At 68.2% G+C, this 57,671-nt stretch carries 47 protein-coding genes (1 of these 47 running past the window's edge); 19 read left to right on the plus strand and 28 right to left on the minus strand.

Annotated features, from left to right (window positions below):
- Window positions 1-158: 158 nt before the first annotated feature.
- Complete coding sequence (locus ACT3HL_RS13795) at window positions 159-665, minus strand: hypothetical protein (protein ID WP_445087353.1); 507 nt, start codon at window positions 663-665, stop codon at window positions 159-161.
- A complete protein-coding gene (locus tag ACT3HL_RS13800; RefSeq protein ID WP_445087354.1) occupies window positions 665-1,117 on the minus strand; it encodes a hypothetical protein in 453 nt (150 codons plus the stop codon). The genes ACT3HL_RS13795 and ACT3HL_RS13800 overlap by 1 nt, the downstream gene beginning before the upstream one ends.
- Window positions 1,118-1,357: 240 nt before the next feature.
- On the opposite strand from ACT3HL_RS13800, the gene ACT3HL_RS13805 reads away from it, so the two are divergent.
- From ACT3HL_RS13805 to ACT3HL_RS13820, 4 genes are all read left to right on the plus strand, one after another.
- The gene (locus ACT3HL_RS13805; protein WP_445087355.1) at window positions 1,358-2,674 is read left to right on the plus strand and encodes a glycosyltransferase 87 family protein; all 1,317 of its coding nucleotides are present in this window, start codon (window positions 1,358-1,360) and stop codon (window positions 2,672-2,674) included.
- A gap of 187 nt (window positions 2,675-2,861) precedes the next feature.
- Complete coding sequence (gene cutA, locus ACT3HL_RS13810; protein ID WP_445087356.1) at window positions 2,862-3,167, plus strand: divalent cation tolerance protein CutA; 306 nt, start codon at window positions 2,862-2,864, stop codon at window positions 3,165-3,167.
- 132 nt (window positions 3,168-3,299) lie between these two features.
- Window positions 3,300-3,707: a thioesterase family protein gene (locus ACT3HL_RS13815; protein WP_445087357.1), complete on the plus strand. Its 408-nt coding sequence runs from the start codon at window positions 3,300-3,302 to the stop codon at window positions 3,705-3,707.
- A 132-nt stretch (window positions 3,708-3,839) separates the two neighbouring features.
- A complete protein-coding gene (locus ACT3HL_RS13820; protein ID WP_445087358.1) occupies window positions 3,840-4,427 on the plus strand; it encodes an FAD-dependent oxidoreductase in 588 nt (195 codons plus the stop codon).
- A gap of 116 nt (window positions 4,428-4,543) precedes the next feature.
- Here ACT3HL_RS13820 and ACT3HL_RS13825 read toward each other — a convergent pair whose 3' ends face one another.
- Window positions 4,544-5,023: an SRPBCC family protein gene (locus ACT3HL_RS13825; protein ID WP_445087359.1), complete on the minus strand. Its 480-nt coding sequence runs from the start codon at window positions 5,021-5,023 to the stop codon at window positions 4,544-4,546.
- Window positions 5,024-5,464: 441 nt separating this feature from the next.
- The gene (locus ACT3HL_RS13830; RefSeq protein WP_445087360.1) at window positions 5,465-10,048 is read right to left on the minus strand and encodes a glycoside hydrolase family 15 protein; all 4,584 of its coding nucleotides are present in this window, start codon (window positions 10,046-10,048) and stop codon (window positions 5,465-5,467) included.
- Between the two features lie 260 nt (window positions 10,049-10,308).
- Between ACT3HL_RS13830 and malA the strand changes: the two genes are divergently transcribed.
- Both malA and ACT3HL_RS13840 read left to right on the plus strand, forming a co-directional pair.
- Window positions 10,309-12,375: an alpha-amylase MalA gene (malA, locus tag ACT3HL_RS13835; protein WP_445087361.1), complete on the plus strand. Its 2,067-nt coding sequence runs from the start codon at window positions 10,309-10,311 to the stop codon at window positions 12,373-12,375.
- 63 nt (window positions 12,376-12,438) lie between these two features.
- Window positions 12,439-12,690: a hypothetical protein gene (locus ACT3HL_RS13840; protein WP_445087362.1), complete on the plus strand. Its 252-nt coding sequence runs from the start codon at window positions 12,439-12,441 to the stop codon at window positions 12,688-12,690.
- 81 nt (window positions 12,691-12,771) lie between these two features.
- Here ACT3HL_RS13840 and ACT3HL_RS13845 read toward each other — a convergent pair whose 3' ends face one another.
- The 5 genes from ACT3HL_RS13845 to ACT3HL_RS13865 form a co-directional block, all read right to left on the minus strand.
- Complete coding sequence (locus ACT3HL_RS13845; protein WP_445087466.1) at window positions 12,772-15,105, minus strand: DUF7846 domain-containing protein; 2,334 nt, start codon at window positions 15,103-15,105, stop codon at window positions 12,772-12,774.
- A gap of 135 nt (window positions 15,106-15,240) precedes the next feature.
- A complete protein-coding gene (locus ACT3HL_RS13850) occupies window positions 15,241-16,479 on the minus strand; it encodes an ATP-binding cassette domain-containing protein (protein WP_445087363.1) in 1,239 nt (412 codons plus the stop codon).
- A complete protein-coding gene (locus ACT3HL_RS13855) occupies window positions 16,469-18,073 on the minus strand; it encodes an ABC transporter permease subunit (RefSeq protein ID WP_445087364.1) in 1,605 nt (534 codons plus the stop codon). Before ACT3HL_RS13855 ends, ACT3HL_RS13850 begins: the two co-directional genes overlap by 11 nt.
- 33 nt (window positions 18,074-18,106) lie before the next feature.
- Window positions 18,107-19,276: an extracellular solute-binding protein gene (locus ACT3HL_RS13860; protein ID WP_445087365.1), complete on the minus strand. Its 1,170-nt coding sequence runs from the start codon at window positions 19,274-19,276 to the stop codon at window positions 18,107-18,109.
- A gap of 45 nt (window positions 19,277-19,321) precedes the next feature.
- A complete protein-coding gene (locus tag ACT3HL_RS13865; protein ID WP_445087366.1) occupies window positions 19,322-20,500 on the minus strand; it encodes an alpha-1 4-glucan-protein synthase in 1,179 nt (392 codons plus the stop codon).
- Window positions 20,501-20,616: 116 nt separating this feature from the next.
- Here ACT3HL_RS13865 and ACT3HL_RS13870 point away from each other — a divergent pair, with 116 nt between their 5' ends.
- Window positions 20,617-21,099, plus strand: a complete 483-nt coding sequence (locus tag ACT3HL_RS13870; protein WP_445087367.1) for an HPP family protein — start codon at window positions 20,617-20,619, stop codon at window positions 21,097-21,099.
- A gap of 44 nt (window positions 21,100-21,143) precedes the next feature.
- Here the strand turns inward: ACT3HL_RS13870 and ACT3HL_RS13875 are convergent, their stop codons facing one another.
- Window positions 21,144-23,573, minus strand: coding sequence for a DEAD/DEAH box helicase (locus tag ACT3HL_RS13875; RefSeq protein ID WP_445087368.1), 2,430 nt, complete (start codon window positions 23,571-23,573; stop codon window positions 21,144-21,146).
- Between the two features lie 140 nt (window positions 23,574-23,713).
- Here ACT3HL_RS13875 and ACT3HL_RS13880 point away from each other — a divergent pair, with 140 nt between their 5' ends.
- A complete protein-coding gene (locus tag ACT3HL_RS13880; protein WP_445087369.1) occupies window positions 23,714-24,283 on the plus strand; it encodes a DUF123 domain-containing protein in 570 nt (189 codons plus the stop codon).
- Window positions 24,284-24,822: 539 nt separating this feature from the next.
- On the plus strand, window positions 24,823-25,275 hold the full coding sequence (locus ACT3HL_RS13885; protein WP_445087370.1) for an OsmC family protein: 453 nt from the start codon (window positions 24,823-24,825) through the stop codon (window positions 25,273-25,275).
- A 163-nt stretch (window positions 25,276-25,438) separates the two neighbouring features.
- On the opposite strand, the gene ACT3HL_RS13890 is transcribed toward ACT3HL_RS13885, so the two are convergent.
- On the minus strand, window positions 25,439-26,449 hold the full coding sequence (locus tag ACT3HL_RS13890; RefSeq protein WP_445087371.1) for a pyridoxal-phosphate dependent enzyme: 1,011 nt from the start codon (window positions 26,447-26,449) through the stop codon (window positions 25,439-25,441).
- A 150-nt stretch (window positions 26,450-26,599) separates the two neighbouring features.
- On the opposite strand from ACT3HL_RS13890, the gene ACT3HL_RS13895 reads away from it, so the two are divergent.
- Window positions 26,600-27,004 (plus strand): thioredoxin family protein, encoded by a 405-nt coding sequence (locus tag ACT3HL_RS13895; protein ID WP_445087372.1) that lies wholly within the window; start codon window positions 26,600-26,602, stop codon window positions 27,002-27,004.
- A 70-nt stretch (window positions 27,005-27,074) separates the two neighbouring features.
- On the opposite strand, the gene ACT3HL_RS13900 is transcribed toward ACT3HL_RS13895, so the two are convergent.
- Entirely contained in the window at window positions 27,075-29,276 is a 2,202-nt protein-coding gene (locus tag ACT3HL_RS13900) for an MASE3 domain-containing protein (protein WP_445087373.1), read from the minus strand.
- A gap of 134 nt (window positions 29,277-29,410) precedes the next feature.
- Window positions 29,411-31,660, minus strand: coding sequence for a DUF255 domain-containing protein (locus tag ACT3HL_RS13905; RefSeq protein ID WP_445087374.1), 2,250 nt, complete (start codon window positions 31,658-31,660; stop codon window positions 29,411-29,413).
- 137 nt (window positions 31,661-31,797) lie between these two features.
- On the opposite strand from ACT3HL_RS13905, the gene purD reads away from it, so the two are divergent.
- The 3 genes from purD (at window position 31,798) to ACT3HL_RS13920 (ending at window position 35,727) form a co-directional block, all read left to right on the plus strand.
- Window positions 31,798-33,093: a phosphoribosylamine--glycine ligase gene (gene purD / locus ACT3HL_RS13910; protein WP_445087375.1), complete on the plus strand. Its 1,296-nt coding sequence runs from the start codon at window positions 31,798-31,800 to the stop codon at window positions 33,091-33,093.
- A gap of 204 nt (window positions 33,094-33,297) precedes the next feature.
- Window positions 33,298-33,837: a DapH/DapD/GlmU-related protein gene (locus ACT3HL_RS13915; RefSeq protein WP_445087467.1), complete on the plus strand. Its 540-nt coding sequence runs from the start codon at window positions 33,298-33,300 to the stop codon at window positions 33,835-33,837.
- A gap of 90 nt (window positions 33,838-33,927) precedes the next feature.
- Complete coding sequence (locus ACT3HL_RS13920; protein ID WP_445087376.1) at window positions 33,928-35,727, plus strand: CARDB domain-containing protein; 1,800 nt, start codon at window positions 33,928-33,930, stop codon at window positions 35,725-35,727.
- 78 nt (window positions 35,728-35,805) lie between these two features.
- Here ACT3HL_RS13920 and ACT3HL_RS13925 read toward each other — a convergent pair whose 3' ends face one another.
- The 5 genes from ACT3HL_RS13925 to ACT3HL_RS13945 all read right to left on the minus strand — a co-directional run bounded on the left by ACT3HL_RS13925 (window position 35,806) and on the right by ACT3HL_RS13945 (window position 39,636).
- Window positions 35,806-36,612: a mechanosensitive ion channel domain-containing protein gene (locus tag ACT3HL_RS13925; protein WP_445087377.1), complete on the minus strand. Its 807-nt coding sequence runs from the start codon at window positions 36,610-36,612 to the stop codon at window positions 35,806-35,808.
- A complete protein-coding gene (gene dacZ, locus ACT3HL_RS13930) occupies window positions 36,612-37,427 on the minus strand; it encodes a diadenylate cyclase (RefSeq protein ID WP_445087378.1) in 816 nt (271 codons plus the stop codon). Before dacZ ends, ACT3HL_RS13925 begins: the two co-directional genes overlap by 1 nt.
- A 2-nt stretch (window positions 37,428-37,429) precedes the next feature.
- Entirely contained in the window at window positions 37,430-37,570 is a 141-nt protein-coding gene (locus ACT3HL_RS13935) for a hypothetical protein (protein ID WP_445087379.1), read from the minus strand.
- 23 nt (window positions 37,571-37,593) lie between these two features.
- Window positions 37,594-39,060, minus strand: a complete 1,467-nt coding sequence (gene proS / locus ACT3HL_RS13940; protein WP_445087380.1) for a proline--tRNA ligase — start codon at window positions 39,058-39,060, stop codon at window positions 37,594-37,596.
- A gap of 84 nt (window positions 39,061-39,144) precedes the next feature.
- Window positions 39,145-39,636 carry a hypothetical protein gene (locus ACT3HL_RS13945; RefSeq protein WP_445087381.1) on the minus strand — a complete coding sequence of 164 codons (492 nt, stop codon included), beginning with the start codon at window positions 39,634-39,636 and terminating at the stop codon, window positions 39,145-39,147.
- A gap of 333 nt (window positions 39,637-39,969) precedes the next feature.
- On the opposite strand from ACT3HL_RS13945, the gene ACT3HL_RS13950 reads away from it, so the two are divergent.
- From ACT3HL_RS13950 to ACT3HL_RS13960, 3 genes are all read left to right on the plus strand, one after another.
- Entirely contained in the window at window positions 39,970-41,892 is a 1,923-nt protein-coding gene (locus tag ACT3HL_RS13950) for a beta-CASP ribonuclease aCPSF1 (RefSeq protein ID WP_445087382.1), read from the plus strand.
- A 167-nt stretch (window positions 41,893-42,059) separates the two neighbouring features.
- Window positions 42,060-42,443, plus strand: coding sequence for a methylglyoxal synthase (locus ACT3HL_RS13955; protein WP_445087383.1), 384 nt, complete (start codon window positions 42,060-42,062; stop codon window positions 42,441-42,443).
- Window positions 42,444-42,546: 103 nt separating this feature from the next.
- A complete protein-coding gene (locus ACT3HL_RS13960) occupies window positions 42,547-43,035 on the plus strand; it encodes a DUF7332 family protein (protein ID WP_445087384.1) in 489 nt (162 codons plus the stop codon).
- 75 nt (window positions 43,036-43,110) lie between these two features.
- Here the strand turns inward: ACT3HL_RS13960 and ACT3HL_RS13965 are convergent, their stop codons facing one another.
- Together ACT3HL_RS13965 and ACT3HL_RS13970 are read right to left on the minus strand one after the other, a co-directional pair.
- Window positions 43,111-43,944: an endonuclease III domain-containing protein gene (locus ACT3HL_RS13965; protein WP_445087385.1), complete on the minus strand. Its 834-nt coding sequence runs from the start codon at window positions 43,942-43,944 to the stop codon at window positions 43,111-43,113.
- Window positions 43,945-44,043: 99 nt separating this feature from the next.
- On the minus strand, window positions 44,044-44,493 hold the full coding sequence (locus tag ACT3HL_RS13970) for a DUF371 domain-containing protein (protein ID WP_445087386.1): 450 nt from the start codon (window positions 44,491-44,493) through the stop codon (window positions 44,044-44,046).
- A 357-nt stretch (window positions 44,494-44,850) separates the two neighbouring features.
- Between ACT3HL_RS13970 and ACT3HL_RS13975 the strand changes: the two genes are divergently transcribed.
- Both ACT3HL_RS13975 and ACT3HL_RS13980 read left to right on the plus strand, forming a co-directional pair.
- Complete coding sequence (locus ACT3HL_RS13975) at window positions 44,851-45,774, plus strand: DUF7121 family protein (protein ID WP_445087387.1); 924 nt, start codon at window positions 44,851-44,853, stop codon at window positions 45,772-45,774.
- Window positions 45,775-45,926: 152 nt separating this feature from the next.
- Complete coding sequence (locus ACT3HL_RS13980) at window positions 45,927-47,033, plus strand: DUF373 family protein (protein ID WP_445087388.1); 1,107 nt, start codon at window positions 45,927-45,929, stop codon at window positions 47,031-47,033.
- A 33-nt stretch (window positions 47,034-47,066) separates the two neighbouring features.
- Here ACT3HL_RS13980 and ACT3HL_RS13985 read toward each other — a convergent pair whose 3' ends face one another.
- From ACT3HL_RS13985 to ACT3HL_RS13995, 3 genes are all read right to left on the minus strand, one after another.
- Window positions 47,067-47,261: a DUF7333 family protein gene (locus ACT3HL_RS13985; RefSeq protein WP_445087389.1), complete on the minus strand. Its 195-nt coding sequence runs from the start codon at window positions 47,259-47,261 to the stop codon at window positions 47,067-47,069.
- Between the two features lie 104 nt (window positions 47,262-47,365).
- Window positions 47,366-48,190, minus strand: a complete 825-nt coding sequence (locus ACT3HL_RS13990) for an aldo/keto reductase (protein ID WP_445087390.1) — start codon at window positions 48,188-48,190, stop codon at window positions 47,366-47,368.
- 93 nt (window positions 48,191-48,283) lie between these two features.
- Window positions 48,284-49,519 (minus strand): digeranylgeranylglycerophospholipid reductase, encoded by a 1,236-nt coding sequence (locus ACT3HL_RS13995; RefSeq protein ID WP_445087391.1) that lies wholly within the window; start codon window positions 49,517-49,519, stop codon window positions 48,284-48,286.
- 404 nt (window positions 49,520-49,923) lie between these two features.
- Here ACT3HL_RS13995 and ACT3HL_RS14000 point away from each other — a divergent pair, with 404 nt between their 5' ends.
- Window positions 49,924-52,026: a methyl-accepting chemotaxis protein gene (locus ACT3HL_RS14000; RefSeq protein ID WP_445087392.1), complete on the plus strand. Its 2,103-nt coding sequence runs from the start codon at window positions 49,924-49,926 to the stop codon at window positions 52,024-52,026.
- 152 nt (window positions 52,027-52,178) lie between these two features.
- Here ACT3HL_RS14000 and ACT3HL_RS14005 read toward each other — a convergent pair whose 3' ends face one another.
- From ACT3HL_RS14005 to ACT3HL_RS14025, 5 genes are all read right to left on the minus strand, one after another.
- Entirely contained in the window at window positions 52,179-53,042 is an 864-nt protein-coding gene (locus tag ACT3HL_RS14005) for a thiamine pyrophosphate-dependent enzyme (protein WP_445087393.1), read from the minus strand.
- Window positions 53,039-54,793 (minus strand): 2-oxoacid:acceptor oxidoreductase subunit alpha, encoded by a 1,755-nt coding sequence (locus ACT3HL_RS14010; RefSeq protein WP_445087394.1) that lies wholly within the window; start codon window positions 54,791-54,793, stop codon window positions 53,039-53,041. Before ACT3HL_RS14010 ends, ACT3HL_RS14005 begins: the two co-directional genes overlap by 4 nt.
- Before the next feature lie 304 nt (window positions 54,794-55,097).
- On the minus strand, window positions 55,098-56,039 hold the full coding sequence (locus ACT3HL_RS14015; protein WP_445087395.1) for an ABC transporter permease subunit: 942 nt from the start codon (window positions 56,037-56,039) through the stop codon (window positions 55,098-55,100).
- Window positions 56,032-56,850, minus strand: coding sequence for an ATP-binding cassette domain-containing protein (locus ACT3HL_RS14020; RefSeq protein ID WP_445087396.1), 819 nt, complete (start codon window positions 56,848-56,850; stop codon window positions 56,032-56,034). The genes ACT3HL_RS14015 and ACT3HL_RS14020 overlap by 8 nt, the downstream gene beginning before the upstream one ends.
- On the minus strand, window positions 56,847-57,671 hold the final stretch of the coding sequence (locus ACT3HL_RS14025) for a NosD domain-containing protein (RefSeq protein WP_445087397.1). It continues 1,293 nt past the right edge of the window; only the last 825 of its 2,118 coding nucleotides appear in the window; its start codon lies beyond the right edge, outside the window — the gene reads right to left on this strand; the stop codon is at window positions 56,847-56,849. Before ACT3HL_RS14025 ends, ACT3HL_RS14020 begins: the two co-directional genes overlap by 4 nt.

Consider the following 57,671-nt stretch of genomic DNA (forward strand, 5'->3'; position numbering starts at 1 on the left):
TCCCAAAACCGAACTAGAACGGTCAGAAAGCAAGAATCAACATCAGCTAGTGAGAAGTTCGCCCCGGGGAGGGCGGACTTTCTTTCCGGCCGGTTCACGGTCGATCTTTTTGTCCTGTCGCATCAAATTTTGTGGAACTCACCGGCTCAGAGACGGTGTTAAAGTGAGTCGCACCCCGAGGTCCGCCGCATAGATCTCCGACGACCGAGCCAGACAGCGAGCGCGAGTAGACCGGCAGCGATCGCGGGCCAAACGTCCGTGCTGGCGTACAAATTCCCCGCTGGGGGAGTCCATCCGCTGAACGGGAAGAGATACGGCGGTGCGACGCCGTCGGCGCGGATCACGAACAGATCCAGAAACAGGTGCCCCACGCCGCCCAACACGAGCATTGCGAACGCGACGCAGCGGTCGGATTGTCGAATCGTCATCGTGCCGATCCCCGCGAGCATAAGCACGCCGCCGATGGTGTGTATCCCCCAGAACGAGTATGCAATCCCGAACGCGCTCCCGTCCACGACGCCGAAAAGCACCGCGGCTTTCATCACATCGGGCATCACGGCCCCGACGGCCGCGAGCGGCAGAAACCGATCCGGAACGGCGGTGTGACGGACGGCGACCGCGCCCACGGCGTACGCGAGTAAGACGTGAGTGAGTAGATCGGGCATCACTCATCCTCCCGTGGGACGAACTGCCAGTCGGCGGTGTCGACGCGCCAGCGCCGCAGAAACAGACCGGCAGCCAGCGACGCGCCGACGACGGACACCGCGTACATATATCTGATATCGCCCGACGACTGCGTGTGCGAGGCGACAGTGTCCATTCGTCGATCCGGTAAGAGCGTTCCGTAGAGCTGTACGGTGTCTCCTTCCGCGACTGCGTCGGGCGGCGGGGACGTCACTGTGAGGTATAGCCCGTCCGTCTCGACGACGACCCGGCCGTTGTCAGTCCCGACGACTTCGGCCCAGAGATGGACGCGTTCACCGACGTATGACGCGTACTCGTCGTCGATACCCTCCGCGTCGGGATAGGCGTCGGAGCCGGCGAACGCGACACCGAACCCGACGACGAGCGCCACCAAGAGAACACAGAGCACGAAGAGTCCGAAGAGCCGACGCACGGTCCTACGTCGTTGCCTCTCGGTATGTACCTTTTCGTTGTGCCCCCATCAGACCGCATCAGAGGGGATGGCGACCCGCCGGGGTCGAACGCCTTTAGTAGCGTTTGCAAGTCTTTACACACTCGACCGCACGACGGCGTGCGGTCGGATGTGCAATCAGTTGCAAACGCTACTATAATAACAACTCTGCACGCGGCACAAACGTTAATTAACCGATCTGTGTACGTTCCGAAACCGCGAATGGACCGCTCCGACGTCTTCGGTCGGCCGCTCGTCAACCGGCCCAATAGCGGGGCGTGGGCCGTGATGGCGTTCGCGATTCTGTGGGGATACGGCGCTTACGACCGAAACTTCAACCCGGAGTGGACCGGACTGGGCTGGAACCCGGGATCCGACGTCGGCGCGAACATCCGCACGTACCGGTACGCGGCGAGACTGGCCAGAGACGGGCAGTCATTCTACGGGGTCGCCCCGCCGGGACTCGGCGACTGGGCGGTCTACCTCTACCCGCCGGTGACGGTCTCCGTCTACTACCCGTTCATCGCGCTGGAGTGGCTGACCGGGTACTGGGTCATCGTCGCGCTCAACGCGCTCGCCGGCGTGGTTGCGGCCGCGGCGATCGTCCGCTTCATCGACCGTGAGAACCGCCGCCTCGGTTGGATCGATGTCGTGCTGATCGTGGGACTGTTGCTCGTCTCGCCGTTCACGTTCGGTACGATATACTACGGAAACATCAATCTGCTCGTCGCGTTGGCCTTCGTCGCCGGGTTTCTGTGGCTGGAAGACGATAGACCGGCGCTGGCCGGCGCGGCGTTCGGGCTTGCGGCGCTGTTCAAATTGTTCCCCGCGCTGGTCGGCGCTTGGCTGCTCCGGCGCGGGCGCTGGCGATCAATCGCGAGCGCGACAGCCGTCGGGATCGGCGGCTTGCTCGCCGGCGTGCTCCTCTACGGGGTGGAACCCACAGTCACGTTCTTCTCGGAGGTGGTCCCGAATCGCGCGGAGACCGCGAACTTCGTCGGCGGCTACCCCGCCGACGGCACGTTCTACGTGTCGGTACAGCGCCCGCTCTCGAACGTCCTCTGGGGCGTCTATCCGAACGCGCCGCCGGAACTGTTGATGCCGCTCGCGCTCGTCGTCGCTGCCGGTGTCCTCTACGTGTTTTACCGGAACGTGACGACCCTTCAGGAGCGGTTGATCTCGATCTTCGCGACGATGGTCGTCACGGTCACGCTGTTCCCGGCGCTCCAGTGGTATCTCGTCCTCTTGTTCTTCCCGATGGTCCCGCTGTGGTACGTTTGGGAGGGCCCGGGACGGGACCTCTTTCTCGCCGGCGGAGCCGTGATGTTCGTCAACGAGCGACCCGGTGCGTTGGTCGATGCGGCTCGGGACCTCGGCGTCCCGTCTGTGCTCGAGTTCCTCTTGGTCAACGTCGCTTCGTTCGCGACGGTCCCGCTGTACGGGGTCGCGACGATGCTCCTCGCCTGTTCGATGGCGACGTACGGCCTCGGGATCGATGGAGTCATCGAGAAACTGCGTGCTGCGTCTTCGAGACACTGAGCGCCGTCTGCAGCGGCGAACCCAGCGTAAGCGATTGGGAACGTGAGGAATCGGGTACGGTCCGTCGACGACTACCGAGATATAACCCGTCGACGACTACTGAGGTATGATCCCTCGACGATTATCGATAGAGTGGTTCGCGACGGCCGCCGACGATTTATGAAGGCGCGGACCGCACCGCTCGACGATGCCGACAGTGTACGCCACCGCGCCCCGAGACGTCGCCGCCGACCTCGCCTCGTTCCTCGTCGACGAACGGCTCGCGGCGTGCGTCAACGTCGTCGACTGCGAGTCGTTCTACCGCTGGGACGGACAGGTGCACGCCGGAGAAGAGGAAGCCGTCCTGTTCGCGAAAACGACGGACGAGCGCTATCCCGAACTGAAATCCCGGCTCGAAGCCGAACATCCGGACGACGTGCCCTGTATCGAGCGCTTCGACGAGGCCGACGTGCTCGACTCCTACGCCGGGTGGGTCGCCGACGAAGTCCCGTGAGAAAGCGAACGTGGCCCGACACACTGATTCCACCCCGTGTCTACCGGCTCGCGAGTCGGGGCGCGGTGACCGAGCCGCACGGCCACGGTGCGTTACCCGAGCCTTTTCTACGCGCCTCGCGAGTGTGTCGGTATGTCTGCACCAACAACCGAACTCCCCTTCGTTACTGAACAGGAAATTCGGTTTCGCGACCTCGACGCGCTCGGGCACGTGAACAACGTCGTGTACGCGACCTACTGCGAGCAGAGTCGCGTCCGGTTCTTCGAGGAGGTGCTCGACCGGCGAGCGACGGACATCGGCATCGTCGTGGCGCACCTCGAACTCGATTACCGGACCCCGATCGACGGGACCGGGACGGTCAGGGTGACGATGGACGTATCTGACGTCGGTGACTCGTCCTTCGAGTTCGAGTACGAGATCAGCTTCGAGGGCGAGATCGCCGCCACCGGCTCGTCAGTGCAGGTCGCAGTCGACGAGGAGAACGGTTCGCCGGCACCGATTCCACAGGCGTGGCGAACAGTGCTCACTGGTGAACACTGAGCGGGACGCTCATCACGCTGCACACAACCTCATCACGCTGCACACGACCCCTCACTCCCTGTATCCGTCCGCTCCCGGCGAATGGTTCTCCAGCCCGAAGACTCAACGCAATAGCGAACCAACAGATCAGGGATGACACGAGTAGCCATCGTCGGCGGCGGACCCGCCGGCCTCTCAGCCGCCCTGTTCGCCGCCAAGAACGGTCTCGACGCGCTCGTCTTCGACACGGACGAGACGTGGATGCACAAGGCACACCTGTTCAACTACCCGGGTATCGGCTCGCTCGACGGCAGCGCGTATATGCAGACCGCGCGCCAGCAGGCTGACGACTTCGGCGCGGAACGGCACCAAGACGCCGAGGTGACCGACGTCGAGGCGACCGGTGACGGATTCACCGTTTCGACCGAGGGCGACACGCACGACGCCGAGTACGTCGTACTCGCGACCGGCGCGAGCCGAGACGCCGCGGAATCGCTCGGCTGCGACTTCACCGACGACGGCGTCGTCGACGTCGACGTCACGATGGAGACGAGCGTCGAGAACGCCTACGCGACCGGTGGGATGGTCCGCGCCGAGGAGTGGCAGGCGGTCATCTCCGCCGGCGACGGCGCCGCCGCGGCCCTGAACATCCTGACGAAGGAGAAGGGCGACCACTACCACGACTTCGATACGCCGTCGACCGCCGAAGACGTGTTCGGCGGCCTCCGCGACGAGGTCTGAGGCACTCGCTTCGACAGTTTCGTTCTCCCGCATCCGCGCTATTGATCACCCGACCGGGACGCGCCATCGACCGCCCGACCGGGACACGCCATCGACCGCCGGCGGCCTCGAGCGACCTATTCGAGGAGTTCCTTCGTCTTCCGGTGGCGCGCGCGAAACATCGGCTCGAACCCGACGAGGGCGAGTGGGGAGGCGCGTCTGCCCACCGCACCGCCGGGCAGTTCGTATGCGACCTCGTCTTCGAGTATCGTCTCCTCGCCGTCGGCGAGAAAGCGGTGGGTGTGCTCCCACTCGGCGAACGGTCCGCCCCGCATCCCGTCGCGGAAGAACGCCCGCTCCTCGTCGGCCTCGCGCTCGAGGATCACCGAGGTCCACCGCTGACGTGGCCCGACACCGAACGGTCGCATCGACAGCCGAATCTCCGCTCCCGCCTCCAGAACTTCGGGATCGGACTCACCGTCGGGGCCGGTGACGGATTCGACGCGGAGGTTCATCCACGAGGGCGTCAGCGCCTCCAACCCGGATACGCGAGAGTGGAAGTCCCAGACCTCCTCGAGCGGTGCAGCGACGCGCGTCAGCCGCGAGTAGGTCGCCATACGAGGGGCGTTCGGCCCGACGAGACAAAAGCGACGTGGCGGCCGGTGGACGGCACCCAAGAGCCGTTGACCTCGACGCAGTCGACGTGCAACGCCCTCCGTCACAGCCGAACGCTCCGTCACAGCCGAGCATTCATATACGAACACGCGGCCACCACCGGTGTGATTTGAGAACGGCCCCGCGTCGAGTTGCGATTGTTCGGCACGCCGACGCGGGAATGCACAGCGAGTCGTCGGGGAGCAACACGCAACGAGGCAGCGAGTCCGGCGCCCGGCGTTCTATAGTAGCGTTTGCACCCGAGTACGCATCCGATCGCACGACAGCACCGATCGAGTGCCTGAAGACGTGCAAACGCTCCGAGAACTCCTGCTGTGTCGACGTGCGTGTGCCGACTGTTCGCCAGCCGTCAGAAGTCCCGCCGCGAATGAACGGGTCAGCGGCTAGAGCGTGAACCGCGTCACGCTCGTCCCGGCGACCCGGAGGTCCTCGTCTGTGGCGGCGGCGACGACGATCTGGTTCTCGCCGTGTTCGATGTCGAACGACGCCTCGAAGGAGCCTTCCTCGGGCTCGATCACCCCTGTTTCCGAAGGCGTCTGCACAGCGACGACGACGCCGTCGGTCCGCCCGGAGACGACCAGTTCATCGCCCATAAACCGCGTGCTGACCTGCAGCCGCGGGCCGTCGGGTCGTTCGCCCTCGAGATAGCGCTCACGCAGGACCGACGGCGTTTCGACCGGACGCCCGGCGTCGATGCCGTGCGCGAGTCGAACGAACTGGGCCATCGACCACGCGAGCGGCGTCGCCGCGCCCGTGCCCTCGCCGAACGCCCAGTTGTACTCGGTGCTGTGCTCGCGGTCCCAGACCTGCTCTGCGAGCATCCGCCCGGAGTTGGCGAACCCGGCCATCGTCTCCAGCAGCCGCCGCGGGGCGAGCTCCCCGGAACCGGTCCCGTAGCTGAGCTCGTACTCGCCGCGCTCACCCGTGAATATCGGCCAGAGGCGTCCTTTCCCCTTGGACTCGATCGACCACGGCGCGCCCTCCTCGTCGCGCTGCCGCTCGCCGTAGCCGTCGCCGTTGTACCGGTAGAACGCCGGTCCATGCGGCGTGTCGACGCGGATCGTCTCGTCGACCTCTCGCACGGAGTTGCGGATCACTTCGTCGTCTGCGGGCTTGATCCCCAGTCGGGTGAGCTCCAGAAAGCCGGCGTCGATGATCTCGCGCTCGTCCAGCGTCGGGCCGTTGTTCGCGAGCGTCCGCAGGTGTCCGGCGTCCGGGTCGCCGTCGCGCGTGACTCTGACGTAGTATGGCGTGTGCGTGTGGCGGTCGGTGCCCGTCTGCGTCGCCGTCCACTCCTCGACGCTGTCGGCCCAGTCGTCCGCGAGCGCCTGCCAGATGAGCGCGTTCGCGTCGTGGCCCTCCTCGATCGCGATGTCGGCCGCGCAGGTGAGCCCGGCGATCTCGGCGGCGATCGACGACGGCGAGTAACCGGCCTCCTCCTCCCAGCGCTCTTGGGCCGTCGGCGGCCCGTTGCGGGCGACGTAATCGGCCGAGCGCTCGACGTTGACGTAGTCGTACTCGACGTCCGCGAAGTCGACGCCGTGGTCGCGGAGCATCCACGCCATCACCTGCGGGAACGAGATGTTGTCCATCTGCTCGCCGCCCCACCGCGTCCGACCGTTCAGATAGGTGTTCTGCGGGATGAACCCTCGGTCGTCCTGCTGGTACTGGTAGATGTACTCCAGCGCCTGCACGCCGGTGTCGACGTCTCCGGCCGCCTCGAAGGCCGTGAACACCTGATAGAGGTCTCGCGACCAGACGAAGTTGTAGCCGTAGCCGCGCGGCTCCTCGGCCGTGACGGCTTCCCCCCAGGGAACCGAGGGCGAGGCGATCCCCGCGCCGAGGAACGTCTTGTCCTCGACGGCGCGGAGGCTCATCAGACAGGTCTTGTACTGCGCCCTGAGCGTCTCGTCGTCGAGCACCGACGCGGGGAGCTCCTTGTCCGCGAGGAACTCATCCCACGTGTGGAGATAGCCCCGCTTGACGGCCTCGTACCCGCGGCTGAGCGCGCCCGCGGCCTCGCCCAGTGCGGCCGCCGTGTCGGCGTTCTCGGCGAACCCGAGCGCCAGCGTCTCCGAGACCCGTTCGCCGGTGCCGAACCGGCCGACGAGCACGACGTTCTCGTTGTCGACGCTCCGCTCGGGCACCGGGGTCGTACCCTCCGAGAACAGGTCGCTCAGATACGTCGAGCCCGCCACGCCGACCGTCGCCCACTCGAAGCGGTTCACCGCGGTCATCGCCGTCGCGACGCTGTATTCGGTCCCGTCCTCGTCGATCAACAGGGGGTCGGCAGAGCCCTCTTGGTCGTAGGCGCTCGTGTCACGGGCGACGAGGTGGTAGCCTCCCGACTCGCCGAGTCGGATCGCGCGGTCGGTCGAGCCGGTGTTCGTGAGCGCCATATCCGCGACCGCGTACACCTCGTACTCGTTGCCGTCGCGGGCCTCGAAGTCGACGTCGACGAGCAGTGCGTCGTGCTCTGGATCGACGACGTACTCGGCGGTCAGCGTCCACGCGTGTCCTCTCCCGTCGCCGGTCTCTTCGACGACGTGCCGGAACAACAGCGCGTCTTCGTCGACGATTTCGGCCCGACGGTCGATGGTGTCGGCGTGATCGTCCCGGCGCGTCTCGTTGTGCGTCCGGGCGGTGTAGGTCGTCTCCGCCTCGGCGTCGACGACGAGCAGATCCAGCGTGCGGAGGTTCATCAGGTCGACGCGGGGAAAGCGGACCTCCGTCAGCGCGCCCTCGGTCAGCGTGAACCACACTCTGGAGGGGTCCGGGGCGCCGTGGTCGGCTACCGTCCCGACCCCGTACTTCTCGCCGGTCGTCCAGCGCGGCCGGGCCGCCGGTCCCGACGGCGCGGGCTTCGGCGCCGGGAGCGCGTCGCGAGCGGCCAGCGCGCCGGTCGCGTGGAGCCGCATCGCGTGCGACCACGCCAGCGGGGCCGCGCTGTCGAGCGTCCCGTCGTCGAAGACCTGCTCTGCGAGATAGCCCGCGTCGGTGCAGAACGGTCCGTCGAGTCGCAGGAGCTCGTACAGCTCCGTCGCCCGATCGAGAAACTCCGCGGCGGCGTCGGATTCGCCGTGTTTCTCGAGGAGCGTCGAAAGCGCCGCGGCGGCGTTTGCCCCCCAAACGGTCGAGACCGACCACAGCTTCTCGTCGTCCTGCTCGGCGTTCCGCCAGTAATCGCCCTCGTATCGAACGAGTCCGGCGACAGTCGTCTCATCCGGTCCAGCGTCCGAAGAAGTTCGATACAGATCGTCAAGCGCCGTCCGCAGATGCGTCTCCAAGCGCCGAAGATCGCGCGCGGGGAGGCCGTCGGATCTCCCGTGCGCGTCGAGCCGGCACAGCGTGTCGTACGCGGCGAACGCCTCGACGAGTGCGAACGATCCCGAATCCAGACGCGAGTCTCGCGACTCGTCCAGCAGCCGGAGCGCGTAGACCTCGTACTCGTCGTCCCAGAACCGGTCGAGGCCCTCGAAAACCGCGTCTGCTTGTTCGGCGGCGTGAGCCGACAGCTCGGGATCGACGGTCACCCTCGCCACCGTCGCGTACGCCTGCAGGAACGCGGCCGCGGTGTGGACGAACCGGCCGACCATATCCTCCCAGAGGTTCTGACACGGCTCCGGGGTCCCGTCTGCGCCCAGCGAGTCGTCCAGCGCGTCGACGCCGTCGCGGACCGACGTTTCGATCCGCGATCGGAGGTCGGAGGCGAGGTCGTCGCCGCGGGCGTCGAGCAGCGTCGCGAGATAGGTGACGACGCTCGCTGTCTGGTCGGCCTGGTACTCCGGCGCGTCGGAGTCTTCGATTCGCGCGTTCGCCCACCCGGGCGCGAGCGACCCGTCGACGGCCCACACGCGGTGGGGCCACGAGCCGTCGTCGAGTTGCGTGTCACAGAAGAACGATGCGAGCGTCGCCAGCCGCGGCGTCACGTCGAGATCCAGCAGCTCGTCGCTCCGCAGGAGATACCGCGCGCTCTCGGCCTCGTCACGGAACCACGTGTAGCCGTAGCCCCCCGAGTGCGTGAAGAAGGGGTCGAACTCGGGCCCGGCGATGTGGGCCCCCGAGGGCGCAGTCAGGAGCGACAGGGCGCGAAGATCGGCGCGAACGGTCTGTTGCCGCGGAACGTGCTCGGGGACGGAGACCCCCGCGCGCGCTCTCGCTGCAGCGCGGATCTCGTCCGCGCTCGTATGCGAGAGCGCGCACTCCCGGAGGTCGGCCAGCGCGGCCTCCCGATCGACCTCGCGGTGATCCGAGAGCTGTGTGACCAGCGTCGATTGCATCCCCCGTCCCTCCCGGTCGAGCGGCGCGGAGACGACGATGTCGCCGCTGAGGTGCGTGTCCTCGTACCGCTCCAGCACGGCCTCGCGCGGGAACTCGAACGCCTCCGCGGAGAGCATCTCCTCGAACCGCTCGGGGATCTGTGCGCGGACGTCGTCGAGGCCGGTCGAGGCGGTGACGTAGTCGTGTTCGTTTCGGTGGAACACCTCGACCGCCTGCGTGCCGTCCGGGCCGCCGGTCTCGTGGATCAGGCGACCGACCTGCGTTTCGCGGCCCTCCGGTGCGAGCGTCAGAAACGCGGTCAGATGCGCGTTCGTCGGAATCGCCCCTCGGAGCTCGACGTGCGTGACGTGCGCCCGCCCGAGCGTGAGGTCGTACTGGTGGACTGTGTAGGCCCCCGCGTTGTACTCCGTCTCGACGAGGCTCGTCTCTCGGTAGTAGTGCTGTCGCACCTGCTCGAGCTCGTCGAACCAGCGTATCTCGCCGTCGGCCTCGATGGCGAACCGCGAGCGGTCGATACCGTACAGTCCAGAAAGTGCCGCAGAGTAATCGCGCAGTCCTCCCGAGCCCCCCACGTGGACCAGCCGATCCCCGTGCCCCGAAAACGCGCCGTCGGTAGTGGGCAACTCCCCCGGAAATCGCCCCTCGCGGTCGCGTTTGTACTCGTTCAGGACGGTCCGAAGTCTCATACACACGGACCAGCGCGCTCGCGACATAAGTATTGGCGGGTACGGCGCCGAGCGCGCCGCCGACGAGTGCGGCGCGCCCGGAGTCTATGGCGAATGCGGCGCGCTCGGACTCGCCAGCGAGATCGTCGCGCTCGGAGTGTCTGGCGAGTGCGTCGCGATCGGAACCGAGGGGGGAGAGTGTCACGACCGGTGCCGCCGGACTGCCTCGCCGCCCCTCGTCGAGGGCAAAGACAAAGGCCTGACGCGTCGTTGCAACGCGTATGCATCACCCTGGGCCCCCTCGGTTCATGGCGGTCGGCGAGTCGATCCAACTCGCCCCGCGCGACCCCGACCCGGAGGCGACCTACCGGTGGCGGATCCGGAGCGCCCCGGTATCGAGCGCCGCTGACCCGCCAGACGACGAACCGGTCATCGACTTCGCACCCGACGCTGCCGGCACCTACGAGCTCGAACTCGACGCGCCCGAACGGACCCACACGCTCACCGTCCGAGTCTTTCCGGGAGCGCGACGCCCGACCGGCCCCGGGACCGGATCGAGCGGCGAAAGCGGCGCGAGCGGGCCATCCGGGGAATCGACGACTCCGAGCGGCCAGAGCGGCGAGGCAGCCCGTTCCGGCTCCGGAGCGGGCGCCGGCGGCGGCCGCGGCCGCGGCAGACCGCGGCTGCAGCTCTACGGAAGCGTCGAGGGCGACGAACTCGTCGTCCGCGCCGATCCGCAGCCCCACCCCGAGAGCGGCACCGACCGCGACGACGTCGCCGTCGAGTTCCTCGTCGACGACCGCGACGACGTCGACGAGTCGGCGGTCGTCGTCGCCGGGCGAGAGCTTCGCATTCCGATCGCGGCCGTCGGCGACCGCGTCCGCGTCCACGGCGTCGCGGTCGGCGACGCCTACAGCGTCCCCGATACGATCGAGTTCTCCCGCGAGATCGTCGTCGACGGCGGGGACGGCGTCACGCTCCGACCGGACGGCGGATGTTCGTCCGCCGCCCGTCCCGACGGCGACGCGGCGTCCGACGCCGAGGAGGCGTCGTTCACCGTGATCAGACCCAACGACCCGCCGGCGTGGGCGCTCGACGTCACGCTCTATGAGATCTACGTCCGCGGTTTCGCCGGTGAGGACGGCTCCGGAAGCGAGTCGGCGAGCGGCGAGGTTCCAGAATCGGTGTTCGCGGCCATCGAAGACCGACTCGACTACCTCGATGACCTCGGCGTCGACTGCCTGTGGCTGACGCCGGTCTTGGAAAACGACCACGCGCCGCACGGCTACAACATCACCGACTTCTTCAGCATCGCCGACGACCTCGGCACCCGCGGGGACTACGAGCGGTTCGTCGAGGCCGCTCACGACCGCGGAATGAAGGTCCTCTTCGACCTCGTGTTGAACCACTCCGCGCGCGATCACCCGTTCTTTCGGGACGCCTACGGGAACCCCGACTCGGCGTACTACGACTGGTACGACTGGCGGGACGACGGCGAACCGGAGACGTACTTCGAGTGGGAGTACATCGCCAACTGGAACTTCGAGAACCTCGCGGTCCGGCGGCACCTCCTCGACGCCGTCGACACGTGGGCCGAGATCGCCGACGGCTTCCGCTGCGACATGGCGTGGGCCGTCCCCGACACGTTCTGGCAGGAGCTCCGCGAGCGGGTGAAAGCCCGCGACCCCGACTTTCTCCTCCTCGACGAGACCATCCCGTACATCGCGGACTTCCACGACGGGATGTTCGACATGCACTTCGACACGACGCTGTACTTCACGCTGCGGCAGGTCGGTCGCGGCGACGCGGCCGCCGCCGAGATCCTCGACGCCGTCGAGCAACGCGCCGAAGTCGGCTTCCCGCCGCACGCGGCGTTCATGCTCTACATCGAGAACCACGACGAGACGCGGTACGTCGTCGAGTGCGGCGACGACGCCGCGATGGCCGCCGCGGGCGCCCTCGTCACGCTCCCGGGCGTGCCGATGCTCTACGGCGGGCAGGAACTCGGCCAGCGCGGCCGCCGAGACGCGCTCGCGTGGGACCACGCGCGGGAGTCGTTCCACCGGCACTACGATCGCCTGCTCGACCTCCGCGAGGAGATTCCCGCGCTCGGGCCGGCGGGGGAGTTCTCCCGCGTCGACTACGAGGCGAGCACCGACCGCGCGGTCGCGTTTCTCCGCGAACTCGACGGCCACGCCTACTGCTGCGTCCTGAACTTCGGGGAACCGCCGGCGACTGTGACCCTCCCAGAGCGCGTCGTCGACCCGACGGATTACGTCTCCGGTGACCCCCTCGCCACCGCCGGCGGCCTCGAAGTCGACGACGTCGCCGTCTTCCGCGTCGAGTGATGACTGTCCTGTCCCCGTCCGCAACCCACAGATACGAGTTACCCCGGTTCCTACGGGCACACAGTGACCGAGACGTACGTCTGCCCGCACTGCGGGCGAACCGAAGAACGGCCCTACCGGGTCCGGCTCATCATCCTGACCTGTCTGGACTGCGGTGAGAACGGGCGGTTCCTCCACGAGTCGATCGTGAACCGTCTCGAGGAGGTTCCGGAGGCCGAACGTCCCGAGGAGTGGGGCGAGATGCCACTGGACGAGCGACTGGGGTACGCGATCCGCGAGGGGCTCTTGGACGTGAGTTTCACGGGCGCGATCTGACCGACCGGCGCCGCCCCGCCCCGGGTGTCCGACGGGGTCTGCGGTCCGATCGTCACACCGGATGTGGCCCGCGTTCGCTCGTCACGCCGCGACGCGGGCGTCCGTCTCGACCGACACGCCGTCGACGTAGTCGCCGTCGGGACCGACCCACGTCCCTTCGGTACCGCACTCGGTGGTCAGCCGACAGACGCGCGTCTCGGGCGGCCAGACGACCCGGACGTCGGCGCTCGCGTCCGCGCCACCCGTCGCGACCCCACCCGCTTCGACGTCACCCGCCGCGGCGTCACCTCCGGGGGTGGCATCGACAGTCACCTCCTGTCTGTACGTGACGCTCGCGCCGCCGACACCCACGAACGTCACGACGAGATCGACCTCGCCGCCGCCGGCGGCGAGCGGGACTGCGCCGTCCGATTCACCCCCCTCGAACCGGAGGTTCTCCGCCCCGGCCGTCTCCGGACCGATGGTCCACTCGACAGATACCGTCCCGTTCGTTCGCGCGCTGTCGGGGACGGCGTAGCGCGCGTATCCCTCGGGCGTCTCGATGCGGACGCTCGCGCTCGCCGCCTCTGCGGGCACGCCAACGGACGTCCGTGCGCTGACCGACTCGCCGTCGAGGACGCGGAGCCGCTGGACCGTCGGGTTCACGGGCGTGACCGCACCCGTCCACGCCCCGCGATAGGTGAATCGGTAGGGCGTCCGGTTCGTCGCCGCCAACACGGCGAGGTCGCGGTCGGGAGCGCCGTCGGTCGCGTAGACGACGTCGCCGTCGTAGCCGGGGTCGTATCGGAGGTACTGGAACGGGTGGGCCTGCCAGTCGCCGTACGGGTCCGGCGTGAAGACCAGCGCGTCCTCGAAGTCCCGCTCCTCGAACGGTTCGTAGGTCGCCGCGAGGCTCTCGGTCCGGCGCTCGTTCGCGGCGAGCGGACCCTCGACGGCGGCCATCTGCGCGGAGGCGACGACCGGCGCGGAGGCGACGAGCGCGACGAGGACGACGAGTCGGGCACGGCGGCGCGTGGTGACCCCTCGGAGCAGGGACCCGGCCCCCCGGACTAAGAACGCGACGCCAGCGGCGGTGAAGATCGCCACCGGGACGAGCGCGTCGAAGTGGTAGAACGGCCCGAGGAGGTCGATGAGGCCGTTTCGGAGGCCGTTGTGCGTCCCCCAGAAGTACGCCTCGCCGAGGAACACCGACGGGACCACCGCGAGCACGACGGCGGCGACCTCGCCGTCGCGCATCCCAGCGGCGGGGGCGAACCACCGCCGCTCGGCCCGTCGGCGTCGGCGGCGGAACCGCCACTCCCGGAACCGGCGGCGCTCGCGCCAGCCGGCCGCGACCGCGCCGACGACCGCGAGCGCGGCCCCGATCCGCCCGGCGGCGACCCACTCGGTGAAGAAGTACTCCGTCACCTCCGTCGTCACCTCGGCGGCCAGCGCCGGCGTGTACGCCCGCTCGTAGTTGAGGATCTCCCGCGTGCCGAAGCCGATCCCGTCGTTCGGCGCGAAGGCGGCGTAGGGGAACACCAGCGGATCGCCCGTGACGACCGCGTTGTACGCGAGCGTCACGCCGACGAAGGCCGCCCCGGGAACCGCGATGGCGAGCGATCGGACGAGTACGCCGCGGTGCCGCGGCCGCCAGTCGCGGAGCCGCAGATCCCACCCCGAACGCCGCCACGAGACGCCGAGCGAGACGAGCGTGTGGCCGATGAACGGCAGCGCGAACAGGACGGCCGTGTACGGGCGGGAGAAGAACGCCGCGCCGATCGCCACGCCGGCGGCGACGCCCCAGCGGACCCGACTCGCGCGCCCGCTCGACCCCTCGCTTCTGCGTCCTCTTTCGCCGTCGCTCTCGCGCTCGCCGTCGTCGCTCGCCCGCGCCGCGCGGACGTAGGCGACCGCGAAGGCGACGTTCAGAAGCGTCGTCGGCGCGTAGGAGAGGAACGTCGCGGAGGTGAGAAGAAACAGCGGCGCGCTGGCGAGCGCGGGCACCGCAAGGAGACCGACGCGCCGGTCGAACGCCGCCGCCCCGAGCGCGTAGACGCCGGCGGCGATGCCGGCGGCGATCAGCGCGGGCGCGAGGTTCCAGTCGCCGAGCGCTCGCCCGACGGCGAACATCGCCGGCGCGACCGGCGAGTACTTGCCGTACATCCGGACAGCCCCGCTTTCGCCGCCTCCCTCGACGACGAAGAACCACGGTCGAACCGCCTCCCACGGGATGGCACCGGGTCTGAGAAACAGCCGGCCCTCCAACAGCATCGCCGCCTGATAGAGGTAGACCCCCTCGTCGTCGTTGACTGAGTGGTACGGAAAGAGGTCGGCAGCGAGGACGTAGATCAGCGCCCCGACGCCGAGAACGAGCGCGGCGGCGACGACGCGCTCGGGATGCTCCCGGGCCCCACTGTGGACTCGTGACGGCACCCGGCCCGTGCCGCTCCGGATCCGCGACGGAACGCGGCCTGCGCCGGCGACGGCGGAGCGAGCGCCGTCGCGCGCGCGGTCGCTCACCGATCGGAGCCGACCGACGAGAACCGCGGGGAATCGCCGCGACACGGCTCAGTCGCCGTACCGCGAGTCGTCTTCGGGACGCTGTTCGCGCGGGAACCACGCGAGCTCGTGGTCGGCGTCGAGTTCGAGGCCGACCGGACCCTCCTCGGGGATGTCCTCGTCGTGGTTGTGCATACACTGGATCGACTCGCCGGTGTCGAGTTCGACCTCGTAGAGGAACGTCGGGCCCAGATAGCGCCGCGCGACGACGCGACCGCACTCGGCGATATCGTCCACGTTCTCCTCGGTGAGGCGACGGACGCTGACGTCGTCGGGGCGGACGAGCAGGTCGATCCGGGTGTGGTCGTACTCCGGCGCGAGCCCGTGGATCTGCGATCGGGGCACGGTCCCGAGGTCCGTCTCGACGACCTCGCCGGTGACGTAGCCGGGAACGAAGCTCGCGTAGCCGAGGAACGCCGCGACGAAGCGGGACTTGGGATGCTGGAAGACGCTCTCCGGATCGCCCACCTGTTCGATCGTCCCGTCGTTCATCACGGCGACGCGGTCGGAGATCGAGAGCGCCTCCTCCTGGTCGTGGGTGACGGAGATGGCCGTCACGCCGGTCTCTTTGATGATGCGTCGGACCTCTTGGCGCATCTCGACGCGGAGGTCGACGTCGAGGTTCGAGAACGGTTCGTCGAGCAGGAGGATCTCGGGCTCGGGGGCCAGCGACCGCGCGAGCGCGACCCGCTGTTGCTGGCCGCCGGAGAGCTGGTCGGGGTAGCTGTCGCCCTGTGCCGACAGGTCGACCAGATCGAGCAGCTCGTCGACGCGTCGGTCGATCTCCTCGTCCGGACGGCCCTTCAGGCCGAAGGCGACGTTCTCCCGGGCGGTGAGGTGCGGAAAGAGCGCGAACTCTTGGAAGACGACGCCGACGCCGCGCTCCTCGGGCGGGACGAACGTCGACCCCGACACCGAGCGACCGTTCAGGCGGACCGAGCCGCCGTCCGGTCGTTCGAGGCCGGCGACGAGCCGCAGCGTCGTCGTCTTCCCGCAGCCGGAGGGGCCGAGAAGCGTCAGGATCTCGCCCTCCCGGACCGACAGCGACAGCCCCTTGACGACGGTTTCGGTGCCGTAGGACTTCCGAAGCCCGTCGAGTTCGAGGACCACGTCGCTGCCGTCGACCGCGGCGTCGCTGTCGCCGCCCCCGCTGTCGGCGGCGACGGCCGTCTCGGCGGCGGTGTCCGCGCCGCCTTCGAGCGTTCCTTCCGCGTCCGACTCCACCGTCGCGCGTGTGCTATTTGACATCGTATCCCTCCTGTCTGAGAATCACGAGCATCGAGAGCCCCGAGACGAAAAGCAAGACCAGTGCCGGCACCGCAGCCTGTCCGAAGTAGCCCGATTCATACGCTGTCCAGATGTGTGTGACGAGCGTGGTAAAACCCGACGGTCGCAAAAGCAGCGTCGCGGGCAGCTCCTTCATCGTCGTCAGGAACACGAGCGCCGCGCCGCCGAAGAGCCCCGGCGCGACGAGCGGGAGCGTCACGTACCGGAACGCACCGACAGACGTCTGCCCGAGCGTGCGCGCGGCCTCCGGCAGCGACGGGTCGACCGAGAGGAACGACGCGCGGAGCGACCCGACTGACTGGGGCAGAAACCGGATCACGTACGCGAAGACGAGCAGGTACAGCGTCTGATAGATCGGCGTCGCGTACTGGCTCCCGAAGAAGACGAGCGCCAGACCGAGGACGACGCCGGGGACGGCGTAGCCGACGTACGTGATCCGCTCGAACGCCGTCGGCAGAAGACCGCTGTGGCGGGCTGAGAGATACGCGACCGGGAGGCCGGCGACGACGGCGACGGCCGCGGCCGCGGCGGAGACGGTCACCGAGTTGAGCGCGTAAGACCACTGAAACGCCAGCGACTGGTTCACCGACGCCGAGGCGGTGCCGAGCCACGAGACGAGGATCAAAAGCGGCACGACGAGCGCGAGTCCCGCCACCGCCGCCGCGAAGGCCGCGGCAGGGTACCTCCACCGGCCGAGCGAGACGAGCGCGCGCGAGCGTCCCCCGGCGGAGGTCCGCTCGGCGCCGCGGACGCGCGACTCCAGCCAGAGAATGAAGAGCGTCACCGCCACCAGCTGCAGCGACAGCAGCGTCGCGGTGTCGCGGCCGAAGGTACCGAACTCGACGAAGATGACGCGTGTGAACACGTCGTAGCGCATGATCGACGGCGTCCCGAAGTCCGCGAGGACGTACAGCCCCGAGAGCAGCGCGCCGGCGGCGACGGCGGGGCGGATCTGCGGGAACGTCACCCGTCGGAACGTCTCCCAGCGGTCGTGTCTGAGCGTCCGCGCGGCGTCGACGAGCGTCGTGTCCATCGACTTCAGCGACGCCCGCGAGGTGATGTAGACGTACGGGTACGTATACAGCGCGAGGATCAGAACCGTCCCCTCGAGCCCGTATATCTCGGGGATGCGCTCGATGCCGACCGGCGCGAGGAGGCGCTGGAAGTCGCCCTGCGGACCGAACGCCGAGACGAACGCGAAGGCGCCGACGTAGCTCGGGATGACGAGCGGCAGCGAGACCGCGATCGTAAAGAAGCGGCGGAACGGCAGGTCGGTCCGGACCGTGAGGTACGCGAGCGGGACGCCGATGAGCACGCACGCGGCGGTCGTCAGCGCGACGAGCAGGGCGCTGTTGACGAACACCTGCACTGTCTTCGGACGGGTGAGAAGCGCCAGCGCCTCGGCGGGGCCGACCGCCAGTCCGGTCCGGACCAGCCACAGCAGCGGGATGACCACGGCGGCGGCGACCGCCGCCGCGGCGACCGAGAGCCCGAGCGGGAGCTGCGTCTCCCCGTTCGGCTCGTCGTCCGCCGTGGTTCGGTGTTCCGTGGCCATCGTGAGGTCCGCCGTGGGACGTGGACCTCGGGATCAGAGGACGCCGGTCTCCCGGAGGAGATCGATCGTGCCCTCGAGGTCCGACAGTTGTGAGAGGTCTATATCCTCCGGCGGGTTCAACTCATCGATCCTCGGGAGTTCCCCGATCGGCTCCACCTCGGGTACGAGCGGGTACTCGAACGTCGTTCGAGCGAAGTAGTCCTGCGCCTCCGCCGAGAGGAGGTGGCGGACGAAGTTCGACGCGAGCGTGTCGTCCTCGGCGGTGTCGAGAACGCACGCGCCGGCGACGTTGAACACCGCGCCGGCGTCGTTCCGCGTGAACGCCGTCGCCAGCGGCGTGCCCTCGCCGCGGCGGGCGAGCACGCGCTGGATGTAGTAGTGGTTCGTCAGGCCGGCGGCGATCTCGCCGTCGGCGACCGCGCGGGCGATCTGGAACTCGTCGCCGTACTGGCTCACCCCGAGCTCCTGCATCCCCGCCAGCCACTCGCGGGTCGCGTCATCGCCTTCGAGAATCCGCATCGCCGTGACGAACGCCTGGAAGGACGAGTACGTCGGAGCCCAGCCGAGCTGTCCCTCGAACGCGTCCGTCTCCGGGAACGCCATAATGTCCTCGGGGATGTCCGAGGCCGAGAACGTGTCCGTATTGTACGGGACCGAGCGGGCGCGCCCGGAGGTCCCGATCCACGCGCCGTCGGGCGCGCGGAAGCTCTCGGGGACGAACTCCAAGACCTCCTGCGGGAGCGTCTGGGTCCGGCCGCCCTCGGCGAGCCGACCGAGCGCCCCGGCGTTGACGGAGTAGAACACGTCGGCGGGGCTGTTGTCTCCCTCGATCTCGATCTGATTGACGAGCTCGGCCGCGGAGTTGTACTGCGGACGGACGGTGAAGTTCGGATACCGGTCCTCGATGAATCCGATGAGCTCCCCGACGAGCGCCTCGCCCCGCCCCGAGTACAGCGTCAGTTCGCCCTCGAGATCGGGCATCTCAGACATCGGGACGCCGGTGAGTTCGCGATCGCCGAAGGGCGCGGACCCCGAGCCGATCTGCTCTGAGCCGTCGCCGTTACCCGCCGTTCCGTCGTCCGTCTCCGTCCCGTTCCCGTCGGCTCCCGGCGTGTTACAGCCGGCGACGCCGACGACGCCCGCGACGGTCGCCGCCCGGAGGAAGCGCCGCCGCGTTCGTGGCGCTCCGTGTTGTTCGCGCATAGTTAATTTAGGTCGCCCTAAAACGTATATACTTTCCGATACCGTTCAGTCGTCGGCGGCGACGACGCGGTCGGGAGCGGGGCCTTTTCCGCCCGCCTCGTTCAGCGCTGCTAAGCAGTCCAGCCAGTCCAGCCAGTAGGCGCCGCAGTGATTCAGGAACGCGCCGTTGTTCCACTCCGAGAAGTCCCCGTCGGCGAGCGCGTGCGCCATCTCGTCTGCGGCCTCCCACCACGTGTCGGCGTCGTCGCCGACGGCGTCGACGACCTCCCAGACGTGCTCGTTGAGTTCGAGCCCCGGCACCTCGTTGTTCAGGTCGTCGAACGTCGGCCGCGGGGCCTTGTTGTGCTCACAGAGCGGGTAGCCGTTGACGACTTCCTTGCCCAGCAGGTCGGCGGCGCGCTTGAGAAACACGCCCGACCAGATGTCGTCGAAGCGGCCGACCTCCCACTCGTTGTCGTCCATCGGGAGCTGATAGAACGCGGGGATCACCTCGCGCTCGAACGCGAGGTTCATCGAGCAGACGGTGAGGTACTGCCCGGGCTCGGCGACGAAGTCGCCCTCGAAGTCGTCCCTCTCGGTCCGCGTCTGCGCCTGCCCCTGCAGGTCACCGTCCATCAGGATGCGGACGGCGTCGAGGTCGGGGACGTTCGTCCACAGCCCCTGCGAGGCGACGACGTCCGTGAGTTCCCGACGGCCGGTCTCGACCGCTTCGTCCATCGCGGAGTAGGGGTAGCCGCGGGGGTAGAGCCCGTGCTCGTCGGCGCGCTGATAGAGGACGTTCACCCAGCGCTCCTCGGAGGCGACTGACTCGACCTCGTCGGTCCGGTCGAGGTTCGCCAAATGGCGCCCGAAGAAGTCCCACTCGTCGTGCGGCAGCGTGTCGTCGTCGATGAACACGCCGCGCTCGAAGCGCGGGTGCGCCCACAGATAGAGGAGCCCGAAGCTGGTCTGGGCGTGCGACGCCGCCGGGATCAGGTGCGAGAAGTCCGAGAGCCCCCGCTCTTCGAACCACGCCTCGCGTCGGGACCCGTCGTAAACCGCGCCGTCGACGCCCTCGTCTTCCAGCATCCGCTCCATCGCCCCGACGTCGCAGAAGTCCTCCGTGACGAGGAGGACGAACAGCCGGTCGAGGTCGAAGCCGTGCTCGCGGGCGTTCTCGAAGTACTCCCGCATACACTCGTACTCGCGGATCGTCGGCACCACGACGCAGACGTCTTGCTTCATTACTCCCCGCTATTTAGGCCGGCCTAAAAGTACTGTCGGTTCGGGGTCGCCCCCACCGTCGTCTCCACCCCAGCGAAACCACGCCGCTCTTCCCGCTGACAGTCCTCGACTCGCTCGTGAGACGAACGGACACAGTGGCAGACGTCGCCGTCGGCGTCCGCGCAGGTCTCCTGCTCTCGCTCGCGGCCGCCGTCGCGTGGCTCTCGGGAGCGCCGGCAGTCTTCCCGAGCCTCGGGCCCACGGCGTTCGTCCTCTCGACCGCCCGGAGCGGCCCGTCCGGGCGGGTCGTCGTCGGAGGCCACGCAATCGGCGTCGCGGCCGGGCTCGCGTCCTATGTCGCCATTTCCGCAGTCGTCCCCGTCCCCGACTCACCGCTGGTGTTCGACCCGCCGTGGCTGGCGCTGAGCGCGGTTCTCGCCGTAACGCTCACGACGACGGGGATGCGCCATACCGATCTGGTTCACCCGCCGGCGTGTGCGACCACGCTCATCGTCTCGCTGGGGTTGCTCTCGCCGGTCCAGTCGGTGGTCGTCGTGCTTCCCGCTGTGGTCTCGCTCTTAGTGGTCGATCGGGCCCTCACGGGGCGACTGCGACGGTGAGCGACGACTGCGACAGTGAGCGACGACTGCGACGCGGATAGTACTCACGGCGTCAACGCGGCGAGTAGGGTCACCGCCTCGGCCTTCGAGAGCGGGTCGTTGGCGTTGCCGCAGTGCGGCGACTGCACGCAGGCCGGACAGCCGTCGGCGCACTCGCAGTCGGCGATCATCTCCTGTGTCCGGCCGAGCAGGGTCTCGACCTCGCCGTACCCGCTCTCTGTCAGGCCGACGCCGCCGGGATAGCCGTCGTACACGAAGATCGTCGACTGATCTGTGTGCGGGTGGTACGGCGTCGACAGCCCGCCGATATCCCCGCGGTCGCAGAGAAACGAGAGGGGAAACAGCGAGATCATCCCGTGTTCGGCGGCGTGGATACCGCCGTTGAATCCGTACTCGCCGCCCGCCTCCCGCATCTCGCGCTCGACGTCGTCGGGGACGGTGAAGTACAGCGCTGTCGTCCGAAGCGTGGTCTCCGGGAGGTCGAGCGTCCCCCGGCCGATCGCTTCGCCGCGCCGCGGGTCGCGGCGCTCGAACCCCGTGATCCGCTTCCGCATTGTCACCTCTGCGAAGCGGACGTCGACGTCCGGCCGCGCCGACAGCGGCTTCGACCGCAGATCCCGCTCGACGGTGATCGCCTTGTCGTGGAGCACGCGCGTGTAGTAGTCCGCCCACGTCGGCTGTAACAGCGCGGTGTCGCGGTCCAGATCGAGTTCGGCCACCTCGTAGGTCGTCCCCTGATGGTGGTAGATCGCGCCCGCGTGCGCGTCCCGCAGCGCGTCCGAGAACGACAGCGACGCCACGACCTCGTTCGAGCGCGAATCGAGGAGGTCGATCTCGCGCGTCTCGATCGTCCGCAGGCTCATCTCGTGCTGTGGGCTTCCGCCGCCGTCGTGAATCCAACGGATGCCGTCGTCGGTCTCCCGACGCTCCAGCCGTCCCGACGCGGTGAGCGAGGCGACGACGTCCGGGAACGACTCCCCGAAGTGCGCCTCATCGGCCGTGCGAAGCCAGTTCTCCGTCGCCGCTGAGGCGACGTGATCCGGCAGGAGTTCCTCGTTCGGGGGGTTGCAGACCGCGCGCTCGGGATCGCCGGCCCAGAACTCCTCGGGGTGTCGGAGGAGGTACTGATCCAGTTGGTCCTCGCCGCCGACCAGCACCACGAGCGCGTCGTCGTCGCCGCGGCCGGCGCGCCCGGCCTGCTGAAACGCCGACATCCGCGTGCCGGGGTAGCCGTCGATCAGCACCGCGTCGAGTTCGCCGACGTCGACGCCGAGCTCCAGCGCGTTCGTCGACCAGACGCCGCGGACGGAGCCGTCGTGCAGGCCCGATTCGATCTCCCGGCGCCGGTCGTGCTTCAGCGCGGCCTGATACGCCGTCACCGACGCCGCCGCCTTGCGGTGCCCCCGCTCGCGGAGGTCGGCCGCGCTCTCGGTGGCGTACCGCTCTGCGGTCTGTCTGGCCCGGGTGAACGCGAGCGTCTGGAAGCCGCGGGCGACGAGATCGACGAAGAGGTTCTTCGTCTCGACGTGGCTCGACCGCCGCCGGCCGCTGCCGCCGGAACTCCCGAGGGACCCACCCCCCGCTCCGTCCGCCTCTCCGTTTCCGTCTGCCCCGCCCATTCCGTCCGCACCGCCCGCGTCGTACTCCGGCGGGTTCCACAGCAGCCAGTGTTTCGTCCCCGTCGCGCTCGCGTCGCCGTCGACCAGCCGAAACGTCGCCGCGTCCCGCCCGGTGACGCGGGCGGCGTGTTCGATCGGATTCCCGATCGTCGCCGAGCAGCAGACGTACTGCGGGTCGCTCCCGAACCGCTCACAGAGGCGGTTCAGCCGCCGGAGCGTCAGCGCCACGTGGCTGCCGAACACGCCGCGGTAGCCGTGTACCTCGTCGATCACGACCGTCTCCAGCGATCCGAAGAACCACTCCCAGAGCCGATGCGCGTGCGGGAGCAGCGCGTAGTGCAGCATATCCGGGTTCGACAGCAGCACCGTCGGCCGCCGGTCGCGCACGTCCCGCTTCTCGGCCTTCGAGAGCCGACCGGTGTACTGTTCGACGGACACGCGAGAGCCGAATCCGAGCCCGCGAGCCAGATCCGAGAGGGTCTCCAGTTGGTCGGCGACGAGCGCGTTCTGCGGGCCGAGATACAGCGTCCGCCCGCCGTGGTCCATCGCGCGCTCGAACGCCGGTACGGTGTACGCGAGGCTCTTTCCGCTCGCGGTCGGTGTCGCGAGGACGGCGTTCGCCCCGTCGCGAACGGCCGCGATCGCGTCGGTTTGATGCCGGTACAGCCGGTCGATTCCCCGCTCGGCGAGCGCCGCAGAGAGCCGCGGCTCCACGTCGACCTCGGCGTGTTCTGCCGCGCGCCCGTCCACGCGCCGGTGGTCGCGTATCTGCCCCGCGTAGTACGGGCGGTCGCGAAGCCACTCGACGAGGTCGCCGACGGGACCGCGCCGACTCGGGGTGTCGTCTCGTCCCACGTCTACGGTGTCGGTGCGGTCGGCACCGACCTCACCGTTACGGTCGAACGCGCCTCGGTCACGCTCTCAACCGGCCGCGCTCCCCCCTCCGGGATAGCCTCCCCGGCACGGTTTTGCCGGTCCGGGCAAATCACTCGGGTATGCCCGGGCACGATGCCGACACGCCGGCGCACAGGGACGATATCACCGTCATCGACCCCGACGACATCGACGCCGGAACCGACGCCCTGGGGATCGGGGCGGGCGAGGCGCCGCCGGGTACCTACGCGCTCGTGTACTCGCTCGCGACTGACGCGACAATCTCGGTGGGGGCGCTCGGAACCGCGGCGTTCCCGACGGGCGCGTACGCCTACGTCGGCAGCGCGTTCGGCTCGAACGGTCTCGGGCGCGTCGACCGCCACCGGCGCGTCGCCGACGGCGACCACGGCGTCAGACACTGGCACGTCGACTACCTCGGCGGCCACCCGGCCGCCTCGCTCGACGCCGTCGTCGCCGCGCCGAACGCGGCCGTCGAGTGCGGCCTCGCGAGCGCGCTGTGCGCTGCGGTCCGGACGGACGGTCGGAATCAGACACCGCTCGCGGGGTTCGGCGCGTCCGACTGCGACTGTGTAGCCCATCTCGTCGGCGCCGACGACGTCGAGTCCCTCCGCTCTGCGGCCGTCGACGCGCTCCGAAGAATCGAACGACAGGATCTCCCGTCGGAACGGTGACTTCCGCCGGCGAGCAAAGTCCGCGCGCAAAATCGGCGCACAACGTCCGCGCGTAAATTGCGTCGACAGCGATCACTCGCGTCGACTGCGACGAGCCGCGTCGGTCCGGGCAAGGACGACGCGGCCCGTGCCGGTTGTCAGAGGCACCCCGGCACTAGCAGATTTGTCGTCCCGATACTTATAATCACCCACCGATGCAGTGGCTCACCTCGTGAGAACCCACCGATCTCTCGCCCGGCTTTATTACTACATCCGAAAATGATAACTGTCCGTTATCTACAGCCGGACGACACATCGCCGAGAATCGCTATCGGCGCGACGGGGAACGCTCACTCGAATCGGCGCTCACCGAACGGCAACAAAACGGAGCGGGGATGATATTGCCGGAAGGTGTGACCGCCCCGAGATTCGGTTGCCGCGGGAATCGAGGAGATCTGAGCCGCTTCGACCGGTACGAGCGCACTGGCGCGCGTCAACGAGTGCGGCGCGTCTGTCCACTGTGGGTCGCTTGATGTGGTCGCCGCCCGTTGATCGGATCGATGAGCGAATCAGAGCACGTCGAACGGTTCGCGGTATCGGCAGCAAGCGAGAGCGAAACGAGGACAGTCGTCGAGGCGCGTGACTTCGAGTTCGTCGTCGACGAGCCCGCGGCACTGGGCGGCACGAACGACGGCCCCAACCCCGTGGAATACCTCATCGGCGCGTGGGCCGGGTGTCTCAACGTCGTCGTCCACACCGTCAGCGAAGAGCGCGGAATCGACGTCGACAGCGTCGAGATCGCGATCGAGGGGACTCTCGACCCCCGGAAGTTCCTCGGCGCCGCCGATGACGTCCGGGCAGGCTACCAGGAGCTTTCCGTACGGGTCGACGTCGAGTCCGACGCCGACGAAAAAGCCTTGGACGCGCTTGGCGAGGCCGTCGAGGAGCGCTGTCCCGTCGGCGACAACATCGGGAACCCCACGCCGACGGACGTGACCGTCGAAGCGGTCTGAGCGCCGAAGCGGACGGGTCGTCGGAGCAGTCGATCGAGCAGTCGATCGAGCAGTCGGACCATCGAACGGCTTGGCCGATCAGTCGCGGGACTGTCCGAAGCGTTGTCTGTGTCGCCGCAGATTGATACGCGCTCTCAGACACGTCGAGTCGTCGGTGGCGAGCCTAGTCGAACATCCCGGTCGACATGTACCGCTCGCCGCTGTCCCAGAAGACCGTGATCACGAGCGGGCAGTCATCGTCGACGGCGTCGGTCTCGGCGTCCTCGCGGGCGGCTCGGGACGTCTCGGCCGACCCGTCGGGCGCGTCCTCGATGACGTACCCCGGCTCCGGGTCGGCGCAGCGAACGTCGGGATCGGCGAGTCGCTCGGCGACGCGCTTGGCGGCGAGGTTCGACGCGCCGGAGGACTGGCCGACGAGGATCCCCTCCTCGCGGGTGAGCCGCCGGCACTCGGCTTCGGCCTCCTCGATCGTGACGGTCTCGACGCCGTCGAGGAGGTCCCTGTCGAGGTTCGGGCTGACGAACCCCGGACCCATCCCCTGGAAGTCGTCGATTCCGGGCTCGCCGCCCGAGAGAACGGCGTTGTCCGCTGGCTCGACGGCGACGATCTCCATCCCGGGGAACTCCTCGCGGAGCCGGCGGCCGATGCCCGTGATCGTCCCGCCGGTCCCCACGCCCGCGACGAGGGCGTCGACGGAGCGGTCCCCGATCTGCTCGAGGATCTCCTCGGCGGTCGTCCGGTAGTGCGCCTCGGGGTTCGCGGGGTTCTCGAACTGCCGGAGCTGGATCATCCCCCCCGCTTCGAGTTCGTCGGCGCGGTCTTTCGCCGCGGAGATGTCGCCGTCGACGAGTTCGATGTCGGCCCCGTAGGCGCTCATCAGCGCGCGCCGCTCGGGCGATTTCGACCCCGGCATCACGACCGTGAGGTCGTAGCCCTTCGCCGCGGCGACGACCGAGAGGCCGATGCCGGTGTTCCCGCTCGTCGGCTCCACGAGGGCGTCCCCCGGTTCGATCACACCCTCGCGCTCGGCGCGCTCGACCATCGCGAGCGCGGGGCGATCCTTCGCTGATCCGCCGGGGTTCTTCGATTCGATCTTCGCGGCGACCGTCGCGCCGGCGGGCGAGTCGACCCGAACCAGCGGCGACCCGATGCTCTCGAGCACGTTCGCGTCCATAGATGGCGTTCGTCGGTGGGGCACAAGACGGTGGCGACGCCCGCCGCGCGTGCCGGTAACCAAGGCGGGCCCCTCTAGCGGCGGGTCCGTGAAGGAGGCCTCCCGACGACCACCGCGAGGTTTACGCCCCCGGCGGCCGTAGCAGCGCGTATGTCCGAAGCAGACGCCGACTCCGCGGCGAGTGCCGGCCGGCTCGAGACGATGGAACCGAACCCCGCGTGGGACGCCGACGCCCACGAGGACGCCGTCGAGACCCTCTCGGAGGAGGGTCTCGTCTTCCGCGTCTGGGGCGGCGACTGGTGCGGCGACTGCCGGGGACAGCTCCCCGATTTCGGGGCCGCACTCGACGCCGCGGGCGTTCCGGACGAGCGCGTCCACCACTACCCCGTCGAGAAGGCGGACGACGGAAGCAAGATCGGCCCCCTCGTCGACGAATACGACATCGAACTGATCCCGACGGTCGTCGTCGAGCGCGACGGCGAGGCGGTCGCCCGATACGTAGAGAACGAGCCCGTCTCGATCGCGGTGTATCTGGCGGAGCGACTGCACGAGTAGTCGGGGCACGACTTCCGCGACGCGCCGGTCGCAACACACCTTCTCCGACGCGACCGTTGCGTCGCCGCCCTCACTCCGCCTGCAGCCGGACCGTTACCTCGCTCCCGCGGGGCTCCCGCTCGTCGAACGACAGCACGCCGTCGGACTGTTCGACGATGAGGTCTACGAGCCAGAGGCCGACGCCGCTACCGTGCTGCAGCGGTCCGATCTCTATCTCGCCGGTCAGGACCTGCCGTTCGATTTCCGGGATCCCCGGACCGTCGTCGGCGACGGTGATCTCGGCCCACTCGTCGGTACAGTCCAGACTGACCTCGACGGCCGGCTCCGTCCGACCGGAGTGGATAACGGCGTTCTCGACGAGCTCCTCGATCGCCCGCGAGATGGACGGGACCGCCCGAGCGTAACACTCCTCGGGCATCGAAACAGAGAGCTGAACCGGCCCGTACTGCTCTCGAACCGCGGCGGCAACGGTGTCGACGGCCGACGTCAGATCGACTCGCTGGGGCGGTCGAGACCTCGAGAGCAGTTCCGTCACTTCGCGCTGCTTGTTCACGGTTTCGACGATCCGGTCGCTGGTCTCGATTATCTCGCGCGCGTCCTCGGCGACCGCCTCGCCGTTCCGGTGGCGGATGAGATCCGCGTATCCCTGGATGACGTTCATATCGTTCCGGAGGTTGTGACGGAGCATCCGGTCGAGAACCTTCAACTGCTGGATCCGGTTCTCGCGGTCGGAGACGTCCCTGACGAGGGTGATGAACCCGACCTCCTCGCCGTCGGCGTCGTGGAGGCGGAACACCGTCGTCTCCCCGGGGAAGATCTGGCCGGTGCGCTTTTCGTACTCGATCATCTGCGTGAAGCGCCCCTCATTGGCGCGTTTTCGAACCTCCCGTCGCACCCGCGCGAACGACTCTTCGCTGTCGTAGAGCACCCTCGCGGAGTCACCGGCGACGTCGTCGAGTTCGTAACCGAACAGCCCCGTGAACGCAGGGTTCGCGTTCGTGATCCGGTGATCCCGATCGACGACAAAGATCGCGTCACGGATGCTGTTGAACAGGAGGTCGTACCGCTCGAGGAGTTCCTGCTCCTGTTTCTTCCGCTCGGAGATGTCCTTGTGAACGCCGACGAAGTGCCTTATCTCCCCTTCCTCGTCGGTGATCGGAGCGATCGTCTGATTGACCACGAACCGCTCGCCGCTTTTCCGCTCGTCGACGAACTCGCTCTCCCAGACCTCGCCGGCGAGGATCGTCCCCCACAGCTCCTCGAAGAACGCGTCGTCGTGCTCTCCGGACTGGAGGATCCGGGGATTCTCCCCGAGCAGTTCCGCCTCCGTGTACCCGGTCACCTCCTCGTACGCGGGATTGACATACTCGATCGTGCCGTCTCGATCCGTGATCACGACCGCGTGCCCCGAGTGCTCTACGGCCTCCTCGAACCGCCGCGCTTCCGCCTCACGCCGTGCGAGCGCCCGGTAGAGCGTCTTCTGCGGTTCCGTGATCCCGGTCTTGACGACGGCGAGGTACATCAGGTAAAACGAGCCGAACTTGAGGAAGTGTCCGGCGGCGTTCGAGACCCCGTACACGTCGATGTAGAAGGTGAACGCGAGCTCCGAGACGACGCTCAGTGCGACCGCGGCGACGAGCAACTGATACACCCGCGATTCGAACCGCTCTCGCCGTCGCGACAGAAACAGTATCGAGAGGAGCAACAGCCCCATCACGACGTACTCGCTGACGATCTTGAAGTCGGTGAGACCGCCCGCTGGGGAGTACGCTTGCGGGAACACGTCGAAGACGAATACCGAGCTCAGTCCGAGCGCGACGACAGCCGCGTATCCGACGACGACGAGCGCGAGCGAGTCGTCGTCCCGCTTCGAGCGCGGACGGGACCGCGACTGAACGGTAATGGCGAGTCCTGCGGCCCCGACCAGCGAGAACGCTTCGAGGTACCGACCGAGGAGCCACAGCTGCGTCGGGAGGTTCGCCCCGTCGGTCGCGAAGACGCCCATCCCCTGATAGGCGAGCGTGTGCAGTAAGTCGACCGCGCCGATGAACAGGTATGCGACACCGAGAACGGCGAAAAAGGGATTTTCGATGTCTCCGCGCGCGTTCCAGACGACGATGAAGACGGCGAACGCGACGGTGACGCTGAAGAGTTCGACGAGGCTGTGAAAGAGCAGGTAGTTCCGGACTTGGATGAGATACAGCGCGACCACACCGACGAGCCCCAAAATCAGATGTGTTCTGAAACCTTTCAGTGCCGAGGCCCTCGCCATTGGTTTCCAACGCTCATTCGAGAAGGAAACTCTTACTACTCTGTTCTCTCGGCGACAGTTCTCCGCGGTCAATCACTCGCAGGTCGGACCGAGCGCGACTGCGAGTGGATCGTCTCCACTGTGCTCGACGACCACTACGGCCGTTCTTCCCCGCCGTCGCCGGGGGTCCACGAACTCTCGCCGTCGTCGATCGCCGCACGCCCGCCGCTTCCGCCCTCGAACCACGCGAGCGCCTCCGACAGCGAGTGCGTCGGCGGCGAGCAGGTCCTGCCCTCACAGACGTAAACCGTCGGCTCGCCGTCGCGGCGCTCCCGGTTCGCCCAGACCGGCGGCGCCTCCGAGAGGCCCAGCGCGCCCAGCCACTCGCCGAGGTCCTCGTCGGTCGCGGGGCGGGGAGAGACGACGGCGTGCGGGAGGTACGTCGTCGCGAGCGACTCGCGGAACGGCTCGGGGACGTGGATGGTCCCTCCCTCCGCGGTCGACGCGCCCGCGAGCACGACTTCCGTGCCGCCACGGCTCCGCTCGTCCGCGGCGAGCGCGAGCGAGACGTGTTCGAGCGGCCGCCCGCGGATTCGGTCGGCGTGCGTGTCGAGCACCGCCCCGGCGGCCTCGGCGAACCCCGCCTGCGGCGCGAACGCGTCGAGGTCCGAGAGGAGTGACGCCGCGACACCCGCGCTCGACGGCGTCGACTGGTCGAGCAGTTCCTGCGGCCGAGTCACGAGCGATTCGCCCCCCGCGGGAGTCAGATACAGCGTGCCGGCGTCGGCGTCGTAGAACTCCCCGACGACGACGCGAGCCAGATCCAGCGCGAACGCGAGGTGGTCGACCGCCCCCGTGACCGCGTACAGGTCGAGCGCGCCCCGCGCGAGGAAGGCGTAGTCGTCGAGATACCCCTCGCCCTTCACGTCGCCGTCCTTGTAGCGGCGGGCCAGCCGCCGGTCTTCAGCGTCCCAGAGGTGCTCTCGCACGAACGAGAGCGCCTCGGCGGCGAGTCGGGTGTACGCGTCGTCGCCGAGCACGAGGCCGCCGCGGGCGAGCGCGGAGATCGCGAGGCCGTTCCACGACGCGAGGACCTTCTCGTCGCGAGCGGGACGGACGCGCGACTCCCGAGACTCGAAAAGCGCGGCGCGAGCGTCCTCGAGACGGTCGACGACGGCCGGTTCGGAGATGTCGTACGCCGACGCGAGGTCCGGAATCGACGACTCGATCGTCAGCACGGTCGAGCCCTCGAAGTTCCCGCCCTCGGTGACGCCGAAGCGATCGCAGGCGAGTTCGGCCGTGAACTCGTCGTCGATCGCGGCTTCGACCTCGGCGGGCGTCCAGACGTAGAACCGCCCCTCCTCGCCCTCGCTGCGGGCGTCGAGCGTGCTGAAGAAGCCGCCGTCCGCGTGGCGGAACTCCCGTTCGAGGAAGTCGAACGTCTCGCGGGCGATGGTCGCGTAGGACTCGCGCCCCGTGAGCTGATACGCCGCGAGGTAGACCCGAGGCAGTTCCGCGTTGTCGTACAGCATCTTCTCGAAGTGCGGGATCGTCCACTCGCGGTCGGTCGCATAGCGGTGGAAGCCGCCGCCGACGTGGTCGTAGAGCCCGCCGGCGGCCATCGCGTCGAGCGTCGCCGTCGCCGCCGAAAGCGCCTCCTCCGAGCCCGAGTACGCGTACGAGCGGAGGAGCGCCTCGATCCGGCCGGGCTGGGGGAACTTCGGCCCGCCGGAGCCGAAGCCGCCGTGCTCGCGGTCGGTGGCCCGCAGCGCAGCCTTCGCGACGGTGCCGAGAAGCTCGCCGGCCTCGCCCGTTCCGTCGCTGGTGGGACCCGGTTCGGCCGCGGTCGGATCCGACTCGCCGCTCGCCGGCGTCGTCTCCAGCTCGTCGCGGAGGGCGTCGGTCCACTGTTGGGCGCGGTTTTCGATCTCCTCGCGGTCGGTCTCCCACGACTCGGCGAACGACCGGCAGACGTCGGCGAACCCCGGGACGTTTCCGCGCCGGTCGTCGGCGCGCTTCGGGAAGTACGTCCCGACGTAGAACGGCTTCCCGTCGGGTGTGAGCCAGACCGAGAGGGGCCACCCGCCCCCGCCGGTGACGAGCTGACAGATCGTCTGATAGACCCGATCGAGGTCCGGCCGCTCCTCGCGGTCGACCTTGATCGGGACGAACGACTCGTTGAGGACGGACGCGACTCCCTCGTCCTCGAAGCTCTCTTCGGCCATCACGTGACACCAGTGACACGCCGAGTAGCCGACCGACAGGAAGATCGGCCGGTCGGTCGCCCGCGCCGCCGTCAGCGCGGCCTCGTCCCACGGCTGCCAGTGTACCGGGTTGTCGGCGTGCTGGCGGAGGTACGGGCTCGCCTCCCCGTCGAGTCGGTTCCGCGCCAGTGGATCGTCCATACGCGCCGTACGTCGCTCGCGGGGAAAAGCGGTGTGACCCCGACTCGAACTGCCTCCGAGCGCGTGTTCCACGGACGTGTACATCTGGCGGACGGTGAAGAGCAACCTTTACACTGGCGTGCGTATGTCCTCCGGATATGTCCAACTCGGAGACGGTCCTTCTCGTCGGCGGCGGCGGACGCGAACACGCGATCGCCCGCGCGCTGGCGGCGGACCCGGCCTGTGACCTGTACGCGTGTGCGAGCAACCGAAACCCCGGAATCACGGCGCTCGCCGCGGGGTTCGAGACGATCGGTGAGACAGCCGTCGAGGACATCGTCGCGTACGCGACCGACGTCGGCGCCGACCTCGCCGTGATCGGCCCCGAATCCGCGCTCGAGGCCGGCGTCGCCGACGCGCTCGTCGACGCCGGCGTCTACGCGTTCGGCCCCGGTGCCGACGCCGCCCGCATCGAGACGGACAAGGCGTTTCAGCGGGAGTTCATGGAGGCGGAGTCGATTCCGGGCTGTCCAGACTTCGCCGTCTTCGACGACATGGAGGCCGCCTGCGAGTACATCGACGCCTACGACGGCGACCTCGCGGTCAAGCCGGCCGGCCTCACCGGCGGCAAGGGCGTGAAAGTCATCGGCGATCAGGTGAACGAGGACGAGGCGAAGGCGTACCTCCGCGAGAGCGACTACGACCGCGTCGTCCTCGAAGAGCGCCTCGTCGGAGAGGAGTTCACCGTACAGGCGTTCGTCGCGAACGGCGACGTCCGGCCGACGCCCGCGGTCCAAGACCACAAGCGGGCGTACGAGGGCGACGAGGGGCCGAATACCGGCGGGATGGGAAGCTACAGCGACGCCGGCCCGGAGCTGCCGTTCATGACGAGCGAGGACTACGCCGAGGCCGTCGAGGTGCTGGAGGCCGTCGTCGACGCCCTTCCCGAGTACAGGGGAATCCTCTACGGTCAGTTCATGCTCGGGGAGGACGGCCCGAAGGTCGTCGAGTTCAACGCGCGCTTCGGCGACCCCGAGGCGACGAACACGCTCCCGGTCTTGAACACGTCGTTCCTCGACGTGCTCACGGCCGCGCGCGACGGCGACTCGCTCCCGCGACTGGAGTTCGCCGGGAAGGCGACCGTCTGTAAGTACGCCGTCCCCGAGGGCTACCCGACCGATCCGAAGAGCGGCGCGAAGATCACCGTCGACGAGGAGAGCGTCGGCGACGCCTTGCTCTTCTACGCCAGCGTCGACGAGCGCGAGGACGGCCTCTACACCACGACCTCGCGGTCGTTCGCCGTCGTCGGCGTCGCCGACTCCATCGCCGAGGCGGAAGCGCAGGCCGAACGCGCTCTCGCGGCCGCGGGCGACGGGCTCCGCGTCCGCCACGACGTCGGGACGGCCGACCTCCTCCAGCGTCGGATCGACCATATGAACGAGCTCCGCGGATAGGATCGGCGCCGCCACCGAAGTTCGCGGCTCCATCGAGCGAACCTTTTGGTCACCCGCCGACAACTGACGGTCGTGAGCGACGACGATACCGACCCCACCGACCACGACGACCGCGGGCGCCCCGGCGACGATCACGGGCGCGGGGCTTCCGACCGCGACGGTCGCCGCCACGACCGCCTCCGGCGACATCCGACGCCGGGACCGCTGAACTCGCTTCGGTACTGGACAGACGCGAAGCCGGTCTGGCGGGTCGCCCTGAACTACGTCCTCGTGTGGATCGCCCGGGTCGCCCCGTCGCTTCGGGCCCGGAACTGGGCGCTCAGGCGGCTCGGCGTCACCGTCGGCGAGGGCGTCTCGTGGGGGCTGGAGGCGACGCCGGACGTGTTCTGGCCCGAACTGATCACGCTCGGCGATCACGCCGTCGTCGGCTACGACTCGGTGCTCCTCTGTCACGAGTTCCTGCAGGACGAGTACCGCACGGGCGAGGTCGTCGTCGGCGAGCGCGCGATGATCGGCGCGAAGGCGGTGATCCTCCCGGGCGTCACCATCGGCGCGGGCGCGCAGGTGGCGGCGAACTCGCTAGTGACGCGCGACGTGCCGCCGAACGCGACGGTCGCGGGCGTGCCGGCGCGGCCGATGGGTGGGGGTGGCGTGGTCGACGGCGGACGCGGCGGAGAGACGGGAGAAAGCGGAGAAGCGAGAGCAGACGGCGAACACGGAGCCGACGGGGACGGGACGCGCTGAGTACGGAGTACGTCGCGGGACGGTCAGCGGGCCTGACTACTGCCGGAGATGCAAATCACTTAGTGTCCGCTGTCTGAACGGTGGCTCGTTATGTGGGAGGGCACACCCTCGTGGGGACGGCGACACATCCTCAAACTCGCGGGCGCAACCGCGGCCGGAACGGTCGCGCTCGGCCGCGCGGAGGCGGCGGACGAATCGGACGCGAACGTCTCGGTCCGGTTCGAAGACCAAGAATCGGACGGGTCGTCGGTGGTGATACAGTCTCTCTACACCGACGTAGACGCGGAGGTGATCATCTTCCGCTCGGAGGGCGACAGAACGCGGTACCGCGTCCTCGAGGTCGCCGCCGAAACCGAATTCACCGACCGAACGGTCGAACTCGACGAGCCGATCCCCGAGACGCAGCTGATCAGCGTCTCCGTGCAACCGCCGGAGGGCGGCTTCTCCTACGGCGGCGCCCGCGCGACCGTGGCCGTCGGCGAACCGCTGGACGAGCCGGACGGAGACGAGTCCGAATCGGGTCTCGAACTGATCGATGCGGACCCCGATGCCGGCTTCAACTGGCCGTATCTGCTGTATACGCCGAGCGCGTCCGAGGCCGCCGGGAACGAGGAGACGGAGTCGGGCGAGACCGACGTACGGCCGCTGGTCGTCGGAAACAGCCCGTGGAGGGGGTCGCCGTCCGACGCGGAACGGCGGGTGGAGTCGGGACGGGGACACATCGAAAACGGGAGACTGAGCGCGGTCGCGAGAGAGCTGGGATCCCCGGCGCTGGTCGCGCTCATCCCGAGCAGGGACGAAGACGGGTCGTATCAGAACCTCCGGCTCTCCGGAGCCGCGTTCGACCGCCTCGACCTGCAGGTGCTCGCGATGGTCGACGACGCGCGAGCGCGGCTCGCGGACCGCCCGTACGACGTGCCCGAGGCGTTCCATGTCGAGGGGTTTTCGTCGAATGGGCGGTTCTTCGACAAACTCGCCGCACTGCACCCCGAGCGGGTCAACGCCGTCTCGGCCGGCGGGAACGGAATCGCCGTCCTCCCGCTGGCGGAGCTCTCCGAGGACGTCCCGACGGCTGGGGAGCCGCAGACGACGTCGCTCCCCTGGCCGGTCGGCGTCGCTGATCTCCCGGAACTCGTCGGCGACGACTTCGACCGGGACGCGTGGTTCGAGACGGCGCACTTCTGGTACATCGGCGCCGAAGACCAAGACCCCGAGAACCCCGAGGAGTATCTGCACAAACTGTATCGGGGATCGGGCGAGCCGGACGAGCTGATCCGTGACGTCTTCGGATCGCTTCAGGTCGACGAGCGCTTCAGGACCAGCCGAGCGATATTCGAGCACCTCGGCAAATCCGCGGAGTTCACCGCGTACGACGGAGCCGGCCACGAAGTCACCGGGGAGATGATCGAGGACGCGGCCGACTTCCACCGGCGGCACAAACACGAGGCGTTCGGCCCGCAGTTCGCGCGTGCGGTCGAGTGGCCGCGCGGTCCCGTCACCGTCGGTGAACCGCTCGGCGTCGCGGTCTCGTACGAGAACCTCGGGACCGCCGCGGCGACTGCCACGTCCGCGCTGTCGGTGGACGGAGACCCCGTCGACACGACCAGCGTGGACGTGGCGCCCGGCGAATCCGAGCGCGTCGAACTCCAGCACTCGTTTTCGTCTCCCGGGGAGTACACGGTGAGCGTAGACGCGTCAGCCTCGGAGTCGTTCGCGGTGACCGCGGAGGCGGGCGACGCCTCGGCAACCGCCGATGGGACCGGCGACTCGGGATCAGAGCGGGACGAACCGACCGCCGTGGACCAGCCCGGATTCGGCCTCCCGCAGGCGATCACGGCGCTGGGTGTGGTCGGGTATCTGATCGAGCGACGCCTCTCCGAGAACGAGTGACGGCTTGGGCCGGAGCGGCGCGGGCGAAACGCGAAGCCGATCTCCGGTGAGTGCTCCGCCGGCGTCTTCGAAGACCGACTACTGACGGATCCGAACGACGCCCTCTTCGAACACCGCGCTGTTGGGAACGATGAACTCCTCGCCGTCGTTCTCGACGTGCGTGACGAACAGATTGACCTCTTGGACGATCCCCCGCTTGGCCCCGATTTCGACCTCGTCGCCGATGGCGTAGGGCTGATTCAACAGCAGATACGAGCCCGCCGCGCCGGCTTTCAGGAGGTCCGAGAGCGCGACGGCGGTGAGTAAGACGAGCGCGAAGAGGTACGCGCCGAGGAGGACGACGAGCGCGAGCGTCGCGACGCCGAGTTGCGACAGCGCGACGAGCACGGCCACGTAGAAGACGGTGAACTTCGCGAGCCGCGGGAAGATGCCGATCTGCGGGAGTTTGATCCCGGTCAGGCGCTCGCCGACCATCAGCTGAACCTTGTCGCCGACGACGACGCCGACGATGAGGATGACGACCGCGAAGAACAGCTGCGGGACGAATTCGACGGTTCGACTCCAGAAACTCGCCGCGACGGTGACGTTCGCGATCGAGAGAAGGGCAAGGAACGTGATCCCGAGGACGAAAAAGCGGACCAACGTGCCGAGCACCTTGACCGTCGAGGTGTCGAACTCGTGGGCGGTCCGCTCGAAGGCCGTCCCCTCGATCGCTTCGGGAACGCCGAGGTGCACGAGCACCCGTGTCGTGAGCGACCCCAGCACCAGCGCCGCGAGGATGCCGACGACGACGACGATCAGCGCGGCCCACATCGTCCGTGGGACGGCGCTGAAAACCTCCGGAAGCGGACCGAGATCGATCTGCAACTGGAGGGGTCCGCGCATCAGTACTCCTCCGGATCGATCTCCAGGATGATCTTCCCGCCCTTGAACGCGCGGACGAGGCCGTCGGACTCCGAGAGGACGATCGCGGTCGCGTTCGTGTCGCGGGTGATCGCCGCGCCGGCCATGTGGCGCGCGCCGAGTCCCTTCGGGATGTCGACGCCCTCGGCGGCCGGTTCGAGATAGCGGTACGCGCTGACGATCTTCCCCGAGTCCGAGATGACGAACGCGCCGTCCAGTCTGGAGAACTCCTTGAGCATCACGTTCACGATGGGATCGCCCACGTGGACGTGGGACTTCTCGAAGGGATTGTACGACAGCGGCCGGGACTTGTTCATCACTTTCCCGGCGTCGCCGACGACGAACAGCGCGCCGACGGGGCTGCCCTTCTGGCCCTTCTTGCCCAGTTCGATCGCCACCTCGAAGACGTCGCGAATGACGCCCGAATCGGCCCGGGAGTTCGCGAACAGGTCGTAGATCCCAGAGCGCATCCCCTCGTCGACCCGGATGCGGACCACCGCGTCGGGATCGCCCCCGAAGATCCGCACGCTGCAGGCGACGACGTCGCCCTCCTCGACGAGTCCGTGCTCCAGCGCCCCCTCGGCGCCGAACTTGAGCCGGTCTCTGACGTTGTCGAACTCGAGCGGGAGCTCGACGAACGTCTCGGCGTCGACGGCGTTCTCCGGGGCGATCACGACGACCGACTCGTCGAGGTCGGCGTCGGCGAACCGCTCGTAGTGGGAACTGCTCGGCGAGAACAGGAACACGCCATCGACATCCGACACGACATCTCCCAAGAGGTCCGATAACGCCGACATTGCTACCGGTACTCGCCCTGCGCTGTAAAGCGTTGTGGGACGTTCTCGGCGCTGAGATCAGTCCGACGCGCGGCTGACGGGCGAATGACGAACGCGAGAAACAGCGGTCGACGGAGGCCGCGGTCGGCGGCGTCGAGTTCCAACAGCGACGACCCCGGCGACGCGCTCAGTACGATTTCGCGAAGTACGCGGTCTCGACGGCGTCGTCGTCGCAGATGGCACAGTCGTCGCCATCGTGGATCTCGGCGTCCTCGTCGTCCAGCGGCACCATCACGATCTCGGCGGCGATCTGCTCTTTGATCTCGGCTTCGCACGCCTCGTCGCCGCACCACGGGGCCTTGACGTACCCGCCGTGCTGGCCGATCGTTCCGAGGATCTCCGCGCGGCTGTCGGCCTCGCGGACGTTCTCGGTGAGGTTCTCCTCGGCGGCGGCGTACAGCTTCGCGTACACCTCGTCGAGGTGCGAGCGGACGGTTTCGGCGACGTCCTCGCGGGCGGCCTCAGCCGACTCGCCGTCGGGGCGGTGGACGAGCGTGACCGTCCCGTCGTCGGCCTCGTTGGGGCCGATTTCGATCCGCAGGGGGACGCCCTTCAGCTCCCACTCGTTGAACTTGAAGCCCGGATTTCGCTCGTCGCGGTCGTCGAGTTCGACGCGGACGCCGGCCGCCTCCAGCTCCCCGACGACGCCCTCGGCGTACTCTTGGACGTCGGCTTTCGTGTCTGCCTGCCAGATCGGGACGACGACGACCTGTTCGGGGGCGATCGCCGGCGGCAGGACGAGCCCCTGATCGTCCGAGTGCGTCATGATGAGCGCGCCGAGCGCGCGCCAGGAGAGCCCCCACGAGGTGGTGTGAGCGATCGCTTCGTCCTCGTCCTCGTCGGTGTAGGTGATGTCGAACGCCTCCGCGAAGGAGGTCCCCAAGTAGTGTGAGGTCGCCCCTTGGACGGACTTGCCGTCGGGCATCAGCGCCTCGACGGTCGTCGTCGTGTCCGCGCCGGGGAACTTGTCGTGCTCGGGCTTCGCCCCGCGGAGCACCGGCATCGCCAGCAGGTCCTCGTAGGTGGCCTCGTACTGGTCGAGGCGCTGCATCGTCTCCGCCCACGCGTCTTCGCGCGTCGCGTGCGCGGTGTGACCCTCCTGCCAGAGGAACTCCTTCGTGCGGAAGAACGGCTTCGTCTCGGTCGCCTCCCAGCGGACTACGGAGGCCCACTGATTCACCCGCAGCGGGAGGTCGCGGTGGCTGCGAACCCACTGGGAGATATAGGGCGTGATGATCGACTCGGAGGTCGGGCGGACCGCCAGCGGCTCTTCGAGCTCTTGGTTGCCCGCGCGGTCGACCCACGCGACCTCCGGGTCGAACCCCTCGACGATGTCCTTTTCGCGCTCGAGGTAGCTTTCCGGGATGAAAAGCGGGAAGTAGGCGTTCTGGACCCCCGTCTCCTTGAACAGCCCGTCGAGGTGTCCCTGCACGCGCTCCCAGAGCTCGTAGGCGCGGGGGCGGGTGACGATGAAGCCGCTCATCCCCTCCGGGGCGTAGTTCGCGAGGTTGGCCTTCTGGACGACCTCGGCGTACCACTCGCCCGTGTTGTGTTCTTTCGACTCGGTGATGCCGAGTTCCTGATCGTCGCTCATTACGTGTTTCCAACCGCACTGCGGTCTTAAATCCCCTGAAGCGCCCCGCTTCGCCCGTGGAGCGGGTGCCGCCGAAGTGACGTCTCACCCCAGCCGCTCGGGATCGACGGCGAACGGGCTCTCGCTCTCGCGCCAGGACCACCCCGGCAGTCGGGTCTGAAAGCCCGCGGCCAAGGCGGCGTCGAGGTCGTCGATGCCGGCCCCGCCCGCGGAGTGCGTCGTCACGTCCGCGAAGTGGAACGTCGCCTGCGCGAGCAGCGAGAGCGGCGTCCCGCCGGCGATCGTCGCGGCGAGTTCCCGCCCCAAGATCTCGTCGACGACGAAGCCGGGGTAGTCGCCGGCGACGTCCAACTCGCGCAGCAGCCCGACGTACCCGGCGGCGTTGACGGCCACGTCGCCGTCGGCGAACACGGCCGCGACTTCCTCGCGGTACGTCGCCTCGGAGACGGCGGCAACGTCGACGCCGAACAGCGCCCCCAGCTCCGAGCGGGCGTCGTTGATGATCGGGACGACCACGTCCGCGCGGTCGTGGATCCACTTGGCCTCCGCCGCCACGCGCTCGGGAGTGACGTTCATACCTCCGGGAGGTGGCGGCGGGGCTTCGGTGTTGCGGCAGTGGGCTTCGGTGTTGCGGCAGTGGGCTTCGGTGCTGCGGCAGTGGGACGGCGGTTGGAGATACGGTGTTGTGGTGACCGTCGGTTCGACTTTGCGAAGGCTTTTATATCCGGGCAGGTGTACATCGGAACAAGCGGGTTCTCCAGCCTCTCCGCGGCAGGATCGCCAGAGACAGCCGTTCACTACGCACTACGTTCGTCCTATGCGCTCTCAGCCGATATCACTTCGAGGAAGGTACCGGAGTTCCCCGATCAGTCGTCCGTCTGCGACGATCCCGACGGACCGCTCTCAGTTATGAGCTCAGTAGATAAGCAACTGGAAGAGTTGAAAGCAGCGGTCACACGAGAACTACCGGCCGACATCTCCGTGTCGGACGTCACGTACGAGGGCCCGGAGCTGGTCATCTACACGCGTGACCCGAAGCGGTTCGCCAAGGACGGTGGCCTCATCAGAGACCTCGCCGGGACGCTACGCAAGCGGATCACCGTCCGACCGGATCCCACGGCGCTCTCGCCGCCCGATCGCGCGAGAGACCGCATCCTCGACGTCATCCCCGATGACGCCGACGTCACCGACCTCGAATTTCACGAGGACACCGGGGAGGTCGTCATCGAGGCCAGAAAGCCGGGGGTGGTGATCGGTCGCAGCGGCGCGACGCTCCGGGAGATCACCGGTGCGGTCGGCTGGACCCCGGAGGTCGTCCGGACGGCGCCGATCGAGTCCTCGACGGTCTCGAACGTCCGTGATCTCCTCCGACAGGAGCGGGAGGACAGACGGCAGATCCTCGAACGCGTCGGCCGACAGATCCACCGCGAACAGCTCTCCGACGAGCAGTGGGTCCGCGTGACCACCCTCGGCGGCTGCCGCGAGGTCGGCCGGAGCGCGTTCATCCTCTCGACGTCTGAGACGCGTGTCCTCGTCGACATTGGCGACAAGCCCGGGTCCGATGACATCCCCTACCTCGACGTTCCCGAGGCGCTCGGAGCGGGCGCGAACTCGATCGACGCGGTCGTCCTGACGCACGCGCACCTCGATCACAGCGCCCTCCTGCCGCTGCTCTTCAAGTACGGCTACGACGGCCCGGTCTACACGACCGAACCGACCCGCGACCTGATGGGGCTGCTCCAGCTCGACGCGCTCGACAAGGCCGACAGCGAGAGCGAGGGCCGCTCGCTGCCCTACGGGCCGGAGATGGTCCGCGAGGCGATCAAGCACACGATCCCGCTGGAGTACGGCGACGTCACCGACATCGCGCCGGACGTGAAGCTGACGCTCCACAACGCCGGTCACGCGCTCGGCTCGGCGATCACGCACTTCCACGTCGGCGACGGCCTCTACAACGTCGCCTTCACCGGCGACATCCACTACGGGGACACGCGACTCTTCGACGGCGCGGTCAACGACTTCCCGCGCGTCGAGACGCTCGTTCTCGAATCGACGTACGGCGGCAGAAACGGCTACCAGACCGACCGCGAGGACGCGGAGGACCAGCTCGCGTCCTTCGTCTCCGAGACGTACGAACGCGGCGGGACAGTCCTCATTCCCGCGTCCGCGGCCGGCCGCGCCCAAGAGATGATGCTCGTCCTCGAAGCGACGATGCGCGAGGGCGAAATCCCGCGGATGCCCGTCTACCTCGACGGGACGATATGGGAGGCGACGGCGATCCATACGACCTACCCCGAGTACCTCCGCGACGACCTCCGCTCCCGCCTCTTCGACGAGGACGAGAACCCGTTCCTCGCCGGCGAGTTCGTCAGCGTCGACGCCGGCGACGAAACGCGGCGGGAGATCGCCGACGGAGACCCCTGTATCGTCCTCTCGCCGTCGGAGATGGCCACCGGCGGACCGGTCCGGTCTTGGCTCCGTCACCTCGGCCCGGACCCGGACTCGCGGCTCGTCTTCGTCGGGTATCAGGCGAGAGGGACGCTCGGTCGGCGCATCCAGAACGGGCTAGCGGAGATCCCCGGCGGCGACGCCGTCGGGCGCTCGGAGCCGGTCGCCCTCGAGATGGACGTCGAGACCGTCGGCGGGTTCTCCGGGCACGCAGACCGGCAGGGCCTCGAGAACTTCGTGAAGACGATGAACCCCCGCCCGGAGAAGGTCCTCTGCGTCCACGGCGAGGAACGGGCCATTCAAGACCTCTCCTCGGGGCTGTATCACGACCACAACCTCCGGACGTTCTCGCCGAAGAACCTCGAAACGTTCCGGTTCCGGTGACGGTGCACTGACCGCCGCTGATCGTTCCTGTCTCTTCTCTGTCCTAGACCCTGTCACTCTGTTCTGACCGGTCCACCCTACCCTACTGTCTGGCCTGTCCCGACGCTGCCCGTCCTTTCCTGCCTGCCCTGCCGAACGCTCTTTGCCGCCCTCGCCGGAGCGTCCGTATGCGCCTCGCTTTGATCGCTCACGACGCCAAAAAGCCCGACATGATCGCGTTCGCGGAGCACCGCCTCGAGGACCTCCGCCGCTTCGACCTGTTGGCGACGGGAACGACCGGCGAGCGGCTCCGGGAGTCGACGGGGCTCGCCGTCGAGCGCAAGCAGTCGGGACCGCTCGGCGGCGACATGCAGATCGGCGCGGAGATCGCCGACGGCGACTGCGACGGCGTCGTCTTCCTGCGCGATCCGCTGACCGCGCAGCCGCACGAACCCGACATCACCGCGCTCCTGCGGATCTGCGACGTGCACGCGGTGCCGCTGGCGACGAACCTCGCCAGCGCGGACGCCGTCCTCGACGAACTCGTCCGGGGGCTCGACGCCGAACCGTAGCCGCCGTGTCACCGCCGGTCGCTCGCGGCGGCTCCCGTACGGCACTCTCAGAACTGAGAACTGCGCCGCGAGACTTAATCCGAAGAGCACTCAACCAGATCGTATGCGCCGTCGAGGTCATCCCTCCGCGACTGTCGTCGCTCGTCTCCTTGTCGCGCTCGCGCTCGTCGTCTCGGCCGTCGGTGCCGCTTCCCTCGCCGCCGCTCCCGTTGCGGCGCAGTCGACCGGCGACTCGGGCGCCGACGGGGAGCGGCGGTGTTTCCCGGGAGACGGTCACGACCTCACGATCGGTGACGGCAACCCACATATCGACGTGACGGTTCACACGTCGCTCTTCACGTCGCCCGCGCCGCCGAGCGCCCTCGGGCTGGCGGCGCGGGGTGTCGCCCTCGACTCGGACCTGCTCGAACTCCGGACCGGCGTTCTCCTCGAGAAGACGCCCGAGGAAGCCACCGAGAGCGCGGTCTGGGACTCGTTCGTGATCCTCTTCGACTACCGCCTCTCGCTGCCGATGTTCGCCGACTCGTTCGACGACTCGACGTACGAGCCGACAGGGGGACCGGTCTCCGGCGTCGAGACGCGGGACTGCTGAAGTGGTCTGCTGAACCGTCAGAAAGCGGTCTGCCGCACCGTCAGAAGGATCTCCGGACCCGCGGTGTCGAACGCGTTACCTGATCGCGGCTTCCGCGGGATCGACCACGGACTCCCCGACCTCGTCGACGCCGACGCGGTCACAGAGGTCGTACAGCGGGCACGCCTCCGGGCCGTCGAGACACGCCGGCTTCCGCGCCGTGCAGTACTCGCGGCCGAACTGGATCATCGCGGTGTGACCGAAGCCGCACTTCTCGCCCGGCACGTCGGCCTCGAGACGCTCGCGGACGGCCTCGTGGTCAGCGTCGGCGGGGGCCAGACCCATCCGCCGGGCGATCCGGTGGACGTGCGTGTCGACCGGAAAAACCCCGTCGCGGCCGCCGGCGAAGAGCAGGACGCAGTCGGCGGTCTTGGGACCGACGCCGTGGATGTCCAAGAGGGCCTCGCGCACCTCGCCCGGGTCCTCGCCTCGGACGAACGCGTCGAATCCGTCGGCGCCGCCGTACTCCTCACAGACCCGTTCGGCCGCGCCGACGATCATCGCCGACTTCTGGTTGTAGAGCCCCGCCGACGAGATCGTCTCCGCCAGTTCCGACTGCTCGGCGTCCGCGAGGGCGGCCGCGAGGTCGACGCCGGACGCGCTCGCTTCATCGACTTCGCCGTCCGCCCCGTACCGCTCCATCAGCGCGTCGTGGGCGGGCTGGCTGGCCACGTCGCTCGTGTTCTGTGAGAGGATCGTCCGCACGAGCGACTCGAAGGCGTCCTTGCCGCCGTAGGTCTTCTGCCAGTACAGCCCGCCGAGCTCGTCGACGACGGCCTCAGCGCGCGTCCCGGCCGTCCCGGCCTCGAACACCGCGGCGGCGCTGCCGTCCTCGCCCCCGCTGATGTTCTCCCGCGGTTCTTCGGGCATATCCGCGCCTTCGAGACCGGGCGTCAAAAGCCGTCTGGATGCGGCCGTCGGCCGACCCGCCCACGCCGACGCGCTCGCGTCGTCACCGAATCGCGGTGGTTACGCCGACTCGCTCGCGTCGCCGTCGACGACCAGTTCGAGTCGGAGCGCCGCGCCCTCCGCGAGCGCGTCGACAAGGTCGCGGTCGAGATCGCCGGCCGCCGCGTCGGCCCCGACGAGGACCGTTCGGTCGTCGACGTAGTCGCTCGTCCGTCCCACGTGACTGCGCTCGTTCTCGAACGTGAGGTCCGGATGCCCCCTGCCGGTCACCGTCTGCGCGTGGGTCTCGCCCCCCTCGGACGTCACCGTCAGAACGGCCCGGATCGTCGCGCCGGGGTCGCGGCAGGCCTCGACGAACGCGTCCTCGAAGTCAGCGGGGACGCGGTCGGCCTCGACGGCGAGGATGCAGTCGCCGGCGGGCGTGAGCCAGTCGTCGCTCGTCACCTCGAACGTACTCGCGTGCTCGGCGGACACGTTCTCGTGCCCGCGCGCGTGGACGACTTCTCGCACGCCCCGTGCTCGGATCCGAGCCGGTAAGTCCCACTCGATTCGCGGCCGCCGAGACCCGACACCGGACCGGCCACTCCGACCGCGTGTGCGACCCAGTACCACTTTATTTTATATACTCTTCGAGGACACTGAGAATCCATCACACGGCACATACACGCGGCGTGCGAGTGATTTTCAGGACCTCACCCCATCGGCAGATTTATATGGGGTAGACGTCAAAGAGTAGATACCAGAACGCCTCCGGCGTTCCGGCGGCACAGCACGCAGAATGATCGGGAATTCTTATCCACGGTCGACAGCGCTCGACGAGCGGCCGCCACGGTCCGGAGCGGTGATGGTATCGAGGATTGATCACGTATGGTGACGCAGCAAGACGTTCTTACCGAATACGACGTACAGAAACTCAACGAATCAGACAACATCGAGCTTACCGACGACAAGCTCGAAAACGGGTCTAAGGGACAGCTCATCAAGGTCGCGGGACAGCTCCGCGACCGACGGAACGAGCTGAACCAGATGGCCTCAGAGCGCGCTTCCAAGCGCGACGACCTCAACGCCAAGACGCGCGAGAAGGTCGACGAGGCGCAGGAACACCGCGAGAAGCGCGACGAGCTCAACGAGCAGGTCCAAGAGCACAAAGAGAGCCGAAACGAGCTCAACGCGCAGGCGAACGAGCTGTTCGACAAAGTCGAGCAGATGAAAGAAGACCTCGAGCTCGACGACGGCAAGGGCATCGAGGAGCTGCAAGAGGAGATCGAACAGCTCGAGTTCCGCCAGCAGACCGAGGTGCTCTCGACCGAAGACGAGCGCGAGCTCATCGAGAAGATCGAGAACAAGCGCGAGGAGCTCAGCCAGAAGAAGGACAAAGTCGAGGACAGCGGCGAGCTCGAATCGCTCATCGAGGAGGCCGAGGAGGTCCGCTCGGAGGCGTCCCAGCACCACCAGAAGGTCACGGAGCTCGCCGACGAGGCCCAAGAGCATCACAACCAGATGATCGAGGCCTACCGCGAGGCCGACGACATCCGCGACGAGGCCGACGCGATGCACGAGCTCTTCGTCGAGGCCCAGGAGGCGGCAGACCGCCACCACGAGGACTTCGTCCGCGTCCAAAAACGCCTGCGCGAACTCGACAAGCAGGAGGAAAAAGAGCGCGAGGACGAGCGCGCCGAGGAGCGCGAGGCCGCCAAGGAGGAGGCCGAGGAGATCTACCAGAAGTTCAAGGAAGGCGAAACCCTCGACACCGAGGACCTGATGAAGCTCCAGAAGACGGGGCTTCTCTAAGCGCCGGAGCGCGACGCCGAGCGGTTTTCGTTTCTCTGTCTTTTTCGACGCGTCCAGCGACTGCGATTCGCAACGTTTCGACACCACGGCGACCGCGACCCACAGGGCCGCCGACCGGGAATATTTTAACCGAGTGAGGCCTTCGCACGACCGTGACGACACTCGTCCTCTGCGTCGACCGGTCGAGCGACATCGGCCGAGCGGCGGGGCTGGAGACGCCGATCGTCGGCTGGGAGGCCGTCAAGTCGCTCGTCACCGACGTGGGCCTCGCCGATCCGGAGGACTCGAGCGTCAACTGCCTGTTGGAAGCGCTCCGCGTCGCCCGCGACCTCCGCGACGAGCGCGAGGAGACGGTCGTAGCGGTCGTTTCCGGCGGCGGCGACTCGCTCGTCGGCGCGGACCGCTCGCTCTCCGCGCAGGTCGACGAACTCTGCGCGACGTACGACCCGGAGTCGGCGATCATCGTTGTCGACTCCGCCGACGACGAGCGGGTCGTGCCGGTCGTCGAGAGCCGGGTTCGCGTCGACTCCGTCGACCGGGTCGTCGTCCGGCAGGCGCACGACATCGAATCGTCGTACTACCTGCTCAAGCAGTTTCTGGCCGACGAGGAGCTCCGGACGACCGTCCTCGTACCGCTCGGGGCGACGCTTCTGTTCTTGCCGATCCTGCTGACGCAGTTCTCGCCGGCGGTCGCGCTGGCCGGCCTCGCCGCCCTGCTCGGAGCCGTGCTGTTATACAAGGGCCTCGCGATCGACGAGTACCTCTCGGAAGTCCCCGAGCAGGTCCGCGAGGCGCTGTACTCCGGCCGCGTCTCGGTCGTCACCTACGCGGTCAGTCTGGGACTCGGTCTGATCGGTATCTTCCTCGGCGCGCTCTCGGTCACGCCGCAGATGGGCCCCGAATCGGTGGTCGTTCGGACGATGCAGTTCACTTACAGCGCGGTCCCGTGGCTGGCGCTCGCCGCGCTCACCGCGAGCGCGGGGCGCCTCCTCGATGAACTCATCGGCACCGAAGGGATCAGCACGCCCTATCTGAACCTCCCGTTCGGCGTCGTCGCGCTCGGACTCGTCGTCCGCGGGTTCGCCGGGTGGTTCCTGCAGCGGGAGGCCGTCCTCGCGGATCCCCGGTTCTTCGGCTACGTGGTGACGCCCCAGCAACGGCTCGCGGTCTTCATCGTCGCCGGCATCGTCGTCAGCGTCGTCGGCGTCCGAGTCGCCGCGAGCGTGAGCGGCGACTCGCTCGAGGACGTCGCGCAGTGACCGTGTAGAGCCCTTCGTCGTGCGCGTGACCGCTCACGACGTCCGAGCGCGGTGCTCGCCGTGCTTGACACCGAGAGCGACGCACACCGCGCCGAAAACGAGCATCGCGGGCGTCACCATCATCAACACCGTGCTCGTCGCCATCACCCCGGCGGCGATCAGCACGGCAGTCCCGACGATCACCAGCGAGAGGAGCGCACCGACGGTCACAGCTAGCGTGTAGTCCATACGCCGGCCGTTGGGACCGCCGCGACAAAGTCGTTACCTCGGTTCGCAGCCGTCGGGAACGGACGCGGTCGGCATCTCGGTGGTACGACCGGCGATCGACCGCCTCACCAGGGCGCGAACCCCGGATCGACCCGCCGCTCCGTCCGGTCGATCGAATCGATGGCGGCGACGTCCTCGTCGTCGAGATCGACGTCGAGCGACCCCCAGTTGTCGAGGATGTGCGCCTCGCTCGTCGCCTTCGGGATCGCGGTGACGCCCTTCTCGCGGAGCCACGCCAGCGACACCTGCGCCTCGCTGGCGTCGTGTTTCTCGGCGATGTCGGTGAGTTCGGGGACGTCGAAGACCCGCCCGCGCGCCAGCGGCGAGTACGCGACGATCTCCACGTCGCGCTCGGCGCAGTGCTCGCGCAGTTCCTCCTGTTGGAGGAGCGGGTGCATCTCGACCTGATTTGCGAATATCGGTGCGTCGGCGCGTTCGATGGCCTCGTCGACCTGCTCGGGCAGGAAGTTGCTGATCCCGACGCGGTCGACGTTCCCGGCGTCGACGAGTTCGTCGAACGCGCGGAACGTCCCCTCGGGGTCGTACGCCCGCGAGGGCCAGTGGACGTAGAGGAGGTCGACGGCGTCGACGCCGAGTCTGTCGAGACTCTCGGCGGTCGAGGCGAGGACGTCCTCGTACGCGAGGTTGTCGATCCAGACCTTCGTCGCGAGAAAGACCTCCTCGCGGGGGACGTCCGCGGCCTCGATCCCGCGGCCGACGCTTTCCTCGTTGCCGTACGCCTGTGCCGTGTCGATGTGGCGGTAGCCCGCCTCCAGTGCCCGCTTGACGGCGTTCGCACAGGCCTCGGGATCGTCGTTCTTCCACGTGCCGAGACCGAGCGTCGGCATTTCGTTCGCGAGCGGTGCGCGTCGCTGGTCGTGCTGACTCATACGCGAGTGGAGGTCCGCCGGCCGGTTAGGAGTTTTGGGCCGGGGCTGCGCCGTCGTTGGGCGGGCCGCCGCGTCGCCCCTCCAGCCGACGCGTCACTCGGAGAGCCGCTGTTTCGCGAACCGCACGAGTAACGGCACGTCGTCGAGGTGGACGAGCCTCGAGAGGCCGCGGATGCTGCCGTCGTTGGCGTCGCTGAGCGTCTCTACGCCCATCGCGTTCAGGTCGTCCATCAGGCGGTCGTAGCGGTCGTTCGACGCGAGATACAGCAGCTGGGTCATCGTCAACCGGGTGCGCATATCCGGCGCGACGCGGGTATGCCAGAGGTCGTCGTAGACGGCCATCGCCCCCGCCGACGTGTCCGTCTCCGACCCCATCAGACAGCGGTCCGCCGTGATGGCGGCCGCGCGCGCGGACTCCATACACTTGTGAATCCCCTCGCCCCACAGCGGGTCGATGGTCGGCACCGTGTCGCCGATGGCCATAAAGCCGTCCGTGCTGAGCCCGTCGGGCATCTGAATGTGTGCGCTGCCGCGGTGCTGTTGTTTGTCGGCGATGCGCTGGGCGTCCGCGAACCGGGGATCGGTCTCCAGCCAGTGGTGCAGGTGATCGTCGATGCTCTTCGACGTGTCGCCGAAGTGCTGGTAGCTCTCGTTTTGGATGTAGCACAGGCCGACCTTCGCGGTGTCGCCGCCCGTGTGGAAGATCCACGAGTAGCCGCCGGGCGCGTACTCGTGATCGAGGCGCAGCATCATCGCGTCGGTCAGGTCCGCGAAGCCGGCGTGATCGAGGTCGACGCCCTCCATCTCCCACTCGATGCCGACCGCTTGGTGCTTCCGCTGGAGGTCGCAGACGCCGAGTTTCTTCGCGAGCGGCGCCGCCGGCCCCGTCGCGTCCACGACGATGTCGGCGTACACCTCCTCGTCGCCGGCGTAGCGGACGCCGACGACCTCGCCGTCCTCCGTGATGGGGTTGTTCGCGCGGGCGTCGAAGCGGTACTCCGCGCCGTGCTCGCGCCCCTCGGCCACCAGCCACCGCTTGAAGTCCGCGAACTCGAGGACCGCGCCGGGTTGGTTTTGGACGAAGTGCTCGTTCGGAGACTCGAGGACGACCTCGTCGGTGTAGTGCATCACGACGTCGTCCGGGATCCCGAACGCCCCCGTCATCGACGCGAACGTCCCCGCCGTGGACTTGTTCGACTGCCGCGGGAACCCGTCTTCGGGTTCGGCCTCCAGCACGAGCACGTCGTACTCGCGCTGGGCGAGGTCTCGCGCGCACTGTGCTCCGGCCGGGCCTGCACCGGCGATGACAACGTCGTAGTACTCAGACATAGCGTAGTTCCGTAGTGTGCGTTGGCTGCGCGCACCGGCGTCCCGGTGCGGTGGTCGCGCGGACGCCGCGCTGGACGTACCGTCCAGCCATCCCGCGTCTTCGAGCGGCCGTCGCGGCGTCCGAGGTCATAGTCACTCGTGGTAAATCAGGACGCAGATAAAAAACACGCGGGAACGTTCCTGACGCCCGCGGGAGGGCGGAATTACGATGGAGACGAACGCGGCACGGCTGTCGCACCGTCCGCACGTCTTCGCCTCCGCGATCGAACGCCGTCGGGCGATCGCGTGAGCGATCAGTCGCAACCGCGCCGTCGCTCCTCGAGCGTCGGCGAGTGGAAACTTCTCACCGATGATAACTGGGGGGGTAGCTTCATACGTGAGCCCTCGCTGACATCGGTATCACGATGATTGAGAGACTGACGATCGACCGACTCGGGATCGGGCCAAAACTCGTTCTCGCGTTTCTCCTCGTGGCGGCGCTGGTCGCCGTCACGGGCGTAGTGGGCTATCAGGCCGTCGGGACCGTCGACGAGCAGGTGCACCTGATCGCAGAAGACGGCGAGAAGATGGACGCGTCAGGGGAACTGATCGTCGCCATCGAGCAACAGCACGGGGCGGTACAGGCCGCACGGCTCGGGGAATCGGGGGCCGCCTCCGACTTCGAAGAGGCCGCCCAACGGTACGAGGAGCAAGCCTCCCGGCTGGAGGGGACGCACTTGAGCGACGAGCAGGCGTCGCGGGTCGCCGAGATCCAGTCCCAACACGAGGAGTACCAGGTGCTCGGTGAGGAGTTCTTCGCCGCCGTGGCGGCGCAGGACACGGAACTCGCCGCCGAGAAGGCCGCGGAGATGAACGCGCTGCGCGTGGAGATGGAGGAGAACGCCCACGCGATAGAGGAGTCGGCGCAGGCGGACATGAACGAGCAGGTCGCCGCCGCAGACAGCACCACGCAGACTAGCCGACTCGAGATCCTCGGTCTGACGATCGGCGCGTTCGTCGTCGCCGTGCTGACGGGGCTCTTCGTCTCCCGCCGTATCACGCTCCCGGTCGCACAGGTGTCCGCGGCCGCCGTCGCCGCCAGCGAGGGCGACCTCGACACCGAGGTCGAAGACCACGTCGAGGACGACGAGCTCGGCCGGATGATCGACGCGTTCAAACAACTCCAGACGAACCTCCGCGGGATCGTCGACGAGCTCGACGCCGTCAGTCGGAACCTCGAGTCCGGCGATTTCGAGCGGGACGTCGAGACCGACTTCCCCGGCGTGTACGGCGACATCATGTCCCAAATCGACGGCGGAACCGACGAGCTCACCGAGAGCTTCGCCGAGATCCGGCGGGCGAGCGACGGTATCAGCCGAGGCGACCTCGACCAGCGCATCGACACGGACCGCCCCGGCGGGTACGGCGACGTTCTGCGGAACCTCGAGACCGGTATCGAGCAGCTGAGCGACAGCGTCGGGAGCATCCAGCAGATCGCAGACCAGGTCGCCACCTCCAGCGAGGAGGTCTCCAGCAGCGCCGAGGAGATCAAGCAGGCGAGCGAAGAGGTCGCCGGCTCCGTCGAGGAGATCTCACAGGGGGCCGAAAGCCAGAGCGAGAGCCTCAGCGAGGTCGCCGGCGAGATGAACGACATGTCCGCGACCGTCGAGGAGATCGCCTCCTCGGCCGAGGAAGTCACCTCGACGGCCTCGACGGCCGTCGAACGGAGCGAGGCCGGCCAGGAGTACGCCGCCGAGGCGACCGCGGAGATCCAGTCGATCGAAGCGCGCGCGGACGAGGCCGCCTCGAAAGTCGACGCGCTCGACGAGGAGATGGAGGAGATCGGCGAAGTCACCGAGATGATCACGGAGATCGCCGAGCGGACGAACCTCCTCGCGCTCAACGCGTCGATCGAGGCCGCGAGGGCGGGCGAGGCCGGCGAGGGATTCGCGGTCGTCGCGAACGAGATCAAAGGGCTCGCCGAAGAGGCGTCCCAGGCGACGAACGAGATCGAAGCCAGCATCACCGACGTGCAGTCGATGACGGCCGAGACGGTCGAGGAGATCGAATCGATGAGCGAGCAGGTCGAGCGCGGCTCCGAGACCATCGAGGACGCGATCGAGACGTTCGACGACATCGCCGTCGCCGTCGAGCAGGCCGAGGGCGGAATCAAGGAGATCAGCGACGCCACCGACGATCAGGCCGCCTCCTCGGAGGAGGTCGTCGCGATGGCCGACGAGGTGTCGAGCGTGAGTCAGCAGACGGCGGCGGAGGCGAGCAACGTCTCCGCAGCCACCGAAGAGCAGGCCGCGTCGCTCTCGGAGGCGACCGACAACATCCAGCATCTCACCCGGTTGGCCGAGTCGCTGCACGAGGAGCTCTCGGAGTTCGAGATCCGAAACGACGCGGCGACGGACGCGCCGTCGGCGCTCGAGGAGTCGGGTTCGACCGCCCCGTCGACGACGGCGACCGGGGAGGTCGCAGCGGCGCAGCCCGACGGCGGAAGCGGCTTCCAGTTCGATCGCTGAGGCCCGTCTCTCCGTTCGATCGCTGGGGCCCGTCTTCCCGACCTGCTATTTTCACCGACGCGACCGGACCGCGTTACGTCCGCTTCGACAAGGACGGAAGACTTTCCAGTCGGGATGCGGAGGAAAAGCGCCTGCGTACGGTGTGTCGTCGGTCAGTAGAACTCGCGGACGAGGTCCATCGCGCCCTCGGGCGCGCCCTCGTCGATCTCGGAGGTGTCCGTGTCGAGGCCGTGCTTTTCGCCGTACGGAATCGACTTCTCGCTCTGCCAGATGACGCCCTGGTACTCCTTGCTGGCGTCGAGGATCTTGTCCTTGGCGGCGTCGTAGTCGGTCGGGTCGTGTCCCTCCTCGGCGACGTCGACGAGGCTGTCGCGGAAGTAGTCGTAGGTGTCGACGTCGTTGAACGTCACGCAGGGACTGAAGACGTTGACGAACCCGAAGCCGTCGTGTTCGATGGCTTCCTGCACGATCTCGGCGTGACGCTGGGCGTCCGTCGAGAACGACTGCGCGATGAACGTCGCGCCCGACGCGAGCGCGAGCGCGAGCGGGTTGACCGGCGGCTGCTGGGGGCCCTCCGGCGTCGTCGACGTCTCGAAGTCCATCCGCGAGGTCGGCGAGGCCTGTCCCTTGGTGAGGCCGTAGATGCGGTTGTCCATCACGACGTACGTCATGTCGACGTTCCGTCTGACGGCGTGGACGAAGTGACCAGCGCCGATGGAGTAGCCGTCGCCGTCGCCGCCGGCGACCATCACTTCCAAGTCGGGGTTCGCGAGTTTGACGCCCGTACCGACCGGGAGCGCGCGGCCGTGCACGCCGTGGAGCGCGTAGGAGCGCATGTACGTCCCGATCTTGCCCGAGCAGCCGATCCCGGCGACGATGAACGTGTTGTCGGGGTCGTTGCCCGTGTTCGCGAGCGCTTTCATCATCCCGTTCATCGTCCCGAAGTCGCCGCATCCGGGACACCACGTCGGTTGCTTGTCTGATTTGAAGTCCGTGAATCGAACGTCCGAGCTCATTGGCTTACCTCCTGGAGGGTCGATTTGATCTCTCCGGCGAGTTCGTCGGCTTTGAACCGCACCCCGTCGTACTTGTTCACGCGGTCGACGCGCGCGAGCGCGTCGTGTTCGACGACGTCGGCGAACTGCCCGGTGGCGTTACACTCGACGACGACGACGTTCTCGGCCGGTTCGATCTCGGCTTCGAGGTCCGGTCGGGGGAACAGATACGGGACCGAGAGGAACCGCACGTCGACGCCCTCCTCTTCGAGGAGGTCGATCGCCTCGACCATCGCGCCCTCGTTGGATCCCCACGAGATCACGAGGTTCTCGGAGTCGGCGTCGCCGAACTCGCGCGGCGACCAGTCCTCTTCGGTCCGCGCGGTCTCGACTTTCCGGGTGCGCTTGTCGACCTGTTCGACGCGCATCTCGGTGTCTTCGGTCCGTCGGCCGAGTTCGTCGTGTTCGAGGCCCGTCGACATGTGCGCGCCCTCGGCCGTCCCGGGGAACGCCCGCGGCGACACGCCGTCGTCGGTGATCGCGTGCGGCTTGAACTGCCCCTTCTCGTTTTGCCACTCGCCGATCGTCTCCTCGTCGACGACCTTTCCTCGCTCTATCTCGACGGCGTCCATGTCGAACGCCTCCGGCGGGAACGTCTGTTCGGTCACCGCGAGCGAGAGGTCCGCGGCGACGTACACCGGCGTCTGGTACTTCTCCGCGAGGTTGAACGCCTCGACGGTCTTCCAGAAGCACTCGGAGATCGTTGTCGGCCCGAGGACGAACCGCGGGATCTCGCCGTGGCCGCCGTACAGCATCATGTTCAGATCGCCCTGTTCCTGCTTCGTCGGCATCCCGGTCGAGGGACCCGAGCGCATCACGTCGACGATGACGAGCGGTGTCTCCGAGGTCGCGACCAGTCCGAACGTCTCGGTCATCAGGTCGATTCCGGGACCCGACGTGGCCGTCATCGAGCGCGCGCCCGCCCGAGCGGCGCCGAGGGCGATGTTGATCGCCGACAGCTCGTCTTCGGCCTGCACGACGTGTCCGCCGAAGTTCTCGATCCGGCCGATCAGATACTCCATCACGTTCGTCGCGGGGGTGATCGGATAGCCCGCGTAGAACTTGCAGCCTGCGGCGATCGCGCCCATTCCGATGGCCTCGTCGCCGTTGAGCAGGACGTAGTCGGAGTCTGTCGTCTCCAGGTCGTACTCGAAGTCGTGGTCGTACTCCTCGGCGACGTACTCGCGGCCGTTGCGGGCGGCTTCCTTGTTGTTGTCGACGAGCGATTGGCCCTTGGAGCCGAAGCGCTTCTCCAGGGCGCTGTCGAGGTTCTCGATGGGGAAATCAGCGACTTCGCACGCGGCGCCGAGCGCGACGACGTTCCGCATAATCGCCCCGCCGGCCTCCTCGGCCAGCCGCTTGAGGGGGACGTCGAGACCGATCATTCCGTCGGGGATCTCGATGTTCTCCATCGTGGTCCGTTCGCCGTCGTAGATGATGACGGATCCCTCGTGGAGCTCCTCGAGGTTCTCCTCGACAGTGCGCGGTGTCAGTGCGATGAGCACGTCGAGTCGGTCCACGACGCTCTGGACGGGATCCACGGCGGTCCGAACCTTGTACGCCGTGTAGCCGCCTCGGATCCGGGATGCGAAATCCTTCGACGTGAACACGTGTCGCCCGGCACGGGAGAGCGCTTGGGCGAAGATTTTCCCCGTCGAGTCGATGCCATCGCCGGCTTCCCCGCCGATGGCCCAGTTGAAGTCCGCAGGCATGTGGCTAACGTGTTCCCGTGGATCGAAGAAAAGCCTTCTGAAAGCCTTTGAAAAAGGGGACGATCTGTGAACATCAGAAATTCACAGATATTATCTTATTCGTGAAGTAATCGACAATCATCCAGATCGCAGCGAGTATTGCGTCAATAAATGTTGAATCGTCATCCGTTCTGTTCGGACGCGAGCGAGGCCATCTCCAAGCCGCTGCGCTCTCGGTACGCTCGGACAGGTTGTGCTCCCTGTACCGGTGAGCGCCGTCAACGAGGAGCGAGCGCCCACCGGCACGAGACGAGAACACGCAGTATCACTCCTCGAGCGCGTCGACGGCGGGCCACACCCGCCAGACGGCGAGGGCGAGGCTGCCGGCCCACCAGCCCACGAGCCCGAGCAGGTTCGCGAAGGGCGCGCCCGCGGCGACGTCAGCCTCGCCGATCACGCCGATCGCGGCCGAGAGGACGAGCCCGCGGTACGCGCTGTTCGGACTGAGCGCGAGCAGCGCCGCGAGCCCACCGTCGGGAACGACGCCCCCCGCGAGGCCGGCGACGAGCGCCGTGTCGATCCCGAGGACGAGCGCGACGACGAGCGCAGCCGCGAGCGCGAAGGCGGTCCGGACCGTCCGGGTCGCGGCCGAAATCGCGACGGTGGCCGCGAGGACCACCAGCGTGAACACCGCCGAGAGCGCCACGAACCGGACGTATCGCACGCCCGAGTCCGCCGCCTCGTTGATCGCGAGGAACGTGGGGATGTCCGCGGTGAGGTAGGGGACGGAAAGCCCCACCGCGAGGAGCGCGCCGACGACGACGGTCACGAGCGCGAGCGCGCGCCCGAGGTACACGCCGCCGACGTAGGCGACTCGGTCGACGTCGAACGTCCTGACGACGTCCAGTTCGCCCGTCTGTCGGTCGCCGAGGATCGACCGGTAGCCGAACGCGACGGCCAGAAGCGGCACCAGCACCTCCACGAACGTCAGCAGGTCGAGCGTCAGCGGGACGAAGCCGCCGCTCCCCCCGGTCCCGGCCCACGCGACGCCGCCGACGCTCAGCGCGAAGGCGGCCGAGAGCGCGAGCAGCGCCGGCGTTCGGACCACCGTCCGGAGTTCGCGCGTGGCGACGACGAAGAGGTCGCCCTGTAGCCGATCGATCCGCTCACCAAACCGTTCGCCGCGACCGGTCTCGCCACCGGTCTGGCTGCCGGTCTCGCCGCCCGTCTCGGGGTCGTCGCGCTCTGGCGCGTTCGAGTCACTCATCGGCTTCGACCTCCCTGTCCCCCGCGGTTTCGTCGTCGTCAGAAGTCTTCTCGACGCCGGCTCTGACGGTCGACTCGCCCGACTCGAACCGGACGATCCGCAGGAACGCGTCCGAGAGCGACGCCGCGTCGTACTCCTCCAGCAGCGCCTCCGGGGAGCCGCTCGCGAGGAAGCCGCCGGCGTCGAGGACGGAGACGGAGTCGGCGTGCGCCTCGACGGCCGGGAGCTCGTGCGAGGCCACGAGGACGGCCGTTCCGTCGGCTGCGAGGTCACCGACGATCCCGAACAGCCGTTCGACCATCGCCGGGTCGAGCCCGCTGCCCGGCTCGTCGAGGATCAGCACGGCCGGATCGCCGAGGACGGCCACGCCGAGTCCGAGCAGCCGCGTCATCCCGCCAGAGAGCGATCCGACGGCCCGGTCGGCCACCCCCGCGAGCCCGACGCGGTCGAGCGTCGCCGACACCTCGTCGCCGTCGACGCCGGAAAGCAGGTCGGCGTAGAATTCGAGGGTGTCGCGCGCGGTGAACCCCTCCCGGAACGCCGGGCGCTGGGGGAGGTATCCGAGACTCCGCGCTCCGCCCGCGTCGCCGGGGATCGTCACCGTTCCGGAATCGGGCGGGCTGATCCCCGCGAGGATCCGAAACAGCGTCGACTTGCCGGAGCCGTTCGGCCCGACGACTGCGGCGACCTCCCCGCGGTCGACCGAGAGCGCGACCCCGGCGAGGACCTCCACGTCGCCGAAGGCCTGTTCGATGCCCGTCGCCCGGAGCGCGACCGCGGGTTTGTCGGCCTCGGAACCGTCGTCGGTCACGAGGCGACACCCCCGGTCGTGGCGTTCTGATCGCCGATACCGCCGCCCGAAAGGTCCGCCCGGACCGCATCGACCGCCCCGGGATCGAACGGCTCCGCCCGGGCGGCGGTGTCGACGACGCCCGACTGGCGGAGGCCGGAGACGGCGTCCTGCACGCGACGCAGCGTCGCGACGGCGGGCGACTGCGCCAGCGCCGTTCCCCCGGAGACGGCGCCGATGCGGGAGTCGACCGGTCCGGTGGGGCGGTACGGGCGGTCGTAGACGCCGTCGTCGTCGCCGTCGGCGATCGGCAGCGCGCCCCAGTGGTTCCCGAGGTCGCGGTGGGTCCACGTCCGAAGGGGCCCGATGCGCGACTCGACGCGCCTGTCGTTGTCGACGACGTCGTTTCGCACGACCCAGTTCGCGGGGAGGATCTCGTTCGCCCGCGCGCCGACCTCGTTGCCGACGACGGCGTTGTCGGCGAAGACGTTCCTGTCGCCGGCGACTTGGAGGCCGTACTCGTTGCCGGCAACGACGTTCCGCGCGTAGTAGGAGTCCCCGCCGGCGGGGACCACGCCGTAGGTGCTCGCCCGGACGTCGTTGCCGACGACGAGGTTCCCCGTCGGCCGCGTCATCACGATCACGCCCGCCTGCGCGTTCCGGACCGTGTTGTTCTCGACGAGCGCGTCGGACGTGTACATCTCGTGGACGCCGTACCGGCCCGGGTCCGCGCCGTTGTCCCGAACGACGCTCCCGTCTGCGCGGTGGGTGTAGACCCCGTCGCGCCCCCCGAGGAACGTCGACTCCTGCACCACGCTCGGCGCGCCGATCAGGACGACGCC

It is taken from the genome of Halobellus sp. GM3, assembly GCF_052545375.1.

Coding starts and splice junctions, on each gene's coding strand:
- ACT3HL_RS13795 (WP_445087353.1), bottom strand. CDS start 665: ATGCCCGATCTACTCACTCACGTCTTACTCGCGTACGCCGTGGGCGCG.
- ACT3HL_RS13805 (WP_445087355.1), top strand. CDS start 1,358: ATGGACCGCTCCGACGTCTTCGGTCGGCCGCTCGTCAACCGGCCCAAT.
- cutA (WP_445087356.1), top strand. CDS start 2,862: ATGCCGACAGTGTACGCCACCGCGCCCCGAGACGTCGCCGCCGACCTC.
- ACT3HL_RS13815 (WP_445087357.1), top strand. CDS start 3,300: ATGTCTGCACCAACAACCGAACTCCCCTTCGTTACTGAACAGGAAATT.
- ACT3HL_RS13820 (WP_445087358.1), top strand. CDS start 3,840: ATGACACGAGTAGCCATCGTCGGCGGCGGACCCGCCGGCCTCTCAGCC.
- ACT3HL_RS13825 (WP_445087359.1), bottom strand. CDS start 5,023: ATGGCGACCTACTCGCGGCTGACGCGCGTCGCTGCACCGCTCGAGGAG.
- ACT3HL_RS13830 (WP_445087360.1), bottom strand. CDS start 10,048: ATGAGACTTCGGACCGTCCTGAACGAGTACAAACGCGACCGCGAGGGG.
- malA (WP_445087361.1), top strand. CDS start 10,309: ATGCATCACCCTGGGCCCCCTCGGTTCATGGCGGTCGGCGAGTCGATC.
- ACT3HL_RS13850 (WP_445087363.1), bottom strand. CDS start 16,479: ATGTCAAATAGCACACGCGCGACGGTGGAGTCGGACGCGGAAGGAACG.
- ACT3HL_RS13855 (WP_445087364.1), bottom strand. CDS start 18,073: ATGGCCACGGAACACCGAACCACGGCGGACGACGAGCCGAACGGGGAG.
- ACT3HL_RS13860 (WP_445087365.1), bottom strand. CDS start 19,276: ATGCGCGAACAACACGGAGCGCCACGAACGCGGCGGCGCTTCCTCCGG.
- ACT3HL_RS13865 (WP_445087366.1), bottom strand. CDS start 20,500: ATGAAGCAAGACGTCTGCGTCGTGGTGCCGACGATCCGCGAGTACGAG.
- ACT3HL_RS13880 (WP_445087369.1), top strand. CDS start 23,714: ATGCCCGGGCACGATGCCGACACGCCGGCGCACAGGGACGATATCACC.
- ACT3HL_RS13885 (WP_445087370.1), top strand. CDS start 24,823: ATGAGCGAATCAGAGCACGTCGAACGGTTCGCGGTATCGGCAGCAAGC.
- ACT3HL_RS13890 (WP_445087371.1), bottom strand. CDS start 26,449: ATGGACGCGAACGTGCTCGAGAGCATCGGGTCGCCGCTGGTTCGGGTC.
- ACT3HL_RS13895 (WP_445087372.1), top strand. CDS start 26,600: ATGTCCGAAGCAGACGCCGACTCCGCGGCGAGTGCCGGCCGGCTCGAG.
- ACT3HL_RS13900 (WP_445087373.1), bottom strand. CDS start 29,276: ATGGCGAGGGCCTCGGCACTGAAAGGTTTCAGAACACATCTGATTTTG.
- ACT3HL_RS13905 (WP_445087374.1), bottom strand. CDS start 31,660: ATGGACGATCCACTGGCGCGGAACCGACTCGACGGGGAGGCGAGCCCG.
- purD (WP_445087375.1), top strand. CDS start 31,798: ATGTCCAACTCGGAGACGGTCCTTCTCGTCGGCGGCGGCGGACGCGAA.
- ACT3HL_RS13920 (WP_445087376.1), top strand. CDS start 33,928: ATGTGGGAGGGCACACCCTCGTGGGGACGGCGACACATCCTCAAACTC.
- ACT3HL_RS13925 (WP_445087377.1), bottom strand. CDS start 36,612: ATGCGCGGACCCCTCCAGTTGCAGATCGATCTCGGTCCGCTTCCGGAG.
- dacZ (WP_445087378.1), bottom strand. CDS start 37,427: ATGTCGGCGTTATCGGACCTCTTGGGAGATGTCGTGTCGGATGTCGAT.
- proS (WP_445087380.1), bottom strand. CDS start 39,060: ATGAGCGACGATCAGGAACTCGGCATCACCGAGTCGAAAGAACACAAC.
- ACT3HL_RS13945 (WP_445087381.1), bottom strand. CDS start 39,636: ATGAACGTCACTCCCGAGCGCGTGGCGGCGGAGGCCAAGTGGATCCAC.
- ACT3HL_RS13950 (WP_445087382.1), top strand. CDS start 39,970: ATGAGCTCAGTAGATAAGCAACTGGAAGAGTTGAAAGCAGCGGTCACA.
- ACT3HL_RS13955 (WP_445087383.1), top strand. CDS start 42,060: ATGCGCCTCGCTTTGATCGCTCACGACGCCAAAAAGCCCGACATGATC.
- ACT3HL_RS13960 (WP_445087384.1), top strand. CDS start 42,547: ATGCGCCGTCGAGGTCATCCCTCCGCGACTGTCGTCGCTCGTCTCCTT.
- ACT3HL_RS13965 (WP_445087385.1), bottom strand. CDS start 43,944: ATGCCCGAAGAACCGCGGGAGAACATCAGCGGGGGCGAGGACGGCAGC.
- ACT3HL_RS13975 (WP_445087387.1), top strand. CDS start 44,851: ATGGTGACGCAGCAAGACGTTCTTACCGAATACGACGTACAGAAACTC.
- ACT3HL_RS13985 (WP_445087389.1), bottom strand. CDS start 47,261: ATGGACTACACGCTAGCTGTGACCGTCGGTGCGCTCCTCTCGCTGGTG.
- ACT3HL_RS13990 (WP_445087390.1), bottom strand. CDS start 48,190: ATGAGTCAGCACGACCAGCGACGCGCACCGCTCGCGAACGAAATGCCG.
- ACT3HL_RS13995 (WP_445087391.1), bottom strand. CDS start 49,519: ATGTCTGAGTACTACGACGTTGTCATCGCCGGTGCAGGCCCGGCCGGA.
- ACT3HL_RS14000 (WP_445087392.1), top strand. CDS start 49,924: ATGATTGAGAGACTGACGATCGACCGACTCGGGATCGGGCCAAAACTC.
- ACT3HL_RS14005 (WP_445087393.1), bottom strand. CDS start 53,042: ATGAGCTCGGACGTTCGATTCACGGACTTCAAATCAGACAAGCAACCG.
- ACT3HL_RS14010 (WP_445087394.1), bottom strand. CDS start 54,793: ATGCCTGCGGACTTCAACTGGGCCATCGGCGGGGAAGCCGGCGATGGC.
- ACT3HL_RS14015 (WP_445087395.1), bottom strand. CDS start 56,039: ATGAGTGACTCGAACGCGCCAGAGCGCGACGACCCCGAGACGGGCGGC.